This window comes from Photorhabdus viridis (assembly GCF_040256935.1).
GTDB classification, from domain to species: Bacteria; Pseudomonadota; Gammaproteobacteria; order Enterobacterales; family Enterobacteriaceae; genus Photorhabdus; species Photorhabdus viridis.
Map to the genome: position 1 here is coordinate 1 of NZ_JBEJZY010000031.1, position 57,671 is coordinate 57,671.

Consider the following 57,671-nt stretch of genomic DNA (forward strand, 5'->3'; position numbering starts at 1 on the left):
TTTTTATTGGAAATCGTCGCTGGCCTAATTGCTTATACATTCCAACCTAAAAAACCGAGCTTGAATTTACGGGATTGTGATATAGCTATTTTTAAACGAAGCTGAGGTTAAATAGGGATTCTAACCCACCATTGGTTGACTAGTAGTCAATCACCTCATTTTGATTACCTGTTGGTCAGATCTGCCTCTGTCGGGGGCTATATCGCTTCTGTACGGGCGGTTACGTTGTGAACTAAGTACAACATGCATGACGAATCAGAAAGGTTATCTCATCTGGCTGGGGCTCAACCACCTGGCTGCAAGGCTAAAAAGAAAAAACGTCGTCAATCAGTTTAAATTAAGATGAAGATCTATTTTTTGATATAGAAGACAAGTTAATCTTTAAGCTGCTAATTATACCCTTGCCTGATAATCAGGCATACTCATTGTCCTCTGGGCCTGCATGTACATCCATTAACAGAGTGCCTTCACATGTACTGAAGGCGATAGGGGTCAGCGATGAACAAGCTCAAGCCAGGGTGCGCTTCGGATTGGGCAGATTTAACACTGAAGACGAGATACGGTATGTTTGTCTCCGTCTGGAAAAAGCGGTGAATAAACTGAGGTCGATGGCGTCAAAGTCATTCTGTACCCAATACTAATGAAGAATAATTTAAGATGGAGTTTGATTCATGCGAACAATGTCGGCACTTTTTCTCCTGTTCGGAACCCTGTTCACTGCGGGAGGATATGGCGCCACCTTCCTTATTTCCGCGTATTTTCGGTCACAAGGAGGGAGTGATATTGACACTGGGACGACCCTCAGCGTGGCCTTGGTCGGTACCTTGATTGGTGTTCCTTTGGTCGGATGGTTTGCCGGGCAGCTGGAAGCATCCCGCCTTGCAGCCCTTGCGGCGTTGGCGATGTCTTGTGGTTATCTTCTTTTAGGCGGCTTCAGCGGTGAACTGGGCTATATTCCGCGTATCGCGGCGTTCTTGATTGGACTCGGTTGGGGGATGTTCTATATCAGTGGGCCCATGGCGTTGTCGGAGCGTGTCACCGACGCTGACAGGGGCCACTGGTTTACCCGCTTCAGTGCGTTTCAAATGGCTGGGATTTGCGGCAGTCCTATCCTCCTTACCGTAGCGGTTGAACAGGCGGGAGTGTCTATCCAAACAACGTTTCTCTTTGTTGGCGTCGCGGGCACCCTCGCCTCACTGCTTCTGGCGACCTTTGGTATCAAGGAGCCGCATGGTCAACGGGAATTATCACTGAGACCCTGGGTGAAAAAAATAACGAAGATCGCCACAAGTAGCGCGATCCGTCCCATTGTGATGGTGGGGCTGGGAGGCTGTGTATTCTCCGGAATGATGTCGTTCCAGAGCTCACTCGTCGAAGGGACTCGGGCAAGTGCAAGTACATTCTTCGCTGTACATGCAGCGACCGTGGTTGTGTCGCGGCTTTTGTTGGCCCGACGTTTATCGACGATGCCCCGTATCCCGTTAGTCACTGTGCTGATGTTATTCTTAATCGTGGGTATTTTGGCTCTGCTAGGCATACCGGTTCATCCCGTGTTCCAGATTACGGCGGCCATGTTAACGGGGATAGGGTATGGATTGGTGTATCCCGTCATTCAAACATGGGCAATAAACGATTCTGCTCTTGAGAATCGTCATGCGGCCCTCACCTGGTTCGTTGTCGCCTATTTTGTAGGTATATTTGGATTTCCGGCGATAGGTGGATGGATATTAGTTGGCGCAGGCAAGGCCTTGTTTATTTTCGTTTTGGCCGTAATAGCTTCTCTTGAACTTGTCATGGCGTTATTGGGAGGGCGCTGGTTTTGTCGTATTAAGGACAGGCTGACGGCACCAAATAAAGCATGTTAACGGTCGGTAGGCATCTTGATAATGCATTCGGCAGACGCTCATTGGATAGGCGCCAGCAATAGGAACGTTGCCCGCCTGAGATTAAAAAACCCCTAGCAGAGTTACTGTTGAGGCTATGAATGAGGCGAAAAGCGCAATGAATGCGCGTTTTAACAATGCTGATGATTTAATTTATGACATTGAAAAAGACCTCAGCAAGTCAACGAGCTAGCTTCCCGCGCTGTTGAAGCCATTTAAATTGCAACTCCTCAAACCCCTGAATGGATTTCCAGCCAGAAGCGCCACTGAGAACAGCGGCAAAGACCAAAAAAATGACATCCATCGGTTCATATTTTTTGTTGATGTCAGCATGGTGATCAAGTATCTCATTGATATAGTTAAAAATAGTCATCGTCAAAATTACTTTTTTATGAAAGATGATGCTCAGATCGTTTTAATGATGAAAAATTCCAAAAAAAGTCAGTTCCCGCTCTGGTTTTACCTATAATAACCATATTAAAAATGTGAGATCCGGCCCTGAGTTAGCAGGGAGCTTTATGCATCCCGTATTAGGCACAGTGATGCCGGAAATCTACGAGGAACCACACTCACCCGCCTAAATCTTCGCCATTGTTAAAAGTTGGGATGCGTTCATTACATTTCTCCTGTAGTGGGAAAGATGCCTACTATAGCAACTGACCGCCTTTCTGAAAAATTGCACTTATTAGTCGAATCCGCCAGATATTATCACTACAAAGATTACTACCATTATCTTCTATCAAAGAGTCAGAAAAAATAAATAGACTAATATTTGATCGAGGTGTATTCTGTTTACAGAAAAAAGGAGATTGCCTTAATATTAAGCTACCACTTATTTTGAATCGGACAGTGACGATAGAAGAAAATACTTTTAACGCTGGCTTATTAAGCATGCCCATTGAGCTTGAAAATATAATAAAGGGTATTTTTGAATACGGAGAAATAAATAGGGACAGTATTCTTAAAGAATTTGATGATGAATCTGCATCAGAAATTATGAATATTCTATATAAAACAGGTCTCGCATCAAATTCCACTTCAAGAGATTAACTAAATAATTACACAAGTGTTCTTTATGAATATAAAGCTTAAAAATATTCTTTTCGGGTATTGCACATCTTCATTAGGTTCATGGATTGATTTTATTACAATTCTAACTTTATCTGCTTACCAATTCAATGCATCTCCATATGAAATGGCGGTAATCAGTGCCTTAAGTTTACTTCCGGGGATCATTCTTACAAAAAATCTTGGACAGTTGTTGGAGTCAGGATCAGTTATATTGATTTTGATACTATCTTTACTCTTAAGAATAGGAGCAACGGTTGGGATAATTTTATCCCAATCAATAGAGATTTTTATTATATTCGTAGCTTTGCGTTCAGTATTTAACAGTGTTATGCAACCAGCTATCAATGTACTGAGTATCCAAATGTTAAAAGGAGAAAACTCAACAAAATTTTATTCACTCATGAATATGATCAATAATATTTCGAAATTGATAGTTCCTATATTAGGGGCTGTATCAAGCTCAGTTATAGGCGAAAGAGCTATTTTATTAGTTTCGATTGGTTTTACTTCTATATCACTATTATCTTTCTTATTACATCATAAAAACAGTGAAATAAGTATTGACAAAAAAAATGCAGAAAAAATTCTTCCAGAAGGAAATTTTTTAAAAAATAAGCCTAACACCATGCTGCCTTTACTCTGGTGCGTTGCAACTTATTTTTTCTTTGTTTTTATGTTGAATAATCAAATGGCTATTATACTTATGTATCTGCAATTTGATAAAGCAGCATTAGGGATGTTGATGTCTTGTTCTGCTGCTGGAAATATCTTATCGGGAATAATGACTGCCAAGTTTAGTATAAAGTACCCAATTACAGGAAAGCTATCTGAGTTAATGATACCTGGTGCAAGTACTGCCGTAGGTTTTGGATTAATCGGTATTACTTTAAATCTGCCACAAAGTTTCTCACTTTACATATTACTATTAGTTTTCTTTAGTGTTGGAATTTTTAGTGCTCGCTTTGCCATAGCTAGTAATGTTTTTGTTAGCTTAAATTACTCCCAATTTTCGGGTATCGCTTCTGTGCGATTACAATCGATACAAAATATAAGTATACTTATTGCTCCTTTAGCTGGTGCATATATACTCAGTATTGCAGGTGCTAAGACACTATTCTTTATATCAAGTATTTTGGGTTTAGTGTCATTTTTATTTTTATATCTTTATTGTCATTGGATAAAAACAGTTAGTGTTTTTAAAAAGATAGTAGAGAATATTTTTAGATAAATATCGCGGTGTTGCATAATAAATGCAACATAATAACGATAAAAATAATCCAGCTCGTATTTGATTAAATCATTTATTTGTGGATTTTTTATAAATTATCATTTAACTGGTTGATAAAAAATTTAATCTACAGTTGAAAAAGTTGTTAAAATCGGTTGATTTTTTAAATATATTATCTTGCTAACCTATTTTATATTCTTATTTGCCTCTTTTACGGGGTATATAAGCATTAATAAAGCCAATTCTTTTTCTCATTTTCCACTGATAGTTTTGTTATGGGCAGGCTTTAAATTTTTATTAAAAGTCACTATTTTAGCTCTAGGGTTTAATCGGTATAAAGTTTTAATCGTTGTTTTCACTACTTTTAATGTCTGATTTTTATTAAATTTAATCATCATGGGATGCCGTATTCTACGTTTAACTAATGTTAATCATATCCGATTTTATCTTTGATGATATAAAAATATCCTTCTATGCTTTTTCGGATAATCCTCTCTTTTTTCAAAGCTTAAATACTGCCAAATTAACCGTTTTATCCCTTTTCCATTGCATTGTTTTTTATGGTTTCTTCGTAAAATAATATTGAGAAAATACAATAAATATCAGTTTTTTTCGGATGATTTTTTTCCTGATGTTTTCTCTTTCAAGGAAAACTCAACAGTGATAATCGAAACGCTAAAAGTCAGTAATCTGGGGATAATAGGATATTTATCCTATTATCCCTATACACTCAGGAAAATAACCTTTTATTGATACTATTTTGAATACCTGCGGCATCAAGCCCTAAATCAGCTCTGATTTCTTCCTGGCTGCCTTGTGGCGCAAATTGGTCAGGTAGGCCGATATTTAGAATTTGCACAAGCTGACCTTCCTGCATCAGCAGTTCATTGACACCACTGCCGGCACCGCCCATCACCGCGTTTTCTTCCAAAGTGACCAGTAAATCATGGCTGCCGGCCATTTTCAGAACCAGCTCTTTATCCAGTGGCTTAACAAAACGCATATCAACGACAGTCGCGTCCAGTGATTCTGCTGCTGTTATTGCATCGGGTAACAGAGTGCCAAAGTTCAGAATTGCTACTTTCTTACCCTGACGGCGAATAACACCCTTACCAATGGGCAACTGTTCAAATGGTTGACATTCTGCGCCAGTTCCTGCTCCTCGCGGATAGCGTACAGCTACCGGACCTTGCTGGTAATGATAACCGGTATGCAGCATTTGGCGGCATTCGTTCTCATCACTCGGCGCCATAATCACCATGTTGGGAATGCAACGAAGGAATGAGAGATCAAAGGCTCCTTGATGTGTCTGACCATCTGCGCCAACGATGCCACCGCGATCTATTGCAAACAGTACGGGCAGATTCTGGATTGCGACATCATGAATAAGCTGGTCATAAGCACGTTGCAGGAATGTTGAGTAGATAGCGACAATCGGCTTGTAATCACCAATTGCTAAACCCGCCGCAAAAGTCACGGCATGTTGTTCTGCAATAGCGACATCAAAGTATTGATCTGGATATTCGCGGGAGAATCGCACCATACCGGAGCCTTCACGCATAGCCGGAGTGATCGCCATCAGTTTCTTATCGTTAGCGGCTTCTTCACATAGCCAGTCTCCAAATATTTTGGAGAATGTCGGGCGGTTGTCTGAACTCTTGGGTAATGTACCGCTAGCCGGATCAAATTTAGGCACCGCATGCCAACTGATGGGATCTTTTTCGGCTGGCGCATAGCCACGGCCTTTTTTGGTCATGATATGCAGGAGTTGCGGCCCTTTCAGCTCGCGCATGTTTTTCAGCGTCTGAGTTAACGTCAGCACATCATGTCCGTCAATCGGTCCTATGTAGTTAAAGCCCAATTCTTCAAACATTGTACCGGGAATGACCATCCCTTTGATGTGTTCTTCGGTTTTTTTCAGTAATTCTTTAATGGGTGGTAGGTTAGAAAAGACCTTTTTTCCACCTTCTCGCAGTGTAGTATAAAGCTTACCGGAAAGAAGTTGAGCCAGATGGTTATTTAACGCTCCGACGTTCTCTGAGATAGACATTTCGTTATCATTAAGAATGACCAGCATATCCGGGTCGATATCCCCCGCGTGGTTCATCGCTTCAAAGGCCATACCCGCCGTTATCGCACCGTCACCAATAACACAGACTGTACGGCGGCCTTTGCCTTCGCGTTGAGCGGCAATTGCCATACCTAATCCTGCGCTTATAGAGGTAGATGAGTGCCCGACACACAAGGTGTCGTATTCACTTTCATCTCGCCAAGGGAAGGCATGAAGTCCATTTTTCTGACGAATAGTATCAATACGATCCCGGCGTCCTGTCAGGATCTTGTGCGGATAAGCCTGATGACCAACATCCCATACTAGTTTATCGAAAGGCGTTTTATAGACATAATGCAATGCTACAGTCAGCTCAACGGTACCAAGACCGGACGCAAAATGACCACTGGAGCGACTGACACTGTTTAGCAAGAATTGCCGAAGTTCATCACATAACTTCGGCAGGCTCTCTTTTGGCAACATACGAAGTTCTTCAGGATTTTCCGCTAATGCCAATGTTGGGTATTTGGCTATATCAATGCTCATTTGATGCTCGTTAAGAAGTGTTTATTAATAGAGCTGTTGGAGGTAAAATTTACCAACAGACCTTAGAGCCCATCCCATTAGGCTATTTTATGTAACAATAACGCCTATTAGGATAGGCAATTAGTTGTTACGCTCAATGATAAAGCTGGCAAGTGCACGTAGCATTGTTGTGTTATAGGATTTTTCTTCCAGTTTATTCAATGATTCTAGCGCTTCTTGATACAGCTCGTGCGCTTTTTTCTGTGCTTGTTCTAACCCCAGCAATGCCGGGTAGGTACTTTTTCTTAATTGTTGGTCACTGCCCTGACGCTTCCCAATCATTTCGGTATCGCCAATGACATCAAGAATATCGTCATGAACCTGGAAAGCGAGGCCAATAGCTTGGGCATATTGATCCAATTCAGGTAAGGCATCATGTCCATTCTTGCCCACGCCGTAGGCTCCCATTCTGACAGCGCAACGGATTAGAGTACCCGTTTTGTGGCGATGAATTTTTTCCAGCGCATGAAGATCAATCTGTTTGCCTTCAGCTTCTAAGTCCAGAGCCTGACCGCCACACATACCGGCGATACCACTGGCTGTTGCCAGCTCAGAAATCATTTCAAGGCGATCAGCTGTTGTCACATCTGGCATTTCTCTTTTAGATAAGATTTCAAATGCCAGAGATTGTAATGCATCTCCCGCTAAAATAGCGTGAGCTTCACCAAATTTGATATGGCAAGTGGGTTGCCCACGGCGTAAATCATCGTTATCCATTGCGGGTAAGTCGTCATGAATTAATGAAAAAGCATGAATGCATTCGACTGCTGCGGCTGGCGCATCCAGATTATTGGCAGATAATCCAAACATGTTACCTGTGGCATAAACTAAAAATGGACGCAGACGTTTGCCACCAAGTAAAGCGCCATATTGCATTGCCGGAACCAGTGGATTGGCAAATGCCAATGAAGATAATGTGGTTGTCAGGACGTTATTGACGCGTTGTTGACAGGTCTTAAGTTGTTCTTTGAATTGAATTGGGTTTTGTTCAGTCATAGATTTACTCAGTATCCGGGGAGAAGTTATTCAGCGGAGATTGGGCGTCATCGTTAAGAAGAATTTGCACCCGCTGTTCTGCTTGTTGCAGAGTCTGTTGCCCTTGACGGGCTAACTGAATACCACGCTCAAACTCATTCAAGGCTTCTTCCAGTGCCAGTTCACCCGATTCAAGACGGACGACAATGCGCTCCAACTCTTTTAATGAGCTTTCAAATGTCATTGTTGGTGTGGTTTCTGGTGTACTATCCGGGTTTTCTGATATTGCGTTTTTCTTTGGCATAATCTTTTTTACTATTTAGAGTTCGCCTGAGGGTTGCAGACTATCCTATTATGCTGGTGCAAACAAATCCTTAACTGGTTTTGTATTTTTTGCGCGCTATGTCGTGAGATAGTGCTATACTCCGCAGCCTGATTTGACTACCAGAACATGATGTCAGTTTCATTTATCAAAACTCCTAACGACTACTATAACTCACTATGAAGTTTATTATTAAATTATTCCCGGAAATCACGATTAAGAGCCAAACTGTCCGTTTGCGCTTTATTAAAATTCTCGCCAGTAATATTCGCAATGTGCTCAAAGCATTGGGCGATAATATTGCGGTAGTTCGCCATTGGGATAATATCGAAGTTCGTACGAAAGATGAAAACCTTGGCGCTCAAATTTGTGATTCGTTGACACGTATTCCCGGTATTCACCATATTCTGCAAGTAGAAGAGCGTGAATTTCGTGATATGCATCATATCTTTGAACAAGCTTATGAGGCTTATGGTGAATCGCTCCATAACAAAACATTTTGTGTACGGGTTAAACGTCGTGGTAAACATGCGTTTACTTCTAATGAAGTAGAACGCTATGTCGGTGGTGGTTTAAACCAGCACATTGAATCTGCGAAAGTAAAACTGACTCATCCTGATGTTACCGTTAATCTGGAAATTGAGCAGGATACACTGATTCTGGTGAAAGCTCGTTATGAAGGTATTGGCGGTTTTCCTATCGGAACGCAGGAAGATGTGCTGTCTCTGATTTCCGGCGGTTTTGATTCTGGTGTTTCTAGCTATATGTTGATGCGCCGTGGCTGCCGTGTTCATTATTGTTTCTTTAATCTTGGTGGCTCTGCTCATGAAATTGGTGTGAAGCAGGTCGCTCATTATCTTTGGAGCCGCTTTGGCAGTTCCCATAAAGTCCGTTTCGTTGCTGTGGATTTTGAACCTGTTGTTGCTGAAATTCTGGAAAAAGTTGATGACGGCCAAATGGGTGTGGTGCTTAAACGGATGATGGTAAGAGCGGCATCTAAAGTTGCAGAACGCTATGGCGTGCAGGCCATTGTTACCGGTGAGGCGTTGGGACAGGTTTCCAGCCAGACGCTGACTAATCTGCGTTTGATTGATAATGCATCGGATACTTTGATTCTGCGGCCGCTGATTTCTCATGATAAAGAGCACATTATTAAACTGGCACGCGAAATTGGCACTGAGGATTTTGCCCGTACGATGCCTGAATTTTGTGGGGTTATTTCTAAAAGTCCGACTGTAAAAGCGGTTAAAGCCAAAATTGAAGCAGAAGAGGCTAATTTCGATTTTGATATTCTGGAAAAGGTTATCAGTGAAGCTCAAAATATTGATATCCGTCAGATTGCAGAACAAAGCAGTGAGCGAGTCGTTGAAGTTGAAACAGTCACTGAATTTGCTTCAACAGATGTATTACTGGATATTCGCTCACCCGATGAACAAGATGATCGCCCATTGCAGATGAATGGCGTAGAAATCAAATCATTGCCGTTCTATAAATTAAGCAGTCAGTTTGGTGATTTACCTAAAGAGAAAACTTATCTGCTCTATTGTGAGCGCGGAGTGATGAGCCGTTTACAGGCGCTTTATCTGTGTGAGCAGGGGTTTGATAATGTGAAAGTTTATCGGCCTTAATTACGATATTTAGAGGCTTCCCATCAGGGGAGCCTCAATGATTTAATCTTAAGCAGGGCGCTTTTGTCTGCTTTTTCACTACCATGAGCCAGGCAGATGAATTCTGAATGGTTCATAATCATCTTCCTTACATTTTATCAGGTTATATATACGGGTATTCTCAGGAGCAGACAGGCCATGAGCACGGGCCCGGCGCAATAAATATCCAGTGATATAGTCAATTTCAGTGTGACGTTTGGCGCGGATATCTTGCAACATTGAAGAGTAGTTTTTTGCTGTGCGCTCAATAACATCATAGATATAGGCAGTTAAGCTGTCGATGGAAGTATGTATGTTTTCTCGTTCTATAACCTGAATGATTTCTTCACACAAAACATTTAATTGTTCCGGGTAGTGAAGCAAATCTCCATTCCGGCATTCATAAATTACAGTAAGTGGGTTTATGACACAGTTAGCCGCGAGTTTTAGCCAACTAATAGAGAGAATTTCATTATGCCATGCAACGTCCGGTAAAGCCTGATGCAGAATATCAGCCAGAGAGCTGAGTTCAGCGGCATTTGATGTTGCAGAGCCAATATGTGTTAGTCCAGAAGCCGTATGATAAACCTGGTGGTCATTCTGATATGCGCCGTGAGTCGTGACGCCAAGGAGTATTGGATTAGGCGCAGATAGCAATTCTTCCTGAGAGCCCATGCCATTGTGTAGTAATAAGATTGGGCAATCAGATGAAAGTTTGGGGAGTAGATTATTAACCGCATCAGATACTTGCCAGGCTTTCAGGCAGACAATCAGTAATTCGCTATTGGCAAGATGGTCATTGTCATTAGTTGGGATCCGTTGGTTAAATGCTTCCCCATTAATTTCGTCAATATGAACAGGTAAATCAGACTGGGGGATTCTTAGCCAACCTTGTACCTGGTGTTTTTGTTGTGATAATGCTGCCAGCCACAGTTTTCCTATAGCGCCACAGCCAAGAACGGTTATCTTCATAATATACCCTCGTTGCAAGACGCTGTAATCTTGAATGGGAATAGTAAGATCCCACGAATCTGAGTATAGAGCTTTTGCTGACAATGGAAAGCGGTTATCATGCCAACTTATTGATTATCAGGAGGTCACGGATAATGCCATCTTTCGATATTGTCTCAGAAATTGATATACATGAAGTTCGCAATGCGGTAGAAAACGCGCAGCGTGAGCTTGCTACACGCTGGGATTTCCGTAATGTCAGCGCCAGTTTTGAATTAAATGAAAAAAGTGAATCTATCAAGATTGCCAGTGAGTCAGATTTTCAGGTAAATCAGTTGGTTGATATTATTCGTGAAAAACTGGCTAAGCGTGGTATTGATGGAGCTGCACTAAATATCCCTGATGATATGCTGCACAGTGGTAAAACTTATAGCGTTGAGGCGACTCTGAAACAGGGGATTGATACCCCTACAGCGAAAAAGATCGTGAAGCTGATTAAGGATAGTAAATTGAAAGTGCAGGCTCAGATTCAGGGTGAGCAGGTGCGGGTAACCGGTAAAGCGCGTGATGATTTGCAGAGTGTTATGGCATTAGTCCGTGGAGCAGAATTAGGGCAGCCATTCCAGTTTACTAATTTCCGGGATTGATTTTTCCCGTATTGGCTAACCAGCTCCGCTTAATGGATTAATATATTTGGCCTAATGTGGGGTGGGATATTCCTGAGCGGGAATCCCATCCCCAGTTTTCCTTCAATATCGAACCGGAATGAGAGGGTTTTATTAGCGAAAGTTGCTGTAAGTTATGCTAGCAATTGCTCAAGTTGTGCTCTGCTCGTCTGCTTAGTATCTACTTTTATGTAAGCGCTGCACTCTTCCGGTACAATAACAACTTCGCGAACACCGGGTTGAACAAGAATTTTTTGTTCCAGCAGTGTCTTATTTACTATATTTTCTGGCAGCGAAATTCTGATACTGCTGACATAAGGGGGCTGTTTCATTGTCGTGCTGATAATAAACCAAATAATTGTCAGAGCGATACCTGCCATAAATACTAGCGATGCTCCCTTTAATTCATATAACCAGCCACCAAGGCTACCACCTAACGCTACACCTAAAAACTGGCTGGTGGAGTAAATTCCCATTGCTGTACCTTTATAACCCGCTGGCGCTTCTTTGCTGATAAGTGATGGCAGAATAGCTTCCATTATATTGAAAGCAATAAAGAAAATTTGTATGCCAACAAAGATTGTCCACAAATGGCGCCCCGCTGACCACAATACAATTTCGGCGATAAATAGCAGTGTGATACATAACAGAAACACTTGTTTCATGCGGCGCTTTTTTTCTGCGTAGATAATGAAAGGTAAAACAGATAAGAATGAAATCAGCATGGTGATCAGATAAACCTTCCAATGCTGTTGGGCTGGGAATCCAGCCTGTTGCATAACCAGAGGCAAGGCGACAAAACTTGCCATTAGCAAAGCGTGCAAACTTAGAATGCCAAAGTTAAGTTTTAGCAGTTGGCTATCAGATAAAACTTTATGGAAACTGTGACGAACAATGTCTGATTCACGGTTAAGAACGCGTTTATCTGTGGAAGGAACAGCAAATAATGTTATCAGAATGCCACAACCGGCTAGAACGGTAATGCCCCAAAACAGGCCATTTAAGCCAATGGTATGAGTAAGAATTGGGCCAAGTACAATTGCTATGGCGAAAGTGACTCCAAAGCTAATGCCAATAAATGCCATTGCCTTAGTTCGGTTTTGTTCGCGGGTCAAATCAGAAAGCAGAGCCATAATTGCGGCGGATATAGCCCCGGTGCCTTGGAGCGCCCGCCCAACGATTATGCCCCAGATAGAATCACTGAGAGCTGCCATGATACTGCCAATAGCGAAGAGTAGTAGCCCACCAATAATTAAGGGCTTACGGCCAATTTTGTCAGAAAGCAGGCCAAAAGGGATCTGGAAAATTGCCTGCGTTAAACCATAAATGCCAATAGCGATGCCGATAAGCGCTTCGGTAGAACCTTTTAGATCAAGGCCATAGGTTGTTAAGACAGGAAGGACCATGAACATGCCCAGCATACGCAAAGAAAAAACTGAACCTAAGCCCCATGTCGCCCGAAGCTCAAGTGGCGTCATTTTATTATCGTTCATGGTTACCTCGAAATATTTAGATGTGCCATTGTAGATAGGTTTCTGATAAGCGGTAAATAGTTAATTGAATTAATAATATTGAAGTATAAGGGGAGGGGGAGGATATGAAAAGGAAACTGATGGCAGAGGCGTATGCCACTGCCATCAGGGAGAATTACCGGACGTAAGTTAGAAAGGTTTCTGAGGACACATTTGGGTCAACAGACATCATGACGCTCAGGGAAGTGATTGCCACAATGGAAAATACAAATAACTTACGGGCCCAAACTCGGTCATTAGCCGTTTTATAACCGGATAATGCCATTCCCAGCCACCAGATGCTGACTGCTGCTGCAACAATCAGATATTTGTAACCAGCGTAACCGCTGATTGCCAACATGAGAGTTGCAATCATAAATGCCAGGATATAAAGGATAATATGGTTTTTCGCCACAGAGATGCCTTTAATCACGGGTAGTACAGGGATGTTCGCTGCCTGATAATCTTTGAAACGGAAGATAGCAATGGCATAGGAGTGCGGCATTTGCCACAAACTGAAAATCAGTAACAGGATCAACGCGCCCGTGTCAAACTGACCAGTCACTGCACAATAACCGATAACCGGAGGTGCAGCGCCGGACAAACTGCCGATCAACGTGCCATAGACAGATTTCCTTTTCATGTAGAGGCTATAAACCCCTACATATACGACAAAACCGATAATCGCTAATTGCATTGCTAAGGCATTGGCTGCTACATAGAGCAGCACCACGCCAACAATACCCAGTATTGATGCATAAATCAGGCTGATTTTCGGATCAATAAGCCCTTTTACAAGGACGCGGTTTTTTGTTCTTTCCATGATCCGATCGATGTCACGGTCAATGTAGTTGTTAAATACACAACCAGAAGCCACGACTAATGAGACGCCGAGCAGAGTCGAGATGAACAAAGGGTAATCAATCACCCCTTTCGAGGCGAGTAAAAAACCACCGATCACAGAAATTAAATTGCCGAAAATAATTCCTGGTTTAGTTACTTGCAGGTATTGCTTAATCATAATATGCAGCTCTTTAATCAACCATCATATTAATGTTGAGGTTGTACATGATCCATAGCGAGCCAACAACAACAATACCGATAATTAAAATAGTGAACAGCAATGCGACTAAGTTCCAACGCTCTTCTGACGAAGTGTTCATGTGCAGAAAGTAGATAAAATGAACAAGAATCTGCACAACAGCCAGAGCGACTACCGTTGTCAGGATAGTGGCATGGGAGGCGGAACCATCCATTACCATCCAGAATGGAATCACTGTCAGGATGACTGAAAGAACAAAGCCGATAATATAAGACTTCAGGCTACCGTGGCTAGCTCCAGTATGAGCTGTATTTGAATGACTCATTACATAGCTCCTAACAGATAAACAACGGTAAACACACAGATCCACACCACATCAAGGAAGTGCCAGAATAAGCTCAGGCAGCTCAGACGGGTTTTATTAACATCGGTTAAGCCGCGGCGTGTTACCTGAATTATCATGATGATAATCCAGACCAGACCACAGGTAACGTGGATACCGTGAGTGGCGACCAGTGCGAAGAATCCAGACAGGAACGCACTGCGGTCAGGGCCGTAGCCATCTGCAATCAGATGATGGAATTCATACAGTTCCATTGCCACGAAGCCAAGGCCGAACAGGAAAGTCATACCGAGCCAGGCGTTAACCTGGCCGATTTTGCCTTTGTTCATGCCCAGCATGGCAAAGCCATAAGTGATACTACTGAATAACAGCAGGAAAGTTTCAACCAGTACAAAAGAGAGGCCGAAAATTTCTTTACCAGATGGGCCGCCTGCGGTTCCGTTAACCAGCACTGCATAAGTCGCAAATAGACATGCGAACAAAATACAGTCGCTCATCAAGTAGATCCAGAAACCGAATACCTTAGTGGCTCCCGCATCGTGATGCCCATGATCCTCATGGGCATGATTGTGGTTAGTCATAGTTTCAGTTGACATGGTTCAGACCTGCCTTGCTAATTTGTTCATGGTGTTGATTCTCAATTTGCTCAACTTCAGCAACGGGTACGTAGTAATCAACATCGTCATCAAAGCTTTTCGCAATCCAAGTGATAATCATGCCGGCGAAGCCTGCGATAGCCAGCCACCAGATATGCCAAATCATAGCGAAACCAAAAAGCAAGCTGAAGCCAGCAATAATCACACCTGCACCGGCATTTTTAGGCATATGAATTTCTTCATATTTAGCAGGACGCTTATAAGCTGTGCCTTTTTCTTTCATATCCCACCATGCATCACGGGTTTGAACATGTGGAACGTCAGCAAAGTTATAGAATGGCGGTGGAGAAGATGTTGCCCACTCCAGAGTACGTCCACCCCAAGGGTCGCCAGTCAGGTCACGGTTTTGGTCACGGTCACGGATACTGACGTAGAATTGAATGACCTGACACAGGATGCCAACGGCAATCAGAGCAACACCGATTGCGGAGACAACCAGCAGAGTATGGAATTCAGGGTTGATATCCTGGCTGATACGACGGGTCATCCCCATGAAGCCGAGTGCGTAAACTGGCATAAAGGAGATAAAGAAGCCAATAATCCAGAACCAGAATGCGCGGACACCCCATTTTTCATTTAGTGTGAAACCAAATGCTTTCGGGAACCAGTAAGCAGTACCAGCGAAACAACCGAAGACAACACCACCGATGATAACGTTATGGAAGTGTGCGATCAGGAACAAACTGTTATGCAGAACGAAGTTTGCACCCGGAACCGCCAGCAGAACCCCAGTCATACCACCGATCGAGAAGGTGACGATGAAGCCAACAGTCCACAACATCGGTGTTTTATACTCAATACGGCCCTGATACATCGTAAACAGCCAGTTGAAGATCTTAACCCCTGTCGGAATCGAGATAATCATGGTAGCTATGCCGAAGAAGGCGTTAACGTTCGCGCCGGAGCCCATTGTAAAGAAGTGATGCAGCCATACGATGAACGACAACACGGTAATGGCAATGGTTGCCCATACCAGAGAAGTATAGCCGAACAGCCGTTTTTTTGAGAACGTCGCGGTAACTTCAGAGAAGACGCCGAAGACCGGCAGTACCAGAATATAAACCTCAGGGTGACCCCAGGCCCATATCAGATTGATATACATCATCATGTTGCCGCCCATATCATTGGTAAAGAAATGGGTGCCCATGTAGCGGTCGAAAGTCAGCAGGGCAATGGTAACCGTCAGAATCGGGAATGCTGCGATGATCAGTACGTTAGTACACAGTGCTGCCCAAGAGAATACAGGCATTTTCATCATAGACATGCCGGGGGCACGCATCCGCAGGATCGTGGCAAAGAAGTTAACACCTGTCAGCAGCGTACCGATACCGGATATCTGGAGACTCCATATCCAGTAATCGACCCCAACGCCAGGGCTATACTCTATACCTGAGAGTGGAGGGTAGGCTAACCAGCCAGTTTGAGCGAATTCACCCACACCCAGCGAGATGTTAATTAGCGCAACACCAACGACGAAGAACCAGAAACTCAGTGAGTTCAGGAATGGAAATGCAACGTCACGAGCGCCGATCTGTAGTGGAACCACGATGTTCATCAGGCCGACAACGAAAGGTGTTGCCATGAAGAAAATCATGATGACGCCGTGGGCGGTAAATATCTGGTCATAGTGATGCGGGGGCAGGAAACCTGCTTCGCCAGCGGAGGCGACAGCTTGCTGACCACGCATCATGATGGCATCGGCAAAGCCACGGAGCATCATAACCAGCGCTACGATGATGTACATAATACCGATTTTTTTGTGGTCAACGCTGGTTAACCACTCGCTCCACAGCCATTTCCATTTACGGAAATAGGTCAGGGCTCCGACAACTGCGAGCCCTCCGAAGAGAATCCCTGCAAGAGTGACCATGATAATGGGCTCATGCAATGGGATTGCATCAAGTGTTAATTTTCCCAACATTACTTTATTCCTCAACTCCGGCATGAGCAATTTCGCTCATATTCATGTTATGACCTGTCGTTGCACTGTGGCCGCCATGCATATTCATGTCGCCCATAAATTTGGCAATAATGTCTTGATACAGGTTAGGCTTAACGCTTGAGAAGTATTCAACCGGATGGTTCTGGCTTTGTTTGGCTAACTCATCAAATGCCTGCATGGTATCCAGGGTTTTGGGAGAGGCTTTTACTTTTTGGACCCATTGTTCAAAACCTTCACGATCCGCAGTAGCTGTGGCAGTAAATTTCATGCCGGAAAAGCCGTGCCCGCTGTAGCTGCTGGACAAACCTTTATAAGTGCCCGGTTCATTGGCAATTAAGTGAAGTTTCGTCTGCATACCCGCCATTGCGTAGATTTGACCACCTAATTGTGGGATGAAGAATGAGTTCATCACAGAATCAGAGGTGATTTTGAAGTTAACAGGAACACCAGTAGGGAAGGCAATTTCGTTAACGGTAGCGATACCTTGCTCCGGGTAAACGAACAGCCATTTCCAATCAAGAGAGATTACTTCAATAGTCACTGGTTTTTCGTCGCTGACCAGTGGCTTATATGGGTCAAGCTCGTGGGTTGTTTTCCAGGTAATAGTTGCCAAAATGATAATGATAATGATAGGAACCGTCCACACTACCAGCTCAATTTTATTTGAGTGTGCCCAGTTAGGGCGATAGGTAGCGTTTTTGTTGGCTTCGCGGTAACGTACGGCAAAGGTAAATGCCATGATGATTACCGGAATAACAATGATAAGCATCAGGCCAATAGCCGTGAGTATTAGCGTTTTTTGTTCAGCGCCGATAGCGCCTTTAGGATTCATCAATACCATATCACAACCATTCAACATAAGAGTGGCTGCCAGTAATGACAATATCCCAATACTTTTATTGTATTTCATAAGTCTAACGACTCCAAATAACAAAAGCTCTATTGTCGTTTCATCAGTGTGGGCATTCTACGGTAAGGCCACAGGAGTGTAAACATTTGTAATAGTTAGTTGATAGGTTGTTGACCCTTTATGTTAGTGGGATCACATGGAAATGGATGATGCGGCAAGAGCTAGCTTGAAAAGGTTATTTCAGCTTAACGCGGTGTGACTGAAATGTGATGGAAATATTAATTTATATTGAAATATTTTTATATTTTTCAGTGGAAAGAAAAATATAAAAATTTACTTTAAAGATTTTCATGACGGCAATTTTATTTAAGAATTAAACTAACTGAGAGCTACCCCAAAAGTAGCTCTTAGTTAACATCAGTAATTAGAAATTATATTTGATGGTGTAGACAACTCCATCCTGCCAGAACCCTTCACCTAATTTATGATCGGCATATCGATATTGAACGCCGGTTGTGAAAGATGGATGAGGTGTCCACCACAATGCCACTGCGCCGTTAACACCCTCTCGCCCGCCATTGCCATAGCGCTCATTCCGGTTAAGTTCTATTTCATTCCAGTTAGTTATACTGAATTTTTCCTGCCAGAGCTGAAAATCATAACCTGCCACCCAGCCGACAACATAGCCGTTGTTACCAGAGTAGAAAGTTTGATCAACATAATGTAATGCAACGAATGGTTTGAACCAGACACCGGCGATGTCAGTGTTGTAGCCAATACCATACAGGGTATTTACCTCATGGAAATTTCCACCGTGTGCTTTACCTGGGAGGGAGTAAGTCCCGTAAACATGGCCGTAGAGATTGAAACCAGTATCAGCCAGATAGAAGCGCCCGGTTGTTTTAAAGGTGTATCTTTGGTTATCCCCTGGTTGAGCATGTTTGCTGTTGAAAGCATTTTCCAGATCAAAGAACCCGTATAATTCACCCCAGTCAAATTCGGTTCCGCCTTCCAGTTCCACATAGGCAAAGTCGTCTTTATGAGAGGTTTGCCCTGATTTATGTGTGGTGTGGCTGGTCCAGTCGAGGTAGTTCATGCTGATATTAGCAAAGCCCGATTGATATTCCGCATAAGCTGGAACTGAGACAGTAGTAAATAAGGCAGTAGCCAGAATGGTTTTTCTCATAAATTTCTCTAACGCATCCATGAAAAGAGGTTTTTAATTTTAAAGCTATTAGATAAGCCTTAAAAATGGTAGCCTGATTTTACGCGGATATGAATATTGAACAATCCAATAATGACTCAAAAATAGCACTTTTAGATAAATGACTATCCAAAATGTGATCGTTATCACTTCGTTTTTAGCCGGATATAAACAGGCTGACCGTAGTCAATCTTTAATAAGTTAATTTAATGTTTTCACTTTGTTAAGCCAATTTGTTCCTTCTTAAATGCCAGATAATCCAGAATGCTGCCTAAAATGATGCCGGCGATACCGAACTGTGCTCCTAACAATAGTAATTGTTCGGCCAGATTAGGCGCATAAGTCCAGTTGAGAGCATTGGTGATTATGGTAAATAACCAAAATGTAAGAAAGATACTTGCTAATGATAGTAAGCCAAGAGCCAGGCGATAGAAATTTCTGAACTCAGTACGCGGCATAAAATCATTGGTTTGTTGGGTGTAAGCCAGAGTTTGACGGCAGATAAATAGCAGTAATAAACCTGGAACAGAGGCTGCTATAGAAAGCAGATAGAAGTTTGACCAGCCATGTAATTCAACGAACCAACCAGCAATCGGGCCGACATATACTCGTCCAACAGCCGATAAGGCAGATAATAAAGCAAACTGTGTTGCGGAGAATGATTTGTGACATAAAGCCATAAGCAAGGCGACAAATGCAGCGGTTCCCATTCCACCACAGATATTTTCTAGAAAAATGGCGCTGCCCATAGTGTAGATATTTTTATCAGTGATGGATAACAGCCAGTATCCAGTATTAGAGATGGCCTGAAGAATGCCAAATATCATTAGTGAGCGAAATAAACTCCATCGTTGCATCAAATAACCACCATATAATGCACCGACGATAGTTGCGGCTAATCCCAGTGTTTTGTTGATCATACCGACTTCACCAGCATCAAAACCTATACCACGGATAAGAAATGGGGTGCTGAGACTGGCAGCAAAGGCATCGCCTATTTTATACATGACAATTAATAGCAGTATCAGCCACGCATTATTACGATTGAAAAAATCAACTAATGGTTCTATTGCGGCCTGCTGAAGTGTTTTGGGTGGAGGTGCGTTAATTTTGGGCTCTTTAGCTCTTAACGTTGCATAGATGCCAATCAGCATCAATCCGGCCATCAACCAGTATGTGTGTTGCCAGCCTATATAGCGGTCTGCGATCCATAATGCTAACCCGCCTGAAACTAACATTGCCAACCGGTAACCAAGTACTGAAACAGCTGCGCCTACGCCCCGTTCTTCGCTACTGAGTAAATCTGCTTTATAAGCATCAAAGACGATATCTTGTGACGCAGAACAGAAAGCGACGGCGACTGCCAGTGCTGCCAGCCACCATAAATGTTGAGATGGCTGGAGAAAACCCATTGCAGTGATACTGGCTATCAGTAATAACTGTGTAACAAGCAGCCAACCACGGCGGCGCCCAAGGAAAGAGGGGGTAAAGCGGTCCATAAAAGGGGACCAAAGAAATTTGAAAACATATGCCTGGCCGACAAGGGAAAAGAAGCCAATAGTTTTAAGATCGACGTCTTCAACGGTCATCCACGCTTGCAGGGTGCCGGCAGTCAGTGCGAGAGGTAAACCAGAAGCAAAGCCAAGTAAAAGCAGGATACGTGAGTTATGGTGAGTAAAAACAGTGAGATAACGATAATACATGAGCCTCCCAAAACTCTGTCCTTGGCGGACAGAGTAAGTAATTAATCCTTAATTAACGGGCATTTTGTTTGATGAAATTACTAACGGAAGGATCCTGAGCCATATCTGCGATGACTTCAGATAGTACAGTATTTACCGCATCAGCAATTTTCTCATTGGTTGCTCCGAGAGGGCCTTGCACATTGTAGCTGGTGCGATAGTTTTTAACTTGTTTACTTCCGTTTTGCGCTGCACTGATAATGGAAATATCGGCTTTTGTTGAAATATTATGGCGTAAGCTGCCTTCTTTAACATCTGCATACAGGTTGTTCACAATAATTTGCAGATTAGCATTGGCTGGAGAGCTAATCATATAACCACGGGCAGCCATCTGTTTTTCTAGGATTTCCTGGAGTAGAAAACGCAGATCACGGGACGGTTTCAGTATTTCCAGCTTTGCATTGCGGTTAACTTGAGCGAGTGTCTGAGATTGGCGATTGTCGGCACCACTGATGCTGATGGTAATAGCCCTCATAGTTGGGTCTGCTGCTGGCAGCGTAATTTTAGGTTCGATGGTCAGGGTATTGCTGGGAGCAGCACAACCAGCAAGAAGAAAAAGGGTTATAAGCGGGAATAATATTCTTTTCAGCATGTTGATTTTCTCATCAGTGATAAGGATGTCCAGTAATATTTATCAATTTAATAAGCATAAACTACGCCAATAATAGCATTGCCTTTGATCATGGCATATCTCTGATGAGGTAAACGTGTATAAAAACCTTTTGATGTGGGGTTTGATTAAAAGATATTTTAATACGCTGGTGCTATAACTCATGAAGAATAGACTAAAATCATTGATATGGTTGGTAGTACGATTGCTGTGTAGTTTAAGGGGAATGATTATGGTGTACCAGGATATAGAAGAGAAATTACAGGCTGCATTTAATCCCTCATATCTTGAGGTTATTGATGAAAGTTATCGTCATAATGTACCCGTAGGTTCTGAAAGCCATTTTAAGGTTATAATCATCAGTAATAAATTTGTTGGTGAACGTATGCTGAATCGCCATCGTTCTGTTTACGGTACATTATCGGCAGAATTGGCCGCAGGTGTTCATGCTTTGGCGTTGCATACCTATACCGAAAAAGAGTGGAGTGAATTGCAGGATACTGTTTTAGCTTCACCGGCTTGTCGGGGGGGTAATGTGGCCTGAGTACTTAATTGGGACATTCTCCTGAAATTGCGATATTAAAATAGAATGAACCCGATTAACGGCCTTTGGGCCGTTTTTGTGTTTTGTATGTGACACATTTTGAACTCAATTCTGATAGCTAAGAAATTGTTGTTGCATGGAATTGATGAATACCTCGGGCTTTTGTTAGCAATTCTCGACTCACACCGTCTGCATCGCTATAATGTCGCGTCTAATTTTTAGAATGGTTTCGGGATGCTTCTGACATCAGGGATTCTCGGTTTTTAAATGCGACCGCCCCGGTTCTTAGAGAGTGTTGCGATTGGCATATAGAACATCTGCCGGTTGTACGGTCTCTGGAGTTGACCGAGCACTATGATTTTTTTGAGGTAAAAAGATGCAAGTTTCTGTTGAAACCACTCAAGGCCTTGGGCGTCGTGTGACAATCATCGTTCCTGCTGCCGATGTTGAAAAGGCAGTTAGCAGTGAGTTGGTCAATGTAGCAAAAAAAGTTCGTATCGATGGTTTCCGTAAAGGCAAAGTGCCTATGAACATCGTTAAACAACGTTATGGTGCTTCTGTTATTCAGGATGTTCTGGGTGATCTGATGCAACGTAATTTTATTAATGCAATCATCGAACAAAAAATCAATCCAGCGGGTGCGCCAAGCTATGCGCCAGAGCAGTTCAAAGACGGCGAAGATTTTACTTATTCTGTAGAATTTGAAGTGTATCCAGAAGTTGAGCTGAAAGACCTGGAAGCTATTGAAGTTGAAAAACCAGTTGTTGAAGTAAAAGACGAAGATGTTGATGCAATGTTGGAAACATTGCGTAAGCAGCAAGCTGACTGGAAAGAAACCGAAGCAGCTGTTAGTGCGGAAGATCGTATTACTGTTGACTTCAATGGTTCTGTTGATGGCGAAGAGTTTGAAGGCGGCAAAGCTTCTGATTTTGTTCTGGCTATGGGTCAGGGTCGTATGATCCCAGGTTTTGAAGAGGGCATTGTTGGTCATAAAACTGGTGAAGAGTTCACTATTGATGTGAACTTCCCAGAAGATTATCATGCTGAAAATCTGAAGGGTAAAGCAGCTAAGTTTGCGATCACTTTGAAAAAAGTGGAACAGCGTGAATTGCCGGAGTTAACTGAAGAATTCATCAAACGTTTCGGTATTGCTGATGGTACTGTTGGCGGCCTGCGTGCAGAAGTACGTAAGAATATGGAACGTGAACTGAAAAATGCAGTTCGTAGCCGTATTAAATCTCAGGTTATCGATGGCTTAGTTAAATCTAACGAAATCGAAGTTCCGGCCGCTGTTGTTGATGGAGAAATTGATGTTCTGCGCCGTCAATCTGCCCAGCGTTTTGGTGGCAATGAAAAACAAGCGTTGGAATTGCCTCGTGAACTGTTTGAAGAACAAGCTAAACGTCGCGTTGTTGTTGGCCTGTTATTAGGTGAAGTTATCAGTAGTAATGAACTGAAAGCTGACGAAGAGCGTGTTAAAGGACTGATTGAGGAAATGGCTTCTGCTTATGAAGATCCTCAGGAAGTGATCGAATTCTATGGTAAAAACCAGGAATTGATGAGCAACGTTCGTAATATTGCTCTGGAAGAACAAGCTGTTGAAGTTCTTCTGGGTAAAGCAAAAGTTTCCGAAAAAGAAACAACTTTCAATGAGTTAATGAATCAAAATCAAATGGCGTAAGCTTTAGCCTCGCTTGAGATAACGGATTTATCATCTCTGTGAAACTGAACCCGCAGATTTATCTGCGGGTTTTTTTATGAATAAAGGCAAAATTTTTCTTGAAAAAAGTGGGATTAACCCCAGATCCTTTTTTACATTATGTATATGATTGCAAAATTTTTCAGGGGTAATCCTCCTTTGATTGATTAACTTTTGAATCATGGTCATCATCGCTTATCTCAAGTAGAATCGGTTATGAATGGCACCAACATGAATTCTATTAGGAGACGGAAATGTCATATAGCGACAAGCGGGATCAATATGTGCCTCATATGGCTTTGGTGCCGATGGTAATTGAACAGACTGCACGTGGAGAGCGTTCGTTCGATATCTATTCACGCCTGTTAAAAGAACGTATTATTTTTCTGACCGGTCAGGTTGAAGATCATATGGCAAACCTGATTGTGGCCCAAATGTTGTTCCTTGAGGCAGAAAATCCGGAAAAAGATATTTTCTTATATATTAATTCACCAGGTGGAGTGATTACTGCCGGCATGTCCATTTATGACACGATGCAGTTTATTAAACCGGATGTTAGCACCATTTGTATGGGGCAGGCATGTTCAATGGGGGCATTCTTGCTGACTGCCGGCGCAGAAGGAAAACGTATCTGCCTGCCAAATTCCCGGGTCATGATCCATCAACCATTAGGTGGTTTCCAAGGGCAGGCTACGGATATTGAGATCCATGCCCAGGAAATACTTAAAGTTAAAGCGCGTATGAATGACTTGATGGCAAAACATACGGGAAAAACCCTTGAAGAAATTGAGAAAGATACAGAACGCGATCGTTTCTTGTCAGCAAGTGAAGCTGTAGAGTATGGGTTGGTTGATAAGATTTTCACCCATCGCGATTAATTTATTATTCCCGGAAGCTATAATATAAATATTCGCCTTACCATTTGGTAAGGCTATGCCGTCCGGGGTAATAGCAGAGTTTCCTGCTTTGCCAGATGAATCTGGGGTGGCAGTTGATTAAAGTGAGGTTGTGACTGATGACAGATAAGCGCAAAGACGGTTCAGGAAAGCTGCTGTATTGCTCTTTCTGCGGGAAAAGCCAACATGAAGTGCGGAAATTGATTGCTGGCCCGTCAGTGTATATCTGCGATGAATGTGTGGATTTATGTAACGACATCATTCGCGAAGAAATTAAAGAGCTTGTACCACATCGTGAGCGTAGTGCATTACCAACTCCTCATGAAATTCGTCAGCATCTGGATGATTATGTTATCGGCCAGGAAACGGCGAAAAAAGTGTTAGCAGTTGCTGTTTATAATCACTACAAGCGGTTACGTAATGGAGATACCAGTAACAGTGTTGAATTAGGTAAAAGTAATATTCTGCTTATTGGGCCAACAGGGAGTGGTAAGACACTGCTGGCTGAAACACTGGCCCGTTATCTTGATGTTCCCTTTACTATGGCAGATGCGACTACACTGACCGAAGCGGGATATGTGGGCGAAGATGTAGAAAACATTATTCAGAAGTTACTGCAAAAATGTGACTACGATGTGCAGAAAGCTCAACGTGGTATTGTTTACATTGACGAAATTGACAAAATTTCGCGTAAATCTGATAACCCGTCAATTACCCGAGATGTTTCAGGGGAAGGTGTACAGCAAGCGCTGCTGAAATTGATTGAAGGTACAATTGCGGCGGTTCCTCCTCAGGGCGGACGTAAACATCCACAGCAGGAGTTTTTACAGGTAGATACCTCTAAAATCTTATTTATCTGTGGTGGGGCGTTTGCCGGTCTGGATAAAGTGATTAGCCAGCGTCTGAATACCAGTACTGGTATTGGTTTTGGTGCGAAAGTCAAGGGTGAGTCAGAAAAAGCGACTGAAGGCGAATTGTTTGCACAGGCTGAACCAGAAGATCTAATCAAATTTGGTCTTATTCCTGAGTTTATTGGGCGGTTACCTGTTGTTGCCACGCTTACTGAACTGAGTGAAGAAGCGCTGATTCAGATTCTAAAAGAGCCTAAAAATGCACTGACTAAACAGTATCAGGCTCTATTTAACCTTGAGGGTGTCGATCTGGAGTTCAGAAATGAAGCTCTGATCGCTATTGCTAAGAAAGCAGTGCTTCGTAAAACTGGGGCCCGCGGTCTACGCTCTATTGTTGAAGGTGCATTGCTGAACACGATGTACGATTTGCCATCGATGGAAAATGTTGGGAAAGTTGTTGTAGATGAATCAGTTATTAATGGTCAATCTGCACCATTACTGATTTACAGCAAGCCGGATGCCCAGGTTTCTGGTGAATAATTGAGGCCAGGATAGGGAATTCACTAAACGAGATATTATTGAATAAAATGAGGGGGTTGCCCTCATTTTGTTTTTAATTCAAGTGCCATACCATTGAATGTCAAATTCTTGTCCCCATATATTTTATATTCTATGAAGTGAAACTCGTGAGAACCGTGTTTCACGAGATTCCTTAAAAACTGGCGAAAGCTAAACGAAGAGAGAGCTCTATGAATCCTGAGCGTTCCGAACGCATAGAAATCCCTGTATTGCCTTTGCGCGATGTGGTGGTTTACCCGCATATGGTGATCCCACTGTTTGTAGGGCGTGAAAAGTCTATTCATTGCCTGGAAGCAGCAATGGATCATGACAAACAGATCATGTTGGTTGCGCAAAAAGAAGCTTCAACTGATGAGCCAGGGGTTAATGACCTTTTCTCTGTTGGTACATTAGCTTCTATTTTACAGATGTTAAAACTGCCTGATGGTACCGTAAAAGTACTTGTTGAAGGGTTGAGACGTGCCCGTATTACGACTCTGACTGACAATGGCGAGCATTTTTCCGCTCAGGCTGAGTATCTTGATTCTCCGATCGTTGATGAGCGTGAACAGGAAGTTCTGATTAGAACGGCTATTAATCAGTTTGAAGGTTACATTAAGCTCAATAAAAAAATCCCGCCGGAGGTTCTGACCTCACTGCACAATATTGAAGATGTTGCTAAATTAGCTGATACAATTGCTGCTCATATGCCATTGAAACTCAGTGACAAACAGACTGTTCTGGAAATGTCTGATGTTGTTGAGCGTCTTGAATATCTAATGGCAATGATGGAATCAGAAATTGATCTGTTACAGGTAGAAAAACGCATCCGTAATCGCGTGAAGAAACAAATGGAAAAAAGCCAGCGCGAGTACTACCTGAATGAACAGATGAAAGCGATTCAGAAAGAGCTGGGTGAAATGGATGATGCGCCTGATGAGTATGAGACTCTCAAGCGCAAAATTGAAGCGGCAAAAATGCCAAAAGAAGCCCATGAAAAAGCGGAAGCTGAATTACAAAAGCTGAAAATGATGTCTCCTATGTCGGCGGAAGCGACGGTTGTCCGTAGCTACATTGATTGGATGGTACAGGTTCCGTGGGTTGTCCGCAGTAAAGTTAAAAAAGATTTGGTTAAAGCCCAGGAGACTCTGGATACTGACCATTATGGTTTGGAGCGCGTGAAAGAGCGTATCCTTGAGTATCTGGCAGTACAAAGCCGAATCAGTAAAATTAAAGGGCCGATTTTATGTCTGGTTGGGCCTCCAGGGGTGGGTAAAACTTCTTTAGGCCAGTCTATCGCACGAGCAACCGGGCGGAAATATGTGCGTATGGCATTGGGCGGAGTTCGTGATGAAGCGGAAATCCGTGGTCATCGCCGTACCTATATTGGTTCTATGCCGGGTAAATTGATTCAGAAAATGTCCAAAGTTGGGGTGAAAAATCCATTGTTCCTGTTGGATGAAATCGACAAGATGTCATCTGATATGCGTGGTGATCCAGCTTCTGCCTTATTGGAAGTTTTGGACCCGGAACAGAACGTGGCATTTAACGACCATTATCTGGAAGTCGATTATGATTTGTCAGATGTCATGTTTGTTGCAACATCCAACTCTATGAATATTCCAGCGCCATTGCTGGATCGTATGGAAATTATTCGTCTTTCCGGTTATACCGAAGATGAAAAACTAAATATTGCCAAACGTCATTTGCTGCCTAAGCAAATTGAGCGTAATGCCCTGAAAAAAGATGAATTAACTATTGATGACAGCGCTATTATTGGCATTATCCGTTATTACACCCGTGAAGCCGGAGTGCGTAGTTTAGAACGAGAAATTTCTAAACTGTGTCGTAAGACAGTGAAAACATTGCTCATGGATAAGAGCTTAAAACACATTGAGATCAATGCAGATAATCTGAAGGACTATCTGGGTGTTCAACGGGTGGATTATGGTCGTGCAGATACAGAAAACCGTATTGGTCAAGTCACAGGACTTGCATGGACTGAGGTTGGTGGTGATTTATTAACCATTGAAACCGCATGTGTTCCAGGGAAAGGTAAGCTAACCTATACCGGCTCATTAGGTGAGGTTATGCAGGAATCCATTCAGGCTGCATTGACCGTTGTTCGTGCCCGGGCTGATAAACTGGGTATTAACTCTGATTTTTATGAAAAGCGGGATATTCATGTCCATGTTCCTGAAGGTGCAACACCAAAAGATGGCCCAAGTGCAGGTATCGCTATGTGCACAGCATTGGTTTCTTGTCTAACAGGTAATCCAGTTCGGGCCGATGTTGCTATGACGGGGGAAATTACTCTGCGTGGTTTAGTTCTGCCAATCGGTGGTTTGAAAGAGAAACTATTGGCTGCGCATCGAGGTGGTATTAAAACAGTCTTGATTCCCGAAGAGAATAAACGTGATCTGGAAGAAATTCCTCAGAACATTATTGCGGATCTCCAGATCCATCCGGTTAAGCGTATTGAAGATGTTTTAGCTATTACATTGCAGGATCCTGCATTTGGCACGGAATTAGTGTCAGTTAAATAGTATAAAAATAGTGAACGATCTCAAGAGCTATGGATGAAATATAGGCTGGTAAGTGAATTCAGGCTTACCAGCTTTTTTTGTATCGTTAACTTGGATGGATTGTCTAATAAATATTTTACTGTTTTATGATTTCTTGCCAATACCGGAAAGGATTGATATAACGGCACTGCTATCGGGTTATCCGTTAGGATTCTGATGCGATAGTAAAATACTATATGGGGATGATAAGAGTGAATAAATCACAACTGATCGACAAAATTGCTGCTGACTCTAATATTTCTAAAGCAGCTGCAGGGCGTGTAGTAGATGCATTCATTTCTTCTGTAACTGCTGCATTGAAAGATGGCGATGATGTTGCTCTGGTGGGATTCGGTACTTTTGCTGTTCGTGAACGTTCTGCACGTACTGGTCGTAACCCTCAAACAGGGAAAGAGCTCAAAATTGCTGCGGCTAAAGTACCTGCTTTCCGTCCAGGCAAGGGTTTGAAAGACGCGGTTAACGAGTAACACAAACCAAATATTCTTTGTCAACGTCTGCTATATTGGTAAACATAGACTGACGAGACAGATTTGGTAAGCTAAAATAGAAGCGCATCAATTGATTGGTGCGCTTTTTTTCTCTTAACGCTTGAATTAGCGTAATATGGCGTTTTCTATTTCACCAAAGCGGAGTTTTGCCTCTTTATGATGGACAACCTACGCACGGCGGCAAACAGTCCTGTGCTTAAAATCGTGCTGGCTCTCATTATCCTGTCTTTTGTACTGACGGGGGTTGGGGGCTACTTGACAAGTGGAACTGGTAGTTATGCTGCCGAAGTGAATGGTCAGACTATCAGTCGTACTCAATTGGAGCAGGCGTTTCAGCAAGAGAGAAACACGTTGCAAGAACAACTGGGAGATAAATTCTCTGTGTTGGCAAGTGACGAACAAAGTATGAAGCAGATTCGTAGCCAGGCTTTGGAACGTCTGATTAATAACGTGTTGATTGAGCAATATTCCCGTGAGTTGGGTCTATCTGCCAGTGATGAGCAAGTTAAGGACTCTATCCGAAATACCCCTTATTTTCAGACAAATGGTAAATTTGATAACAATAAATACCTGGAACTGCTCAACCGTTTCAATCAGAGCCCGGATATTTTTGCTGAACAAACGCGCCAGAATTTAATTAATCAGCAATTAGTTATGGCTTTTTCTGGTAGTGAAATAGCATTGCCTGGTGAGGCAAAACTCAATGCTGAATTGCTTTTGCAAAAGAGGACAGTCCGTCTGGCTACACTGGAGCTGAAGAAAATTCAGGCGCAGCAAGAAGTGACGGATAAAGATTTACAGGATTATTACACGCGAAATAAGAACAGCTTTATTGCTCCCGAAGAAGTGAAAGTCAGCTATATAAAAATGGATGCTGTAGATGAAATGGATAAAGTTTCAGCCACATCTGCGGATATTGATGCTTACTATGAGCACAACTTGAAGCGTTATACTCAATCAGAGCAGAAAAAGTACAGTCTGATTCAGCTTGCAACCGAAGCTGAAGCCAAAGTAGTGCTTGATGAGCTGAATAAAGGTGCTGATTTTGGTAAATTGGCGACTAAAAAATCCACAGATAAGTTTTCAGCGAAAAATCATGGCGATATTGGTTGGATGGAAGCGGATTCTCTTCCCGAAGAGATGAAAGAAGCTAACTTAAGAGAGAAAGGCCAAACTTCTTCTGTGATTAAAGTTCCTAATGGTTTCGCTATTTTCCATTTAGATGATGTTAAGCCTCAAATAACTCAGTCTTTGTCTGACGTTCGCCCTGAAATTGAGAAAATAGTTAAGCAGGAAAAAGCGGTAGATGCTTTCTATGCTCTGCAACAGAAGGTCAGTGATGCGGCTACCAGCGATAATGAATCTTTAGCTGCTGCTGAGGAAGTTTCAGGTATTAAAGTTGTGACGACTAATTGGTTTGATCGCAATAATGTGCCGGCAGAGATTAATTTTAGTTCTGTTATTCATGCAATTTTTGAAGGTAATCTTGTTGATGGACAAGGGCCAACAGGTACTAACTCTGATGTGATCTCAGTTGAAGGTGATCGTGCGTTTGTTCTGCGTGTAGATAATTACAAGCCAGAAACAGTGCAGCCATTTGAGAAAGTTAAAGAACAGGTTATCGAACTGGTTAAGCGCCAGAAAGCTGAAAAACAGCTTCAAATTGAAAGTGAGAGATTACTTGTTGCCTTAAAAGAAGGTAAAGGTGAGCAAGCTCTGAAAGACGCAGGAATTCATTTTGGTGAATCTCAGGTTATTCAGCGTATACCTCAGAATAATGTATTGGTTGATGCGGTATTCACTTTACCACAGCCAAAAGAAGCTAAGGCAGAGTATGGTTTAGCGAAAAATAGTTTGGATGACGTTGTTTTGATTCAATTGGATAAAGTGACTCCAGGTGTTGTATCTGGAGAGCAAATTAAAAGCATGACTGATGGTTACCAGAGTGAGATGGGTAACGCGATGCTGGAGTCATTACTGATTAGCTTGCGTGAAAAAGCAAAAATTAAGTTAGGTCATATTGAATAAAAATTTGCGGGGAATATCGCAAATATTTTTGTAATTATCTTGCTCATAAAGGCCGCTTTCGCGGCCTTTCGCATATCTGATATTCATCTATTGTGCTCAAATTTATCTGTGGCAATCTTTTTTGTACCAATAAAACACGGAGGAATGAGTATGAAAAAATCGGGAATTTTATCTGTTTTGCTTGTTGGTTTGCTTTATACGTGCGGAGGGCAATTTGCAATTGCGGCTGAACAAGTAAAAGATAAAGTCGCTAAAACAGCCAGTACTACAAGTAATTCTTCACCAGAAAAGCAGTTACAGCAACCAGATGCTTTGAAAGCAGAAGAAAAGGGAAAGGTGAATATTAATACTGCAAGTGCAGAAGAGTTAGCAAAAGCACTGAATGGTATTGGGGTAAAAAAAGCACAAGGAATTGTTGAGTATCGTGAAAAACATGGCTCATTTACTGCTGTGGAACAATTACAAGAGGTTCAGGGAATAGGGCCAGTTTTTATCGAACGAAACAGAAGTAAATTGAGTTATTAGTAGTCATCCAGCATCCTCATTCATGATTTATTTTGTGAGTGGGGATGTTGTGATCGGAGTTGCAAATAAATCACTTTAATTCGTGTAAATTTTTTGTTTTGCTATTGTTAATCGAATCTGGTCAGATGAGTGACGTTAACATTAAGGCAATATTATGAGTTCAATTATAAAAGTTCATGGTTATCATATCGATTTATTTCAACATGTAAACAATGCCCGCTATTTGGAGTTTATGGAAAGTGCTCGATGGGAATGGCTATATAAGCACTCTGTAGTGGAATGGATACAGAAAAATAATGTTGGGTTTGCGGTGGTTAACATGAATATTAATTATCGTAGTTCAGCAGTTCTTGGTGATGAATTGGAAGTGGATTGCCGATTAACTGAGTTGAGAAACAGAAGTGGTGTATTTTCGCAGGAAATAATACGCAAGAGGGATAATCAACTCATTACAGATGCTAAAACCACATTTGTGTGGATTGATAGGAAGACGCAAAAAGCATTGTCTATTGAAGGTGAATTACGTGAAATAATGGGAGCTTTGATGAAAACGGGACAATGAGAGGAGAATGTTCCCATTGTCCTTTGGGTTAAGATAAATGTGTTTTTGCTTTCATCTCAGTCATTATTTTCTTAGGCGCATTCAGATATTGTTCCAGTCCGCTAGCTCTGAGATGACAAGCTGCACATGTACCACACCCATTACCTTGAATGCCGTTATAACAAGTCAGCGTCTGGCTACGGACGAAATCTAAATGCTGATAGTAGTCGGATAATGCCCAGGTTTCAGCTTTGTTGAGCCACATCAATGGGGTTTCAAAGTGGATATCACGGGCAACGCCAAGGCTTACAGCTTTATTCAGTGCTTTGACAAATTCATCACGGCAATCAGGGTAGCCTGAGAAATCAGTCTCGCATACACCAGTGATAACTGTTTCAGCTTCAACTTGGTAAGCATATATAGCAGCCAGTGTCAGGAACAAAATATTACGGCCAGGGACAAATGTACTGGGTAGGGTGCTTTTTTCACTTTCACTATAATTAGGAACAGGGATGTTATCACGAGTCAGACTGCTGAGAGCCAGTTCGTTAAGTAATGTGACATCAATTACCTTATGTGCAATAACACCAAGAGAATGGCTGATATCACATGCAACATCAATTTCGGCACGATGGCGTTGACCATAATCAAAAGTGACACAATGTACTTCATCATATTGGTTAATTGCCTGAATCAGGCATGTAGTGGAATCTTGCCCACCACTGAATACAACAACAGCTCGTCTCATTGTAACATCCTCATTGGAATAAAACGGTTATGTTACTTATAACCTTGGAGGTTGGGTAGCTGTTTGAGGTAAGGAGAGATATCGCCGATATTGTTTTTTACCCAATCTGGGTTGTAATAAGTGTCGAGATAACGTTCACCACTGTCACACAGTAAGGTGACTATTGCTCCTTGTTCTTCACGTTTATGCATTTGATTGGCAAGTAGGAGTGCACCCCAGACATTGGCTCCCGTAGATGCTCCAACTTTTCTGCCCAGTAACTTTTCCAGCCAGTAAATCGTTGCAATGCTGGCGCAATCTGGTATTTGTATCATGTCATCGATAACTGTAGGAATAAAAGAAGGTTCTGCCCGGGGACGGCCAATACCCTCAATTTTGCTGCTGTAATTGCCACGAATATCACAACAATTTTGACGGTAGCAGTCATAAAATACAGAGTTTTCTGGATCAACAACAATCAGCTTGGTGTTATACCCCTGGTAACGGATATAGCGTCCTAATGTTGCAGAAGTCCCGCCAGTGCCAGCGCTCATAACGATATAATCTGGCTCAGGAAATGGTTCCATTTGCATCTGGCGGAAAATACTTTCAGCAATATTATTATTACCCCGCCAGTCCGTTGCACGTTCAGCATAAGTGAATTGATCCATATAATGACCATTTAATTCTTTCGCTAGTCGTTCTGATTCGTCATAAATTTGAGCTGAATGATCAACAAAATGGCATTTCCCGCCGTAGAATTCAATTTCTTGAATTTTACGTTTTGCGGTGTATGAGGGCATAACAGCAATAAAAGGTAATCCAAGTAGACGGGCAAAATAGGCTTCGGATACAGCAGTACTGCCAGATGAGGATTCAATAATTGGAGTACCTTCCTTGATCCAGCCATTGATAAGTGCGTAAAGGAATAAAGAACGGGCAAGTCGGTGTTTTAGACTGCCGGTTGGGTGGGTACTTTCATCTTTCAGATATAGATGGATACCTGGAAAAGTCGGTAAATTAAGGCGGATGAGATGAGTGTCAGAACTGCGTTGATAATCTGCCTGAATCTCTTTGATTGCCTTGGTTGTCCAGCTGTACGACATAATTTATTAACTCTTAATTAGAATATGATTGATGATGAGTAGATTAACTTTATACTGGGAGAAATGGATTGTTATTTTTTTCAATATGTGGTTTCTTTATGGAAAAATTTTCTATAAGAGGTGACTATGTTAGATAAAACAGACCGCAAGTTGCTTAAGTTACTACAGAAAGATTGTAGCCTGTCTCTGAATGCATTGGCGGAAGCTGTTAATCTTACCTCTACCCCTTGCTGGAAACGTTTAAAACGGCTTGAAGACGAAGGCTATATCGTTGGCAAAGTTGCTTTGATTGATAGTGAAAAATTAGGGCTAGGGTTGACAGTGATTGTCATGATCAGAACTCAGCAGCACAACAGTAGCTGGTATGAGGAATTTGTTGCATTTATAAAGCAAATGCCAGAGGTTCTGGCTTTTTACCGTATGGCCGGTGAATGTGATTATCTGATGCATGTAGAAGTTGTGGATATGAAAAGCTATGATCTCTTCTACAAGCGCATGGTTAATGGTGTTTCGGGATTGATTGATGTTACATCCAGCTTTGCAATGGAAAAAATTAAGTACACTACAGCATTACCGATACCAGATTAGCTAATGATTACTCAATGAGTTAACTTCATTATTCTGCATGTTGTTCAACATTCATATTATCTATTTCAGGATATACGCGTGTGAGATTATTTTCTCAATTAAGCTGGTACTTCCGCTGCGAGTGGCGTCGCTATTTTGGCGCTGTGACTCTGCTTATCATCATATCTATTCTGCTACTGGTTCCTCCATATCTGGTGGGCGTAATTGTTGATGGCATCCGTGCTGGTTCTATGTCATCTCAACAATTGATGGTGTGGATTGGTGTTATGCTGGTCATTGCATTGATTGTTTATATTCTGCGTTATATATGGCGCTTATGGTTGTTTGGGGCGTCATATCAATTAGCGGTTAAATTACGGAATAATTTTTACCAGCAACTTAGCCGACAAACCCCTGAATTTTATCTGCGTCACCGTACGGGTGATTTGATGGCCCGTGCGACTAATGATGTGGACCGTGTGGTATTTGCTGCGGGTGAAGGAGTACTCACTTTAGTTGACTCGTTGGTTATGGGTTGTGCAGTACTGATTATGATGAGTGTACAAATTAGTTGGCAGTTAACTTTATTGTCTTTGTTACCTATGCCGATTATGGCAATCATCATTAAACGATATGGTGATCAACTTCATCATCGCTTTAAATCTGCACAAGGTGCCTTTTCTGCTCTGAATAACCAAGCTCAGGAAAGTCTGACCAGCATTCGCATGATCAAGGCATTTGGTCTTGAAGATATGCAATCAAATCAATTTGAACAGGTTGCTGTGGAAGCTGGGCGTAAGAATATGTATGTTGCTAGGGTGGATGCCCGATTTGATCCGACAATTTTTATTGCTATCGGTATGTCAAACTTTCTGGCTATCGGTGGTGGTAGCTGGATGGTGCTGAATGGTGTTTTGACTCTTGGGGAGCTCACTAGCTTTGTGATGTACCTTGGCCTGATGATTTGGCCAATGTTAGCGCTGGCATGGATGTTTAATATCGTTGAACGGGGAAGTGCTGCATATAGCCGTATCCGTAGCTTGTTGCAAGAGCCTCCGGTTATTGCGGATGGTAACCGTCATTTATCTCCTGAGCGTAGTACTCTGAATGTGAATATCAAAGCGTTTCATTATCCGCAAAGTAATAAAACTATTCTGAGTCAAATTAACTTCCGGTTATCACCTGGACAGTTACTGGGGATATGTGGCCCAACCGGTTCAGGTAAGAGCACACTACTTGCGTTGATACAGAGACAGTTTGATGTGACTGATGGGGAAATTTTTTTCCAGTCGATTAAAATTGCAGATATCCGGTTAGATGAATGGCGAGCACGGTTTGCTGTTGTCAATCAAACTCCTTTTCTATTTTCAGATACAGTTGCCGGGAATATTGCTTTGGGACGTCCTGATGCAACACAGGAACAGATCGAAGAAGTTGCCCGTCTTGCCAATGTTCATGAAGATATTCTTCGTTTACCTGAAGGGTACCAAACGGAAGTGGGCGAGCGTGGAGTGATGCTTTCTGGTGGGCAGAAACAGCGCATCTCTATTGCAAGAGCATTGCTTTTAGATGCAGAGATTTTGATTCTGGATGACGCTTTATCTGCGGTTGATGGGCAAACTGAACACAATATCTTACAAAACCTCAGCCAGTGGAGACAACAACGCACGGTTATTATCAGCGCACACCGCCTGTCTGCATTAACTGTTGCTGATAATATTCTGGTGATGCAGCAGGGTTCTGTTATACATCAGGGACGGCATCAGCAACTGGCGGAGCAGCCAGGATGGTATCGTGATATGTATCATTATCAACAGCTTGAAGCAGCATTGGATGACGGGGAAACCACTGAGGGAGATCAAGATGACTAAGGTTCGCCGATTGTGGCCGTCTCTGAAACGTTTGCTGGTTTATGGAAAAAATTATCGTAAGCCGTTGGGGCTGGCGCTGCTAATGCTGTGGGGGGCTGCAATTGCGGAAGTAAGTGGTCCGATTTTGATTAGTTACTTTATCGATAATATGGTTGCAACGGGTAATATGCCGGCAGGAGTGATTATTGGGCTGTCTGTAACCTTTATTGTTCTGCAACTGATTACGGCCGCATTACACTATTTCCAGACTTTATTGTTCAATCAAGTGTCAGTTGATGTGGTTCAGCAACTTCGTACTGATGTGATGAATGCAGCATTGCGTCAGCCTTTGAGTGCTTTTGATAATCAACCGGTAGGGCAATTGATTTCCCGTGTAACGAACGACACAGAGGTCATTAAAGATCTTTATGTCAATGTGGTTCCTACGGTATTCCGGAGTATAGCGTTGATTGGTGCGATGATGATAGCCATGTTTGTGCTCGAATGGCGTATGGCACTGATTGCAATGCTTATTTTTCCTGTCGTGTTGATTGTCATGGCGATATATCAGCATCTAAGTACGCCAATTGTCAGGCAGGTACGCAGTTATTTAGCTGATATTAATGATAATTTTAATGAAGTTATCAATGGAATGAGTGTTGTTCAGCAGTTCCGGCAGCAGGCTCGTTTTGGTGAACGTATGTTGTCAACAAATCGTGCTCATTTTAAAGCGAGAATGCAGGCGTTGCGATTAGATGGGATGTTATTACGTCCATTGCTGAGTTTATTGTCAACTATGGTGCTGTGTGGTCTTATTGTGTTGTTTGGGTTCAGTGGAGCAGGAGTGATTGGTGTCGGGGTATTGTATGCTTTTATCAATTATCTTGGGCGGTTGAATGAACCACTAATCGAACTGACCTCTCAACAATCAATCCTGCAACAGGCTGTAGTTTCTGGTGAGAGGATATTTGAATTAATGGATAGCCCTCAACAAGGTTATGGAATGGATAGTCAACCACTATCCAGTGGTCGAATTGATATAGAAAATGTCAGTTTTTCCTATCGGGATGACAAAATAGTTTTACAAGATATTAATTTACAGGTTCCGGATTATGGTTTTATTGCTTTGGTTGGTCATACCGGTAGTGGAAAAAGTACGCTGGCAAATTTACTGATGGGATATTACCCGTGGCAGAAAGGGGAGATTTACCTTGATGGCCGGCCTGTGTCGTCTCTGTCTCATTCGGTGTTACGTAATGGTGTGGCAATGGTTCAGCAGGATCCAGTCGTTCTCGCTGACTCTTTCTTTAATAATGTTACGCTTGGTCGGAATATTTCAGAAGAGAAAGTTTGGCAGGTACTGAAAACTGTGCAATTAGCTGAGTTAGTGCGTACGCTTCCTGATGATCTTCATACCATCTTGGGAGAACAGGGTAATACGTTGTCAGCCGGCCAAAAACAATTGCTTGCTATGGCGAGAGTGTTAGTGCAAGCACCGCAAATTTTGATCCTTGATGAAGCGACAGCAAATATTGATTCTGGTACGGAACAGGCGGTACAACAGGCTTTACGATTAATTCGCCAGCAAACAACATTGATCGTGATTGCTCACCGTTTGTCCACGATTGTGGAGGCTGATACTATTCTGGTGCTGCATCGTGGTGCAGTTGTTGAGCAAGGACACCATCAACAATTATTGGTAAGACGTGGACGTTACTATCAGATGTATCAGTTACAACAAGTGAGTGATACATTAAATGAATGTGGCACAATCTCTGAGAAAGAGGTGGTGATTTAACCATATTTGCACTAATTTGGTGCATTAACGGGAGAGGACATTCGTTGCTCTCCCTATTTTTCTTTCTGTAATTTATATTCACCTTATAATTAATTGATTTTTATATATTTTAATTTCTGGCACACCCTTTGCTACTTACTTATTGCAAACACAATAGCCGGATGGCGGGGGGATATATGAAGCTCATTACGACAATTATAAAACCATTTAAATTGGAGGATATTAGGGAGGTTCTCTCTGGTCTTGGTGTTCAAGGATTGACCATAACAGAGGTAAAAGGATTTGGTCGCCAAAAAGGGCATGCGGAGCTTTATCGTGGAGCTGAATATAGCGTCAATTTTTTACCTAAGGTAAAGATAGATATTGCTGTAGCAGATGAGTTAGTTGAGGAGGTAATTCATGCGATTCAGCAATCGGCTTTCACCGGAAAAGTTGGCGACGGTAAAATTTTTGTCATCGAATTACAACAGGTTATCCGTATCAGAACAGGCGAGATTAATGATGCGGCACTGTAAGTCACTGATAGAGACTATATATATGAAAAAACAATTCTCTGTGGCTACCGGTGTTGTGGCCAGTTTTTTACCATCATTATCTCAGGCAGCGGAAGGTGTTGCTGATAGAGCTGATAATGCCTTTATGATGATTTGTACAGTACTTGTTCTGTTTATGACAATTCCAGGAATCGCTCTATTTTATGGTGGATTGTTACGGAGTAAAAATGTTTTATCGTTGATGGCTCAGGTTATGGTGAGCTTTGCTCTGGTATGTGTATTGTGGGTGATTTACGGTTATAGTCTGGCTTTTGAGCTAGGGAATGGTTTTTTTGGTAGTTTTAGTCAAATGATGTTAAAGAATTTGGCACTTACGAACTTAAGTGGCAATTTTTATCAGTTAATTCATGTGGCATTTCAAGGTTCTTTCGCTTGTATCACAGTTGCTTTGATTATTGGCGCGTTAGGCGAGCGTATTCGCTTTTCAGCTTTGTTAATTTTCAGTGTGTTCTGGTTGACGTTTTCTTACTTGCCTATGGCGCATATGGTTTGGGGTGGTGGGATTCTTTCACAGGATGGTGCGTTGGATTTTGCTGGTGGTACAGTTGTACATATTAATGCTGCTGTAGCTGGATTGGTTGGTGCTTACTTACTGGGAAAACGTACTGGTTTTGGGAAAGAAGCATTTAAACCGCATAACTTGCCGATGGTCTTCATTGGTACTGCTATACTCTATATCGGTTGGTTTGGTTTTAATGCAGGTTCTGCTGGTGCTGCTAATGAGATCGCTGCTCTGGCATTTTTGAATACAATTGTGGCGACTGCCGCTTCTATTCTGTCATGGGTTTTTGCAGAATGGTTTTTCCGTAATAAACCTTCTCTTTTAGGGGCATGCTCAGGCTGTATTGCCGGGCTGGTTGGTATTACACCTGCTGCGGGAATGGTTGGTGTTGGTGGTGCGCTAATTATTGGATTAATCGCGGGTTTTGCTGGGCTTTGGGGAGTAGTGGCCTTAAAACGGTGGTTACGCGTTGATGATGTGTGTGATGTATTTGGTATACATGGTGTATGTGGGATCGTAGGTTGCTTCCTGACTGGCATTTTTACGGCGAAATCATTGGGCGGAACCGGTTATGCAGAGGGTATAACCATGTTGGAACAAGTGAGTATTCAGGTTTTTAGTATATTGATCTGTGTGGTTTGGTCAGTAATTGTCTCTTTTATTGCTTTTAAAATAGCAGATCTGCTGGTAGGCCTGCGGGTTACTGTTGAAATTGAAAGAGAAGGTCTGGATATTAATTCCCATGGGGAGAGTGCTTATAATTAATCTGTGATATAAACAGGCAGCAATGAGACCGTAAGTGTGATGCTGATTTCTTATTTGCTGCCCTTATTATTTTTATTTGTTCCGTTTCCTGATTAGCCCTTCTTGTACAGTGGAGGCAACAAGTACACCTTCATAATTATAAATCTGTCCACGAACAAAACCACGGGCCCCAGAAGCTGATGGACTATCTATAGCATAGAGTAACCAGTCGTCTAGTTTAAACGGACGATGGAACCACATAGAGTGGTCAATGGTTGCTATCTTAATATCTTTCTCAAGGAACCCAACACCATGTGGCTGTAATGCTGTTGGTAGGAAATTAAAATCAGAGGCATAGCCGAGCAGATATTGATGCATAAAAGGATCGGCAGGCATGTCGCCATTACTGCGGAACCAAACATAGCGTACAGGTTCTTCTGGTAGGTAATTGAATGGGCTGTAATATTTTACTGGCCTCATTTCCAGCGGGCAGGGGTGGAGAAAAATATTCTGCATCTTCTGCGGCAGCAGATGCGATATTTTTTTCGCAATTTCGTCCTGAGGGATAAGTTCTTCTGGATAGGGGACATCCGGCATCATATTCTGGTGTTCAAAACTTTCTTCATGACTTTGGAATGAGGCGGTCATATAAAAGATAGGTTTACCATTTTGAATCGCACTGACTCGCCGGGCGCTGAAACTTCCTCCATCGCGCAGGATCTCGACATCATAGACGATGGGTTTGCTACTGTCACCGGGGCGTAAGAAATAGCTATGGAAAGAGTTGCTCATCCGATCATCAACAACGGTTTGTTTGGCAGCATAAAGCGCCTGACCAATCACTTGTCCTCCGAAAACCTGAGGAAAGCCTAAATCTTTACTTTGCCCCCGGTAAATACCTTCCTCAATTTTTTCTAAGTTCATCAGATTTATCAGATTCTTTAATGACTTGCTCATAATATGCCTTTGTTTTCTATCTGGTTATCAGAGAGTACAAGAGATGATTATTGTCCCATTAATAGATGATAAATAAATAACTAAATTGTAAATGTTTTAAGTCCTGATAGTAGTGCAACAAAGAATATGAGATTAATTGAAGTTTTATATTCAAATTTTTAATCTATAATCCAGACGGTTTAGATTTAACGGTTTGATATTTCAATTTATTTTATTATTTATATAGATTAGTTAATAGTGGAGGAGTGTGTATGAAATTATGGCAGATCCCTGCGAGCGTATTACTGGCGGTTGCTTTGGTTGGGTGTAATGGTAAAGGTCCTGAAATAGCAGATACTCAGGTGGAAGTGATTGAAAATCCAGTAAAACGCTCTTTTGTTGAAGGCAATATTAATATATTGCAGCGTATTGCGTTGCCTGCGGATGCAGTTCTGACAGTAACTTTATCTGATATATCTTTGGCTGATGCGCCTTCAGTTACTCTGTCTGAGAAGGTAGAACGTTTAGGTGGGAAACAATCACCTTTCCATTTTGTTCTGCCTTACCGGCAAAACGAAATTAAGCCATATGCACGTATTGTCGTCAGTGCTTCTGTTTCGTTGCATAATCGTTTGATGTTTGTTACAGATACTGCATATGAGGTGATCAATAATGGACAGACTAAAGATATCGAAATCACGTTGAAAGCTATCAGATAATACATTTCCTTGTGTATTTACTCGTAATGTGTAATAAAGCATCATTCGGGTCTGCTTGTCTTGCTATTTAGATAGGTATGAATGATAATGGCGCCGCTTTGAAGCTAAAGCAATACGTCAATGGGGGCTCTGTTGGTTCTCCCGCAACGCTAACTTGTTAACTTGGTCAGGTCCGGAAGGAAGCAGCCATAGCAGGGGATGTGTGTGCCGGGATGTCGCTGGCAGAGCCCTCACCAGTTTTATCGATAACCCAATTAAGCCGATAGCACTTTACCGGCCCGGATCATTTTCTACCTGATGAAAAACTATTTTAGCGAACGTATTTCCACACCGAAGGTGGAATTCTATCATATAGTTTATTCATGGTCAGCTCAGCTAGTCGGTGATCCGCAGCAGAGTAGAATAGTTCAAGTTCGTCTCCTGAAAGCTCATATTTGTTCTTTTCAATCACACGTTCCAGTGTATCAATTGTAGTGCATTTTCTTAAACGCATCAGATAATCAGTTTTAGTCATAGTCGCCTTTCTTATTTAAGATATATAAAGAATTATTTAGTGAAATATTCAATCAAATTTTGCTCAGGGAGCAATTTAAATCATGTAACAGGATACTGGTTAAACATTCATTGGTTTTTTACCATTTCGTTAGTTTAGAAAAGCTAATCTTATTCGCTTCCAAACAAAGTATAAGTATATGTATTATCAAAAAATTTATCAATTCAAGTGAGAAGGCCGAAATCATCAGAATATTTTATTTTAAAGTGCTAAACTAAAATTGATATGTACTTAATCAATTCATTTAGCTTTAAATTATTCCGAGACGTAAGAATTATTTACACAACCAGTCTCGATGTACTCTGTCACTAGAGGTGCTTCCTGCCTTAGATTCTCACATCAGCATTTTAATTCAGCAATGTCATGTCATCCTAGTGAATATTCATCTATGCTATGTATCTCTCCCGTATATATATGGCATTACTTAATTTGAGTCAAACACTAAACATATGCACGTATTATAGAAATTTTCTTTCGAGAGATTATTATTATGTGCCTATAATCGTTCTTTGGGATTATTTTTCTTTTTTACAGGAAACCCTGATTTGCTTTTAGTAAATCAGAACCACCTCTTAAACAAAAACTCATACCTTAACGTAATAAACTATAAATATCGGCTAGTATATGTGAGTTAATATGTAGGCTTATATAAAACAGTATTATCCTCAGATACCCGTAACAGCAGATTATAGCCTGATGGCTACAATAATCAATGAATATAGCATCATTATTACATAAGTCACTATGTACTGGTATTGTTTTTTGTCATTTAGTGTAAAAAAAGATAAAGCAATTTTTGTCCAACAATTTTCTCGTTAATTTTATTAAAGTCAGTAATGCTTGGATTTTTAAAGATATTTTTTACTCATAAGTGGTAATTTTAATTAAATTTGGACGAATTTAAGTAAGAGTTCAGCGAGTAAATTAGTGGTCAGAATCTTTCCTGATGCAGGCAACTATTATATTTAAGAAGGCCGTTTTAACGGCCTTCTGATTATTGTTTAGTTGCATTAGTGAGATTCTGACGTAGGTTCAATCTCCTCAGCTTTCTTACTAAAACGTCGTCTGATAACGACAAAGAACACAGGTACGAAAAAGATAGCCAGCGAGGTTGCAGCAATCATTCCGCCCAATACCCCGGTACCCACTGCGTTTTGAGAGCCGGAGCCTGCACCATTACTCAGTACTAGAGGGATAACACCCAGCATAAATGCCAGTGATGTCATTAGGATTGGGCGAAGACGCATTCTTACGGCATCTAGCGTAGCTTCTATCAACCCTTTTCCTTCTTTTTCCATCAGGTCTTTAGCGAACTCAACGATTAGGATTGCGTTCTTTGCCGATAAGCCGATGGTAGTCAGTAAGCCAACTTTAAAGTAAACATCGTTATCCAAGCCTCGGAATGTTGTTGCTAACAAGGCTCCAATGATACCCAGTGGTACTACCAGCATAACTGAGAATGGAATTGACCAGCTTTCATACAGTGCAGCTAAACAGAGGAATACCACTATCAATGACAGGGCATACAGAGCCGGTGCCTGATTACCTGACAGGCGTTCCTGATAAGACATACCTGTCCAGTCGAAACCGATTCCATTTGGCAACTGGGATGCTAATTCCTCCATCAGAGCCATTGCATCACCGGTACTTTTACCTGGCGCTGCTTCACCCAGAATTTCCATTGATGGTAAACCATTGTAACGTTCCAAACGTGGCGAGCCATAGGTCCATGGTTCTTTAGACATATCTGCGAAGGCAGATAATGGAACCATTTCGCCCTGTTTGTTACGGACATACAGTTTGTAGATATCACTTGGCAGCATACGATAAGGTGCTTCTGATTGAACATAAACTTTTTTGACACGACCACGGTCGATAAAGTCATTCACATAGTTGCCACCAAACATCGTGCTTAATGTCGAGTTGATATCAACGATGGAAACACCTAAAGCTTCCGCCTTTTCCTGATCAATCCTAATCCGATACTGAGGGGTATCTTCTTGACCATTAGGGCGAACACCCACTAACATATCTGGATGTTTTTGTATCATGCCAAGCAATTGGTTACGTGCTTCGGTCAGTTTATTATGCCCAAGGTTCGCTTTGTCAATTAATTCAAAATCAAAACCAGTTGCTGAACCTAACTCTACAATTGCTGGAATGTTAAAGGCAAACACCATACCTTCTTTGATTTTCTGGAAGTGAGCACTTGCCCTGGCAACAATAGCAGGTACTTTGTTCTCTGTATCAGAGCGCTCACTCCAGTCTTTCAGGCTTATAAATGCCAGACCAGTGTTTTGCCCCTGACCACTGAAACCAAAGCCACTTACTGTAAATACAGAAACTACAAGATCTTTTTCCTCTGTATTGAAGTAGTCATTTATTTTATCCAGAACTTTCTGTGTCTGTTCTTGTGTTGCACCTGAGGGTAATTGAACCATTGTCAGCAATACCCCTTGATCTTCTTCAGGAAGGAAGGAGGAAGGCAGACGATTGAACATAACCGCCATACCAGCAACCAGCAATACATAAATTACCAGGTAGCGGCCTGTATTGCGCAGAATACGGCCGATACTGTCAGTATAGTGGTGGGTACTTTTATCAAACATGCGGTTAAACCAGCCAAAGATCCCGGTCTGTCTACCGTGGCTGCCTTTAGCAATGGGTTTCAATATGGTGGCGCACAGAGCAGGTGTCAGGATTAATGCTACCAGTACAGACAGTACCATTGCAGATACGATGGTGATCGAGAATTGACGATAAATCGCACCGGTTGAACCACCGAAGAAAGCCATTGGGACAAATACAGCAGACAGCACCATGGCAATACCAACTAGGGCGCTTTGGATTTGCCCCATTGATTTCCTGGTTGCTTCCTTCGGAGATAGACCTTCTTCCTGCATAACACGTTCAACGTTTTCCACCACCACAATGGCATCATCTACCAGTAAGCCAATGGCGAGAACCATGGCAAACATAGTTAATGTATTTATTGAATAACCAAATGTGGCAAGTATTGCAAATGTTCCCAGTAATACGACAGGAACCGCAATGGTTGGAATAAGTGTTGCTCGAAAGTTTTGTAGGAATAGGTACATAACCACGAACACTAGCATAATTGCTTCAACTAGTGTTTTAACTACTTCGTTAATAGAGATTTTAACGAATGGAGTGGTGTCATATGGATAGACGATTTTCAGCCCATGAGGGAAGAAAGGCGCCATATTTTTTAGCGCTTCTTTTACCGCTTTTGACGTATCCAGAGCGTTAGCGCCTGTTGCTAGTTTGATACCGACACCAGCAGCTGGTTTACCATTAAAGCGGGCAATGATATTGTAACTTTCTGCTCCTAACTCCACTTTTGCCACGTCTTTCAGACGGACCTGAGAACCATCAGTATTAACGCGCAGAAGAATATTGCTGAACTCTTCCGGTGAAGTCAGACGTGTTTGGGCAATAATAGAAGCATTCAGCCGTTGACCTGGAACTGGAGGGGTTCCCCCTAACTGACCGGCGGCTATTTGGTTATTTTGAGCTTTAATTGCATTTATTACATCCAGAGTCGTCATTTTGTAGTCAACGAGCTTGTCAGGATTTAACCAAATGCGCATTGCATATTGGTTACCAAACAGCATTGAATCACCCACACCAGTTACACGGCTTAACGGGTCTTTGACGTTTGCGCCAACATAGTCAGCGATATCCTCCTGTGACATGGAGCCATCTTCAGAAATGAACCCTGCAACCATTAGGAAAGAACTTGTGGACTTATCCACATGTATCCCTTGCTGCTGTACTTCTTGTGGTAACAGAGGCATAGCCAGTTGCAGCTTGTTCTGTACTTGTACCTGTGCAATGTCAGGATTAGTACCCGCTTCAAAGGTTAGCGTGATATTCATGTTGCCAGCAGAGTCACTGTTGGAAGACATATAAACCAGATTATCGATACCATTCATATTCTGTTCGATAACCTGAGTAACTGTGTTTTGCACAGTAGTGGCATCTGCGCCGGGATAAGTTGCGGAGATAGAAATTGCCGGTGGTGCGATAGTTGGGTACTGCGCCACGGGTAATTTCATAATTGCCAGCAGCCCAGCCAGCATGGTAATAATTGCGATTACCCATGCAAAGATTGGCCGATCTATAAAAAACTTAGGCATGAATCACCGACTCCTTAATTAAGACTTTTTTGCAGGTTCAGCTTGGTTCGCAGCAGGTTTTGCATTTAAATCCACTTCTTCTGCTTTAACTGGTATGCCAGGTTGAATTTTTTGCAAGCCTGTAACGATAACCCGATCACCTGTTTTCAGACCGGAAGTTACCAGCCATTTGTCACCAATGGCCTGGCTTGCCGTGATAACGCGTGGTTCGACTTTTTCGTCTTTACCGACCACCATAACAGTAGCTTCGCCACGAGGTGTACGGGTAATTCCTTGCTGGGGAACCAATATTGCATCCCGACGAATACCTTCTTCCAGTTTTGCGCGAACAAACATACCTGGTAGTAATTTTTCATTTGGGTTAGGGAATATTGCACGGATGGTGATAGAACCCGTTGTTTCATTTACAGTGATATCGGAGAATTCCAGATAGCCTGTTTCACTGTAATTTTTACCATCTTCCATAACCAGGTGAACTTTAGCTTTACTACCCTCTTTCTGTACAATACCTCTGGTGATTTCATTTTTAAGACGCAGATAGTCATCACTTGACTGAGTGACATCTACATAAATTGGATCCAACTGTTGAACGGTTGTCAGTGCTGTTGGTTGACCAACAGAAACCAGTGCACCTTCAGTTATAGTCGATTTGCCGGAACGACCGCTAATCGGTGCTGTAACTTTGGTGTATGCTAAATTAATACGGGCAGTCTCTACAGCCGCTTTTGCTGCTTGTACCGCAGCATTCGCCTGTGCAGAGTCAGCGCTGGCCTTATCAAATTCCTGCTGACTAACATAGTTTGTACCTAACAGTGGCTTATAGCGATTCACTGTCAGGCGTGCTATCTCTGCATTAGCCTGAGCTTTAGCCAAATCAGCTTTAGCACTGTCATAGGCAGCCTGGTAAGTTGCTGGATCTATCTGGTATAAAGAAGTCCCCTCTTTTACATCACTTCCTTCTTTGTAGTTTCGCTTCAGAATTATGCCGCCTACTTGTGGACGAACTTCTGCAATACGGAAGGCTGATGTTCGGCCTGGCAGTTCAGTTGTGACCATCAGAGGTTCAGTTTTCAGCGTCACGATACCGACTTCAGGGGCCTGTTGATTTTCAGCAACGTGCTGAGAGTCTTTGTCGTTACATCCTGAAAGAGCTAAGCTGCCTGAGAGTACCAGTACTGTAGCCAGAGGTAAAACTCCCCTGTTTATTCGCATAAGTAAACCTCAATATTTTTAGATGTTGACCTTTCAATCCGTAAAACCACTACTCCATTGATAGCAGCATGCTATAATACAAACATACATGAATGTATGTAAATCAGCTTCAGGTTAAAAACAGAGTATATGGCACGAAAAACTAAACAACAGGCTGAGGAGACCCGGCAACAGATTATAGACGCAGCTATAAAAGAGTTTTCTGAGCGCGGTGTCTCTGCTACTTCACTGACAGATATTGCCACAACGGCTGGAGTAACCCGAGGTGCAATCTACTGGCATTTTAAAAATAAAGTAGACCTGTTTTCCGAAGCTTGTAGAATAACAGATTCTAAGATTGATGAATTAGAGAAAGAGTATCAAGGAAAATATCCTAATAATCCACTCCTGATTTTAAGAACTTTAATAATTCATATCCTGACGTCGGTCGTTGATGATCCGAAGAACCGGCTGTTAATGGAAATTTTTTTCCACAAATGTGAGTTTGTTGGTGAAATGTCTGCTTTGGTGGAAGTTCGTCAGGAGCTGTGTGTTGCAGACTATGTTCGTATTGAAGAGTCACTTTCCAACTGTATTGCATCAGGTCAGCTTCCTTATAATCTTAATCTGCGGCGAGCCGCTATCATGCTGAGAGGGTTGATAACTGGTTTGCTGGAGAATTGGTTATTTGCACCAGACAGTTTTGATATTCAGAAAGAAGCTGAACCGTTAGTGGATAGTTTTATCGATATGCTTAAATATAGTAAGCATATGAAAGTCACAGAAAAATGAAAAACCAGAATAATAGAGGTAAATTCTATTTTGGTAATTGCTAACAATGCGGCTAATGGTCAAAAGCCATTATCTTATGCTCTTTGTTTATCAACTGTTATATACAAGGAATAAAACTTAGGAGCTTAGCCGAAATTATTTCTAATATCGGATATTGCTACTGTTGGCCTTGTAGGATAGTGACCAAAGAAAACTATAACTTAAAACAAATGCTGAAGATTCTGTCTGAGCAAAATGTATTATTTAAATCCGGTGTAAGTAGGTTAAATTATTTAATATCAATAAGTTATATTTATTTGATGGTATTGAGAACATTACGTTGGTTGAATTTGCCCTACGGATTTTGCAGTCAGATAGAGTGCTAAGTTGGTACCGTGTTATGTAGCTAGTCACAATTGTTGAGGGATAACCATCTATGCTGGAGATACGAAATGTAACGCATGCTTACGGTGAGCGTGTGGTATTGAAAGACTTAAATTTGCAGTTGAAGGAAAAGCGAATTGCCATCATAGGTAGCAATGGTTGCGGCAAGAGCACATTTGCGCGTCTTCTTAATGGATTACTGGTACCGAAATGTGGTGATGTTTTGGTGGATGGTCTGAATACCAGAACGGAGGGTAAAGCGATCCGGCGCATGGTTGGTTTTGTGTTCCAGAATCCTGATAATCAGATTGTCTTTCCAGTTGTTGAAGAGGATTTAGCTTTTGGAATGAAAAATCTCGGTTTTACCAAGGAGACAATTCAGCAAAGAACGCAGGAGGTACTTTCACGATATGGCTTACTTCAGCTTAGGGAGCATCCAGCTCATCTTTTAAGTGGTGGCCAGAAACAACTTTTAGCAATTTCTGGTGTTCTCGTGATGGAACCTGCTTACATAATTTTCGATGAGCCCACGACTTTACTGGATTTACGTAACAAGCGTCGTGTTGCTGAAGCAATTGATAATTTATCTCAAACTGTAATCATAGTTTCTCATGACCTTGAGTTTTTGGCGGGGTTTGACCGCGTGCTCGTTTTTGATGATGGTCGTGTGGTTGTCGATGATATTCCCTCTGTTGCTATTCCTGAGTATGTAAGGATGATGTCATGAGCCTGTCTGGGTATGATCCTAGTCCATCATTTATGCATCAAGTTAGCCCTGGGTTCAAAATTATTTCTTTGCTCATTCTGGGGACATTACTCTTTATCGTTCCGCGTATCGATCTTTCTGTTGCAGCGTTGGCAGGTATCGTACTTTTATACTTGTTAGCCAGAATCTCATTAAGAACTGCTTGGGCGCAACTACGGCCTGCTATGTGGATCTTTGCGCTTATTTTTATAGTCCAGGTGTTTCTACATCACTGGACTGCCGGTGTACTTGTAGTCGTTCGTCTTGCCTCACTTTTACTGTTAGCCTCGCTTGTCACCCTTACTACTCGTTCCTCCGATATGATCGATGCATTGGAAAAGGGTCTTTGGTGGTTGTATTATTTTAAAATCAATCCAGGAAAAGTGAGTTTAGCTCTATCTCTTGCCTTGCGGTTTATTCCTGTTCTCGCATCAATTACAGAAGAAGTACGGGAGGCTCAGAAAGCAAGAGGTCTCGATAAGAGTGTCATAGCAATTGCCGTACCCGTTATCGTGCGAACTCTCAAAATGGCAGATGATATTTCTGCTGCTATTGAAGCCCGGTCTTACGATCCAGGGTTTGAGAGAAAGAAATCGGGTAGCAAATAAAGCCTAGTTTGCAGCTTTATCGAAAAAGGGGGATCAAATGTCTACGAAAGATATTGTTTATATCGCACTATTTGCCGCGCTAACCGCAGCACTGGGTTTATTCCCGCCATTGGCTCTTCCCGTTATAGGCGTTCCGATAACAGCCCAATCAATGGGAGCGATGCTTGCTGGCGCTATTGCTGGTGCGAAACGGGGTGGGTTAGCATTATTGCTCTTTTGTGTTCTTGTTGCAGTTGGATTACCGGTAATGGCGGGAGGTATGGGAGGATTGGGGGTATTTTTCAGTCCAAGCGGTGGTTTTGTTTTGGCGTGGCCGATTGCCGCTTTTGTTATCGGCTACTTGTATGAAAGGAATCTTGCAAAATTAAATACTTTTAAAGAAGCTGTATTTCTTGTCTTTGGTGGAATTGTGATTGTCTACGTGATGGGTATTCCATGGGTTGCGGCATTTGCCAATATCAGCTTCTGGCAAGCAGCCATAGGTTCGATGGGATTCATTCCAGGTGATATTATCAAAATCGTACTGATTATTTTAATTGCGAGAACTGTTCGCCGGGCTTACCCAACCCTTGAAGCACGTTCTTAAGTATCGGTCTTTACTGAGGGCTGATATTTGGTTGTTATTACCCAATAATTGCCGCTAAGCGTCATTATTGTGCCGATTATGGCCCAAACGGTTGGGCGATAGCCCTCTGTGACGCTGGAGATCGCTAAGGCTACAAGCGGAACGAGAAGCATTGTATAGGCCCCTCGTCCCGCACCTAAACGACCGACGACGGCGAAATACGTTGTGTACCCAATCACGGAAGGAAACAGGATTAAATAGAATAGAGATGTTACGTAGATTGGTGATGGATCAAAGTTAAACGTTTGTTTAGTTAAAAGGGCATAGCTGAGCAAGAATATGGCGCCATATCCCATAGAAATGCCTGTCATTGGGAGAACAGCAGCCCCCTTTCTCTGTAACTGAACTGCGGAAATGTTGGCGAATGAGAACGCGAGGGTTGCTGTGATAGCGTAACCGAATCCCGCCCAATTCCATTCATTATTTAAAAATTCTGGGCTGAAGACCAAAATTATCCCAGTCAGACCGACCATAGCACCGACCAGAACTGTCCATGAAATTGATTGCCGTAGGAAGAGAATTGCATTCACAGAGTTGAATAATATGACCGAAGAGTAGGTAAGAGCGATTAAACCGGTGGTGATTAAGGCCGCAGCCTTGTAAATCAGTAAGAATGCGACAGCGAACCCGAATGCTCCAAGCGCAGCGAAAGAGAGATGTTCGCGCCAGGTATATGTGAGTTTTTCCCGAGAAATTGCAGTAATCAGAAGCAGCAATACCGACGCACATCCAAAACGGTAAATCAGGGATATTACAGGTGAAACATCAGTTAATTGCAATTTTGCCGCATACCACGATGTTCCCCCCGTAATGATCGTCACGACATATAGAACAACGGTAGAGTAAGAAAAGGCGGTCTTCATGCTCAGATTCCAAACATCTTATTGAAATGTATTACGACCATAAGATCAGATTCTTTTCATTTAACAGACCGATGAAGGAACCTGTTGCAATCCGATTGCCGTTCGCTGGCAGGACGATATGAGGATTACTGGTGTTAAAAATGACGACAGAACCAACTTGAGGCCGGAAAGTGAATGATTCGCAATCAGTTAATAGAGAACTATCATATGGCTTATAGGTTTTATCAACAACAGTACTCTTGAATGGCTGATTATAGATTACTGTTTCCCCTCCTTGTGAAGGAGACGAAACATAGAGGTTCCAAGCGAGCTGGGTGGATATACCTCCGATGGCTAAATTTCCTTTAGCAAAAGTGGGTGCGTAGTCCACATGTAGATCTGATCCACTGGAGATAATACGGACGATACCGGCAAAATAGGGGCCAAGCCCTGGTTCTTCCGCGATTGCAATGCTGAAATCGGTAATGTGATTGATACGTTGTATGAATCGAACAACGGGATCAAAAGCTTGATTGGTAAATTGAGCACGTTCTTGCTCAGCTGCGTTAACTTGAGCGAAATACTCTTCTTTTGGGCGATCACGGTAGTGAGTGAGTGGATTTCCCAAGTAAAATCCTGGCCTGCCGAATTCATATTGCTTCGCCTTCATGCTCAGTATTGTTGCAGAAAGCTGTATTGATTCCTCTGTAGTTGCAAAATCATCTATCATTACCGCCGGAATCTTGTTATCTATGATTGCCTGCAAGCTTTCTGATGATAATTTGACAAGTTCTTTTGATGCCCACCTTGACGACATGATTGCCGATTCCTAGTCTATTTTTTATATTAAAAAAATTTATCTATTGAAGGTCAGTGTCAATCATATAACATTTTTTGTATAATAATGCAACACTTGGCTGCACTCCACACTTAGGAACGCAACAATGACAGTATCTCTGAGAGGTCATCATCTCCTGTGTATTCTTACCTACGCGGGCAACGGATATTCCCCTAGCTTTATTGAAAACTACAATAAGATTATTCCCCGAATTCAGAACGAAGATATCCTGATTGTGGAAGGGCCCGATGATATTTGTGCTCCTTTGCTTGGAGAAGATGATCCTCATTGTTTGGGCAAGAGTGTCATCGTCCGGGATAGTCGTGCTTTGGAGGCTATTGGTACTCTTATGGGGTGGTCAATCGAAGTAGGTCATACACTGAGGCTTGACGAAACCTATTTAAAACAGGCTCGATGGGCTTTTAACCGTAGGATCGTAAGGTCTGCCTGTGTAGGTTGTGAATGGGAACAGCTTTGTACTCGAATCGCTGCGGACGATTATGCTTCAACGTTCCTTAAACTCAACAATGGAAAGAATGAATGACGACATCAAGCCATTTTGCAAAGGTTGATCGAGTACGTGAGAGCAAGTTCTAAGACTAACAAATGTAGATCTTTTATGGTATCGACAAAGTATCTACGAGGTGTTTGTAATAAATCGCTCAATATTCCTTCGTAGATTGTGACTGCTTCACTAACTTAGCTTGATAGTCGTGTTTGACTATTTCCAGTGCAGCGAGTGCAATTTCGGGTGCGATTTCGTTGCATTCCAATAGATAGATTAGATCAACAGCAAGCTGAACTTCAGGTGGTGCGTGTTCGACTGACATAAAACTTCCTCATCTGGGTTATTAATCCATGTTCTCTTTATATTCGATTGATTTTTCAATTCGCGTCAGAGATTGGCGGCAACGCGCTAGCCTTCCGGCTAATGCTGCGATTTCTTTCTGTATTTTTTGCTGATTACTCAGTGTAGTTTGTTGATTCAATCTTAGCTCTCGATCATTGATCATTGTGAGCAGACGGCGCTCATAATCCTGATGTTCAGCCAGCTTGTGATACAGGTCAGTAGCTTGTTGTTTATGTTCGAACCTGCTCTCTTTTTTTCTCAGTGATTGAGTAGACAATTCACGCTTTAATGCTTCCATTTGAGCAACTAAACGCTCGGTCAGAAATGCGACTTGTTCCGTTCGGCGATCCTGAACACACTCTTTGAGTTGTTCCATGTTATGCCTGACTTCTTGCAGATAACCACGGAGTTTATCGCTGCGTCGGTTAAATAAGGTTTGATCAAACCGAGCAGTAGAAAATGGGATATCTGCCAGAGGTGTGAGCTCTTCCGCCAGTATATTGACCTGTTTTTCGAGTAAATTTAATAACGGTTGTGTACTCATTTATACCCTGCAATGATTATGTTTTGCGAAGCAGAATTAACCTAGAACGACAAAAAATAGGCTGATGCATGTTCATCAGTTGCTTTTTTTTATCAGTTTGCATAGATTTTAGCACTCTCGTGTTCTACTCACTGGCACCGATTATGACCGCAAACGCGCAGCAACTGCAATTTATTAAAGACAGTATTGAAACTATTTCTGATTACCCTAAACCGGGGGTTCTTTTTCGTGATATCACAACCTTATTGGATAACCCTCTTGCCTACCAGGCAACAATTGATCTTCTGGTAGAGCGATATCAGGACAAAGGCATCACAAAAATTGTGGGTACTGAGGCTCGCGGTTTTCTATTCGGAGCTCCGGTTGCATTGCGTCTCGGTGTTGGTTTTGTCCCTGTCCGTAAAGCAGGCAAATTACCTCGTGAAACATTGAGTGAAACTTACGATTTAGAGTATGGCGCCGATACACTGGAAATACATAAGGACAGCATTAAAGAAGGTGACAAGGTGCTGGTTATTGATGACCTGCTGGCAACGGGCGGCACTATTGAAGCAACTGTTCGCTTAATCCGTCATTTAGATGGTGAAGTTTCTGAAGCTGCTTTTGTTATTGGTCTGCCTGATTTGGGGGGAAGTGAGCGTCTGCGAAAACAAGGCGTGAACAGCTTCACTCTATTGGAATTCCCTGGTCGTTAATCTGTTTATTTTTGTATTCCTGACATATCGGCCTCGCTGTCTGTAGTGGGGCTGTGTTAGCATGGTGCCCAATTCTATATATTCAATTTTCCCGGTATCAATGAGCTATCAGGTACTTGCCCGTAAGTGGCGCCCACAAATATTTTCTGATGTGATTGGTCAGGAATATGTCCTGACTGCGCTGGCTAATGGTCTTTCCCATGGCCGGCTCCATCATGCCTACCTGTTTTCCGGCACTAGAGGTGTCGGGAAAACGACGATTGCCCGTTTGTTTGCTAAGGGATTAAATTGCGATACAGGTATTACTGATAAGCCTTGTGGTAAATGTGTTAATTGCCTTGAAATTGAACAAGGGCGATTTGTCGATCTCATTGAGATTGATGCTGCTTCCCGTACTAAAGTTGAAGATACGCGCGAATTGCTGGATAACGTGCAATATGCTCCAGCTCGTGGGCGTTTCAAAGTCTATCTGATTGATGAAGTGCATATGCTTTCCCGTCACAGCTTCAATGCGTTATTGAAAACGCTGGAAGAGCCGCCTGAGCATGTGAAATTTTTACTGGCAACCACTGATCCGCAAAAATTGCCGGTAACTATCCTTTCCCGTTGTTTGCAGTTCCATCTTAAAGCGCTGGGTGTTGATCAGATAAGCGATCAACTCGAACATATTCTTAAAGCTGAACATCTGGAGAGTGACAGCCGTGCCCGTCAGCTTCTGGCCCGTGCTGCTGATGGCAGTATGCGTGATGCTTTGAGTCTGACAGATCAGGCTATCGCGATGGGGCAAGGCCAGGTAACAACTGAAATAGTCAGCCTGATGCTGGGAACGTTGGATGATGAACAGCCGTTATCAATTATAGAATCATTGATTCGGGCTGACGGTCAGCAGGTTATGGCATTGGTGGAACAAGCCGCTTCACGGGGGGCTGATTGGGAGAATTTGCTGGTAGAGATTCTTTCATTACTGCATCGTATTGCAATGATCCAGCTACTACCTTCTCAACCAGAAATCGCTTCTTCTTCCATTGAAGGCCGTTTGCGGATATTGGCGAAAGCAATTTCACCGGAAGATTTGCAACTTTATTATCAAACTCTACTGATTGGTCGTAGAGATCTATCGTATGCACCGGAACGCAGAATGGGTGTTGAAATGACGCTGCTCAGGGCTTTGGCATTTCATCCAAAAACAGTTATTGAAGAGGTCGCTGCGCCGGTTGTGCATGGACATCCGGCGGCTATCCCATCAATTGCAGCACAGCCGCAACATAATCATCAGGGCAATACGCCATCCGCTAACCCTATTGATGAGCCAGTACCGGTGGGCGGTGTTTCTCAGCCGGAACCTCAGATACCTCAGGCACTTGCATCAAGCCCGACAGCGCAGTTGCTGAAAGCAAAGAGTGTGTTATCCCGGCAACAAGAGCAAACACCACCAAAAAAGCCTAAACCGGCTACGCCTGTTAAGGCGAGGCCGGCAACCTCGGCACTTGAACGGATTGCCGCAGTGTCAGGGCCGCGACCTCAGTCATCAATAGCTAAAACACAGGAAGAAAAGCCTGAGAAAAAAGAGGCTTACCGTTGGCGAGCCAAGAATATTGAAGAAAAACTGGAAACCCACGTTACTACGCCAAAGGCTTTAAGAACGGCTCTGGAGCATGAGAAAACGTCGGAGCTGGCAGAAAAATTAGCTGAAGAATCCAGACAAAGAGATGCATGGGCAGCGGAAGTTGATAAACTTAAAATTCCTAAACTGGTGCAACAATTAGCATTAAATGCGTTTAAAGAGCAGATTAGTGTTAATAATATCTGTTTACACCTGCGTTCAAGTCAGCGCCATCTTAATTCTGTTTTTGCACAGAAATCATTAGCGGAGGCTTTAAGCGAGTTGTACGGTGTAACGATTGAATTCAGCATTATTGAAGATGATAATCCGGAGGAGAAAACTCCACTGGAGTGGCGACAAGCCATTTATGAAGAAAAATTGGCGCAAGCTCGCCAATCAATTATTGCGGATAAGACTATTCAGACATTGCGGCAGATATTTGGTGCTGAACTGGATGAAGAGAGTATCCGACCGGTCTAACCGAGCTGCAATCTGTACCTGTTGTACGATGTAGCCATAGCGAAGAGAGAAAACTATGTTTGGTAAAGGTGGTTTGGGCAATTTGATGAAACAAGCCCAACAAATGCAGGACAAGATGCAGAAAATGCAGGAAGAGATCGCTAATCTGGAAGTAACAGGTGAATCTGGAGCCGGTTTGGTTAAAGTGACTATCAATGGTGCTCATAATTGCCGTCGTGTTGAGATTGATCCAAGCCTGATGGAAGATGACAAAGAGATGCTGGAAGATCTGATTGCGGCTGCATTCAATGACGCAGCCCGCCGTATTGAAGAAACGCAGAAAGAGAAAATGGCAAACGTTTCCAGCGGAATGCAACTGCCGCCAGGCTTTAAGATGCCATTCTGATGCAAACCAGTCCTCTCCTTGAATCCTTGATGGAAGCATTACGCTGCTTGCCAGGAGTTGGCCCTAAATCTGCGCAGCGGATGGCTTTTCATCTGTTACAGCGTGATCGCAGTGGTGGAATGCGTTTAGCTCAGGCATTGACAAGAGCGATGTCGGAAATTGGACACTGTAAATATTGTCGGACTTTTACTGAGCAAGATCAGTGCACGATCTGCGCTAATCCACGCCGTCAGCAAAATGGTCAAATTTGTGTGGTTGAAAGCCCTGCGGATATTCATGCCATTGAACAAACTGGGCAGTTTGCCGGGCGTTACTTTGTGTTGATGGGGCATTTATCTCCATTGGATGGCATTGGTCCGATGGACATTGGTTTGGATCGTCTTGAAGACCGTCTCTCCACAGAAGAGATTTCAGAGGTGATTCTGGCGACTAATCCGACAGTGGAGGGAGAGGCAACGGCCAATTATATCGCAGAAATATGTGTTCAGTATGGTGTAACAGCAAGCCGCATTGCTCATGGTGTACCGGTTGGTGGTGAGCTTGAAATGGTAGATGGTACAACTTTGTCGCATTCACTTGCTGGGCGGCAGAAAATTACTTATTGATTTTCTGTCAATGTCTTACTGTTTTATCTGGCAGGAAAAGAGTACGGTTGTATACCCTGCATAGATCAAATCGTAAAGACGTTGAGGCGCTGCATTTATGTGGCGCACGCCTATCAATTCATTTCACTATGGTTATAACCTATTTAAATATCTAACTTATTCGCGTTATTTCATACTCTTTTGAATAATCAAACTTGAAACCCGGCTTATTTATCCCCATCTGCATACTATCGTCTGATTTTATCTGTCTGAACTGGATTTAGATTGAGGTAACAAATGAGTATGAAAGGTCAGGAAA

The 57,671-nt window shown here is 42.4% G+C and carries 53 protein-coding genes, 1 other RNA gene and 2 pseudogenes (1 of these 56 running past the window's edge); 32 read left to right on the top strand and 24 right to left on the bottom strand.

What is annotated here, in order from left to right; all coding sequences use genetic code 11:
- Together ABR397_RS25465 and ABR397_RS14280 are read left to right on the top strand one after the other, a co-directional pair.
- Window positions 1–105 (top strand): annotated as a pseudogene (locus ABR397_RS25465) (IS982 family transposase); the annotation flags it as partial.
- Window positions 106–671: 566 nt separating this feature from the next.
- Window positions 672–1,865, top strand: a complete 1,194-nt coding sequence (locus ABR397_RS14280) for an MFS transporter (RefSeq protein WP_350306317.1) — start codon at window positions 672–674, stop codon at window positions 1,863–1,865.
- Between the two features lie 220 nt (window positions 1,866–2,085).
- Here the strand turns inward: ABR397_RS14280 and ABR397_RS14285 are convergent.
- A pseudogene (locus tag ABR397_RS14285) lies at window positions 2,086–2,256 on the bottom strand (transposase family protein); the annotation flags it as partial.
- 476 nt (window positions 2,257–2,732) lie between these two features.
- Here ABR397_RS14285 and ABR397_RS14290 point away from each other — a divergent pair.
- Together ABR397_RS14290 and ABR397_RS14295 are read left to right on the top strand one after the other, a co-directional pair.
- Window positions 2,733–2,933, top strand: coding sequence for a hypothetical protein (locus ABR397_RS14290; RefSeq protein ID WP_350306318.1), 201 nt, complete (start codon window positions 2,733–2,735; stop codon window positions 2,931–2,933).
- Between the two features lie 25 nt (window positions 2,934–2,958).
- Window positions 2,959–4,182 carry an MFS transporter gene (locus tag ABR397_RS14295; RefSeq protein ID WP_350306319.1) on the top strand — a complete coding sequence of 408 codons (1,224 nt, stop codon included), beginning with the start codon at window positions 2,959–2,961 and terminating at the stop codon, window positions 4,180–4,182.
- Between the two features lie 730 nt (window positions 4,183–4,912).
- Here ABR397_RS14295 and dxs read toward each other — a convergent pair.
- From dxs to xseB, 3 genes are all read right to left on the bottom strand, one after another.
- Entirely contained in the window at window positions 4,913–6,778 is a 1,866-nt protein-coding gene (dxs, locus tag ABR397_RS14300) for a 1-deoxy-D-xylulose-5-phosphate synthase (RefSeq protein ID WP_350306320.1), read from the bottom strand.
- 120 nt (window positions 6,779–6,898) lie between these two features.
- Window positions 6,899–7,813: a (2E,6E)-farnesyl diphosphate synthase gene (ispA, locus tag ABR397_RS14305; protein WP_350306321.1), complete on the bottom strand. Its 915-nt coding sequence runs from the start codon at window positions 7,811–7,813 to the stop codon at window positions 6,899–6,901.
- A 4-nt stretch (window positions 7,814–7,817) separates the two neighbouring features.
- Entirely contained in the window at window positions 7,818–8,096 is a 279-nt protein-coding gene (gene xseB / locus ABR397_RS14310; RefSeq protein ID WP_350306322.1) for an exodeoxyribonuclease VII small subunit, read from the bottom strand.
- Window positions 8,097–8,293: 197 nt separating this feature from the next.
- On the opposite strand from xseB, the gene thiI reads away from it, so the two are divergent.
- Window positions 8,294–9,742, top strand: coding sequence for a tRNA uracil 4-sulfurtransferase ThiI (gene thiI / locus ABR397_RS14315; protein WP_350306323.1), 1,449 nt, complete (start codon window positions 8,294–8,296; stop codon window positions 9,740–9,742).
- 78 nt (window positions 9,743–9,820) lie between these two features.
- Here thiI and panE read toward each other — a convergent pair whose 3' ends face one another.
- On the bottom strand, window positions 9,821–10,732 hold the full coding sequence (panE, locus tag ABR397_RS14320) for a 2-dehydropantoate 2-reductase (RefSeq protein WP_350306324.1): 912 nt from the start codon (window positions 10,730–10,732) through the stop codon (window positions 9,821–9,823).
- Between the two features lie 134 nt (window positions 10,733–10,866).
- On the opposite strand from panE, the gene ABR397_RS14325 reads away from it, so the two are divergent.
- Complete coding sequence (locus tag ABR397_RS14325; protein WP_021323478.1) at window positions 10,867–11,358, top strand: YajQ family cyclic di-GMP-binding protein; 492 nt, start codon at window positions 10,867–10,869, stop codon at window positions 11,356–11,358.
- 152 nt (window positions 11,359–11,510) lie between these two features.
- On the opposite strand, the gene ABR397_RS14330 is transcribed toward ABR397_RS14325, so the two are convergent.
- From ABR397_RS14330 to ABR397_RS14370, 9 genes are all read right to left on the bottom strand, one after another.
- Window positions 11,511–12,869, bottom strand: coding sequence for an MFS transporter (locus ABR397_RS14330; protein WP_350306325.1), 1,359 nt, complete (start codon window positions 12,867–12,869; stop codon window positions 11,511–11,513).
- Between the two features lie 154 nt (window positions 12,870–13,023).
- Window positions 13,024–13,908, bottom strand: coding sequence for a heme o synthase (gene cyoE / locus ABR397_RS14335; protein ID WP_350306326.1), 885 nt, complete (start codon window positions 13,906–13,908; stop codon window positions 13,024–13,026).
- A 13-nt stretch (window positions 13,909–13,921) separates the two neighbouring features.
- Complete coding sequence (locus ABR397_RS14340) at window positions 13,922–14,254, bottom strand: cytochrome o ubiquinol oxidase subunit IV (protein WP_350306327.1); 333 nt, start codon at window positions 14,252–14,254, stop codon at window positions 13,922–13,924.
- Window positions 14,254–14,868, bottom strand: a complete 615-nt coding sequence (locus ABR397_RS14345) for a cytochrome o ubiquinol oxidase subunit III (RefSeq protein WP_350306328.1) — start codon at window positions 14,866–14,868, stop codon at window positions 14,254–14,256. The genes ABR397_RS14340 and ABR397_RS14345 overlap by 1 nt, the downstream gene beginning before the upstream one ends.
- The gene (gene cyoB, locus ABR397_RS14350) at window positions 14,858–16,849 is read right to left on the bottom strand and encodes a cytochrome o ubiquinol oxidase subunit I (RefSeq protein ID WP_350306362.1); all 1,992 of its coding nucleotides are present in this window, start codon (window positions 16,847–16,849) and stop codon (window positions 14,858–14,860) included. The genes ABR397_RS14345 and cyoB overlap by 11 nt, the downstream gene beginning before the upstream one ends.
- Before the next feature lie 4 nt (window positions 16,850–16,853).
- Window positions 16,854–17,780, bottom strand: a complete 927-nt coding sequence (gene cyoA, locus ABR397_RS14355) for a cytochrome o ubiquinol oxidase subunit II (protein WP_036842426.1) — start codon at window positions 17,778–17,780, stop codon at window positions 16,854–16,856.
- A gap of 364 nt (window positions 17,781–18,144) precedes the next feature.
- Window positions 18,145–18,906 carry a nucleoside-specific channel-forming Tsx family protein gene (locus ABR397_RS14360; RefSeq protein ID WP_350306329.1) on the bottom strand — a complete coding sequence of 254 codons (762 nt, stop codon included), beginning with the start codon at window positions 18,904–18,906 and terminating at the stop codon, window positions 18,145–18,147.
- Window positions 18,907–19,139: 233 nt separating this feature from the next.
- Window positions 19,140–20,627 (bottom strand): muropeptide MFS transporter AmpG, encoded by a 1,488-nt coding sequence (gene ampG, locus ABR397_RS14365; RefSeq protein ID WP_350306330.1) that lies wholly within the window; start codon window positions 20,625–20,627, stop codon window positions 19,140–19,142.
- Between the two features lie 52 nt (window positions 20,628–20,679).
- Window positions 20,680–21,258 carry a lipoprotein gene (locus tag ABR397_RS14370; RefSeq protein ID WP_350306331.1) on the bottom strand — a complete coding sequence of 193 codons (579 nt, stop codon included), beginning with the start codon at window positions 21,256–21,258 and terminating at the stop codon, window positions 20,680–20,682.
- Between the two features lie 250 nt (window positions 21,259–21,508).
- On the opposite strand from ABR397_RS14370, the gene bolA reads away from it, so the two are divergent.
- The 9 genes from bolA to ABR397_RS14415 all read left to right on the top strand — a co-directional run bounded on the left by bolA (window position 21,509) and on the right by ABR397_RS14415 (window position 32,012).
- A complete protein-coding gene (bolA, locus tag ABR397_RS14375; RefSeq protein ID WP_350306332.1) occupies window positions 21,509–21,820 on the top strand; it encodes a transcriptional regulator BolA in 312 nt (103 codons plus the stop codon).
- 376 nt (window positions 21,821–22,196) lie between these two features.
- Entirely contained in the window at window positions 22,197–23,501 is a 1,305-nt protein-coding gene (tig, locus tag ABR397_RS14380) for a trigger factor (protein ID WP_350306333.1), read from the top strand.
- Between the two features lie 272 nt (window positions 23,502–23,773).
- Window positions 23,774–24,397 (top strand): ATP-dependent Clp endopeptidase proteolytic subunit ClpP, encoded by a 624-nt coding sequence (clpP, locus tag ABR397_RS14385; RefSeq protein ID WP_023043761.1) that lies wholly within the window; start codon window positions 23,774–23,776, stop codon window positions 24,395–24,397.
- Between the two features lie 137 nt (window positions 24,398–24,534).
- Window positions 24,535–25,806 carry an ATP-dependent protease ATP-binding subunit ClpX gene (clpX, locus tag ABR397_RS14390; protein WP_023043762.1) on the top strand — a complete coding sequence of 424 codons (1,272 nt, stop codon included), beginning with the start codon at window positions 24,535–24,537 and terminating at the stop codon, window positions 25,804–25,806.
- A 209-nt stretch (window positions 25,807–26,015) separates the two neighbouring features.
- On the top strand, window positions 26,016–28,370 hold the full coding sequence (gene lon / locus ABR397_RS14395) for an endopeptidase La (RefSeq protein ID WP_350306334.1): 2,355 nt from the start codon (window positions 26,016–26,018) through the stop codon (window positions 28,368–28,370).
- Between the two features lie 230 nt (window positions 28,371–28,600).
- Window positions 28,601–28,876: a nucleoid-associated protein HU-beta gene (gene hupB, locus ABR397_RS14400; protein ID WP_021323863.1), complete on the top strand. Its 276-nt coding sequence runs from the start codon at window positions 28,601–28,603 to the stop codon at window positions 28,874–28,876.
- 177 nt (window positions 28,877–29,053) lie between these two features.
- Window positions 29,054–30,925: a peptidylprolyl isomerase gene (gene ppiD, locus ABR397_RS14405; protein WP_350306335.1), complete on the top strand. Its 1,872-nt coding sequence runs from the start codon at window positions 29,054–29,056 to the stop codon at window positions 30,923–30,925.
- A gap of 150 nt (window positions 30,926–31,075) precedes the next feature.
- Window positions 31,076–31,450, top strand: a complete 375-nt coding sequence (locus ABR397_RS14410) for a ComEA family DNA-binding protein (RefSeq protein ID WP_350306336.1) — start codon at window positions 31,076–31,078, stop codon at window positions 31,448–31,450.
- Window positions 31,451–31,604: 154 nt separating this feature from the next.
- Window positions 31,605–32,012, top strand: a complete 408-nt coding sequence (locus ABR397_RS14415; RefSeq protein WP_021323860.1) for an acyl-CoA thioesterase — start codon at window positions 31,605–31,607, stop codon at window positions 32,010–32,012.
- Window positions 32,013–32,040: 28 nt separating this feature from the next.
- Here the strand turns inward: ABR397_RS14415 and queC are convergent, their stop codons facing one another.
- Entirely contained in the window at window positions 32,041–32,739 is a 699-nt protein-coding gene (queC, locus tag ABR397_RS14420; protein ID WP_350306337.1) for a 7-cyano-7-deazaguanine synthase QueC, read from the bottom strand.
- Window positions 32,740–32,771: 32 nt separating this feature from the next.
- Window positions 32,772–33,824, bottom strand: coding sequence for a PLP-dependent cysteine synthase family protein (locus tag ABR397_RS14425; protein ID WP_350306338.1), 1,053 nt, complete (start codon window positions 33,822–33,824; stop codon window positions 32,772–32,774).
- 126 nt (window positions 33,825–33,950) lie between these two features.
- On the opposite strand from ABR397_RS14425, the gene ABR397_RS14430 reads away from it, so the two are divergent.
- The 5 genes from ABR397_RS14430 to amtB all read left to right on the top strand — a co-directional run bounded on the left by ABR397_RS14430 (window position 33,951) and on the right by amtB (window position 39,860).
- Entirely contained in the window at window positions 33,951–34,412 is a 462-nt protein-coding gene (locus ABR397_RS14430) for an Lrp/AsnC family transcriptional regulator (RefSeq protein WP_021323859.1), read from the top strand.
- 80 nt (window positions 34,413–34,492) lie between these two features.
- Window positions 34,493–36,262, top strand: coding sequence for a SmdA family multidrug ABC transporter permease/ATP-binding protein (locus ABR397_RS14435; RefSeq protein WP_350306339.1), 1,770 nt, complete (start codon window positions 34,493–34,495; stop codon window positions 36,260–36,262).
- Window positions 36,255–38,039 carry a SmdB family multidrug efflux ABC transporter permease/ATP-binding protein gene (locus ABR397_RS14440; RefSeq protein WP_350306340.1) on the top strand — a complete coding sequence of 595 codons (1,785 nt, stop codon included), beginning with the start codon at window positions 36,255–36,257 and terminating at the stop codon, window positions 38,037–38,039. The genes ABR397_RS14435 and ABR397_RS14440 overlap by 8 nt, the downstream gene beginning before the upstream one ends.
- A 176-nt stretch (window positions 38,040–38,215) precedes the next feature.
- A complete protein-coding gene (gene glnK, locus ABR397_RS14445; RefSeq protein WP_350306341.1) occupies window positions 38,216–38,554 on the top strand; it encodes a P-II family nitrogen regulator in 339 nt (112 codons plus the stop codon).
- A 22-nt stretch (window positions 38,555–38,576) separates the two neighbouring features.
- The gene (gene amtB, locus ABR397_RS14450) at window positions 38,577–39,860 is read left to right on the top strand and encodes an ammonium transporter AmtB (RefSeq protein ID WP_350306342.1); all 1,284 of its coding nucleotides are present in this window, start codon (window positions 38,577–38,579) and stop codon (window positions 39,858–39,860) included.
- 72 nt (window positions 39,861–39,932) lie between these two features.
- On the opposite strand, the gene tesB is transcribed toward amtB, so the two are convergent.
- Window positions 39,933–40,796: an acyl-CoA thioesterase II gene (gene tesB / locus ABR397_RS14455; protein WP_350306343.1), complete on the bottom strand. Its 864-nt coding sequence runs from the start codon at window positions 40,794–40,796 to the stop codon at window positions 39,933–39,935.
- Between the two features lie 251 nt (window positions 40,797–41,047).
- On the opposite strand from tesB, the gene ABR397_RS14460 reads away from it, so the two are divergent.
- On the top strand, window positions 41,048–41,494 hold the full coding sequence (locus tag ABR397_RS14460) for a YbaY family lipoprotein (RefSeq protein ID WP_350306344.1): 447 nt from the start codon (window positions 41,048–41,050) through the stop codon (window positions 41,492–41,494).
- 130 nt (window positions 41,495–41,624) lie between these two features.
- Window positions 41,625–41,721: signal recognition particle sRNA small type (gene ffs, locus ABR397_RS14465), an RNA gene on the top strand.
- A gap of 83 nt (window positions 41,722–41,804) precedes the next feature.
- Here the strand turns inward: ffs and ABR397_RS14470 are convergent.
- From ABR397_RS14470 to ABR397_RS14480, 3 genes are all read right to left on the bottom strand, one after another.
- Window positions 41,805–42,008, bottom strand: a complete 204-nt coding sequence (locus tag ABR397_RS14470) for an HHA domain-containing protein (protein ID WP_011147992.1) — start codon at window positions 42,006–42,008, stop codon at window positions 41,805–41,807.
- 1,049 nt (window positions 42,009–43,057) lie between these two features.
- The gene (locus ABR397_RS14475; protein WP_350306345.1) at window positions 43,058–46,207 is read right to left on the bottom strand and encodes an efflux RND transporter permease subunit; all 3,150 of its coding nucleotides are present in this window, start codon (window positions 46,205–46,207) and stop codon (window positions 43,058–43,060) included.
- Between the two features lie 18 nt (window positions 46,208–46,225).
- Window positions 46,226–47,419 carry an efflux RND transporter periplasmic adaptor subunit gene (locus ABR397_RS14480; RefSeq protein WP_350306346.1) on the bottom strand — a complete coding sequence of 398 codons (1,194 nt, stop codon included), beginning with the start codon at window positions 47,417–47,419 and terminating at the stop codon, window positions 46,226–46,228.
- A gap of 129 nt (window positions 47,420–47,548) precedes the next feature.
- On the opposite strand from ABR397_RS14480, the gene acrR reads away from it, so the two are divergent.
- The 4 genes from acrR (at window position 47,549) to ABR397_RS14500 (ending at window position 50,492) form a co-directional block, all read left to right on the top strand.
- The gene (acrR, locus tag ABR397_RS14485) at window positions 47,549–48,190 is read left to right on the top strand and encodes a multidrug efflux transporter transcriptional repressor AcrR (protein ID WP_350306347.1); all 642 of its coding nucleotides are present in this window, start codon (window positions 47,549–47,551) and stop codon (window positions 48,188–48,190) included.
- Window positions 48,191–48,605: 415 nt separating this feature from the next.
- Window positions 48,606–49,280, top strand: coding sequence for an energy-coupling factor ABC transporter ATP-binding protein (locus ABR397_RS14490; RefSeq protein ID WP_350306348.1), 675 nt, complete (start codon window positions 48,606–48,608; stop codon window positions 49,278–49,280).
- Window positions 49,277–49,906, top strand: a complete 630-nt coding sequence (locus ABR397_RS14495) for an energy-coupling factor transporter transmembrane component T family protein (protein ID WP_350306349.1) — start codon at window positions 49,277–49,279, stop codon at window positions 49,904–49,906. Before ABR397_RS14490 ends, ABR397_RS14495 begins: the two co-directional genes overlap by 4 nt.
- A 37-nt stretch (window positions 49,907–49,943) precedes the next feature.
- Entirely contained in the window at window positions 49,944–50,492 is a 549-nt protein-coding gene (locus ABR397_RS14500) for a biotin transporter BioY (protein WP_350306350.1), read from the top strand.
- Here the strand turns inward: ABR397_RS14500 and ABR397_RS14505 are convergent.
- Together ABR397_RS14505 and ABR397_RS14510 are read right to left on the bottom strand one after the other, a co-directional pair.
- Window positions 50,489–51,394 (bottom strand): DMT family transporter, encoded by a 906-nt coding sequence (locus ABR397_RS14505; protein WP_350306351.1) that lies wholly within the window; start codon window positions 51,392–51,394, stop codon window positions 50,489–50,491. The two genes, ABR397_RS14500 and ABR397_RS14505, sit on opposite strands and share 4 nt — an antisense overlap.
- Before the next feature lie 31 nt (window positions 51,395–51,425).
- On the bottom strand, window positions 51,426–52,190 hold the full coding sequence (locus tag ABR397_RS14510) for a 2OG-Fe(II)-dependent halogenase WelO5 family protein (protein WP_350306352.1): 765 nt from the start codon (window positions 52,188–52,190) through the stop codon (window positions 51,426–51,428).
- A 127-nt stretch (window positions 52,191–52,317) separates the two neighbouring features.
- On the opposite strand from ABR397_RS14510, the gene ABR397_RS14515 reads away from it, so the two are divergent.
- Window positions 52,318–52,755 carry a DUF1284 domain-containing protein gene (locus ABR397_RS14515; protein ID WP_350306353.1) on the top strand — a complete coding sequence of 146 codons (438 nt, stop codon included), beginning with the start codon at window positions 52,318–52,320 and terminating at the stop codon, window positions 52,753–52,755.
- 118 nt (window positions 52,756–52,873) lie between these two features.
- Here ABR397_RS14515 and rsmS read toward each other — a convergent pair whose 3' ends face one another.
- Together rsmS and priC are read right to left on the bottom strand one after the other, a co-directional pair.
- The gene (gene rsmS, locus ABR397_RS14520) at window positions 52,874–53,041 is read right to left on the bottom strand and encodes a pleiotropic regulatory protein RsmS (protein WP_071880961.1); all 168 of its coding nucleotides are present in this window, start codon (window positions 53,039–53,041) and stop codon (window positions 52,874–52,876) included.
- A gap of 21 nt (window positions 53,042–53,062) precedes the next feature.
- Entirely contained in the window at window positions 53,063–53,605 is a 543-nt protein-coding gene (gene priC, locus ABR397_RS14525) for a primosomal replication protein (protein WP_350306354.1), read from the bottom strand.
- A gap of 143 nt (window positions 53,606–53,748) precedes the next feature.
- Here priC and apt point away from each other — a divergent pair, with 143 nt between their 5' ends.
- From apt to htpG, 5 genes are all read left to right on the top strand, one after another.
- On the top strand, window positions 53,749–54,300 hold the full coding sequence (gene apt, locus ABR397_RS14530) for an adenine phosphoribosyltransferase (protein WP_350306355.1): 552 nt from the start codon (window positions 53,749–53,751) through the stop codon (window positions 54,298–54,300).
- 100 nt (window positions 54,301–54,400) lie between these two features.
- Window positions 54,401–56,383, top strand: coding sequence for a DNA polymerase III subunit gamma/tau (gene dnaX / locus ABR397_RS14535; protein ID WP_350306363.1), 1,983 nt, complete (start codon window positions 54,401–54,403; stop codon window positions 56,381–56,383).
- A gap of 55 nt (window positions 56,384–56,438) precedes the next feature.
- Window positions 56,439–56,768 carry a YbaB/EbfC family nucleoid-associated protein gene (locus ABR397_RS14540; protein WP_350306356.1) on the top strand — a complete coding sequence of 110 codons (330 nt, stop codon included), beginning with the start codon at window positions 56,439–56,441 and terminating at the stop codon, window positions 56,766–56,768.
- Complete coding sequence (recR, locus tag ABR397_RS14545; RefSeq protein WP_350306357.1) at window positions 56,768–57,373, top strand: recombination mediator RecR; 606 nt, start codon at window positions 56,768–56,770, stop codon at window positions 57,371–57,373. The genes ABR397_RS14540 and recR overlap by 1 nt, the downstream gene beginning before the upstream one ends.
- Before the next feature lie 282 nt (window positions 57,374–57,655).
- Window positions 57,656–57,671, top strand: the 5' portion of a protein-coding gene (gene htpG, locus ABR397_RS14550) for a molecular chaperone HtpG (RefSeq protein ID WP_350306364.1). It continues 1,877 nt past the right edge of the window; only the first 16 of its 1,893 coding nucleotides appear in the window; the start codon lies at window positions 57,656–57,658; its stop codon lies off the right edge, out of view.

Coding starts and splice junctions, on each gene's coding strand:
- ABR397_RS14280 (WP_350306317.1), top strand. CDS start 672: ATGCGAACAATGTCGGCACTTTTTCTCCTGTTCGGAACCCTGTTCACT.
- ABR397_RS14295 (WP_350306319.1), top strand. CDS start 2,959: ATGAATATAAAGCTTAAAAATATTCTTTTCGGGTATTGCACATCTTCA.
- dxs (WP_350306320.1), bottom strand. CDS start 6,778: ATGAGCATTGATATAGCCAAATACCCAACATTGGCATTAGCGGAAAAT.
- ispA (WP_350306321.1), bottom strand. CDS start 7,813: ATGACTGAACAAAACCCAATTCAATTCAAAGAACAACTTAAGACCTGT.
- xseB (WP_350306322.1), bottom strand. CDS start 8,096: ATGCCAAAGAAAAACGCAATATCAGAAAACCCGGATAGTACACCAGAA.
- thiI (WP_350306323.1), top strand. CDS start 8,294: ATGAAGTTTATTATTAAATTATTCCCGGAAATCACGATTAAGAGCCAA.
- panE (WP_350306324.1), bottom strand. CDS start 10,732: ATGAAGATAACCGTTCTTGGCTGTGGCGCTATAGGAAAACTGTGGCTG.
- ABR397_RS14325 (WP_021323478.1), top strand. CDS start 10,867: ATGCCATCTTTCGATATTGTCTCAGAAATTGATATACATGAAGTTCGC.
- ABR397_RS14330 (WP_350306325.1), bottom strand. CDS start 12,869: ATGAACGATAATAAAATGACGCCACTTGAGCTTCGGGCGACATGGGGC.
- cyoE (WP_350306326.1), bottom strand. CDS start 13,908: ATGATTAAGCAATACCTGCAAGTAACTAAACCAGGAATTATTTTCGGC.
- ABR397_RS14340 (WP_350306327.1), bottom strand. CDS start 14,254: ATGAGTCATTCAAATACAGCTCATACTGGAGCTAGCCACGGTAGCCTG.
- ABR397_RS14345 (WP_350306328.1), bottom strand. CDS start 14,868: ATGTCAACTGAAACTATGACTAACCACAATCATGCCCATGAGGATCAT.
- cyoB (WP_350306362.1), bottom strand. CDS start 16,849: ATGTTGGGAAAATTAACACTTGATGCAATCCCATTGCATGAGCCCATT.
- cyoA (WP_036842426.1), bottom strand. CDS start 17,780: ATGAAATACAATAAAAGTATTGGGATATTGTCATTACTGGCAGCCACT.
- ABR397_RS14360 (WP_350306329.1), bottom strand. CDS start 18,906: ATGAGAAAAACCATTCTGGCTACTGCCTTATTTACTACTGTCTCAGTT.
- ampG (WP_350306330.1), bottom strand. CDS start 20,627: ATGTATTATCGTTATCTCACTGTTTTTACTCACCATAACTCACGTATC.
- ABR397_RS14370 (WP_350306331.1), bottom strand. CDS start 21,258: ATGCTGAAAAGAATATTATTCCCGCTTATAACCCTTTTTCTTCTTGCT.
- bolA (WP_350306332.1), top strand. CDS start 21,509: ATGGTGTACCAGGATATAGAAGAGAAATTACAGGCTGCATTTAATCCC.
- tig (WP_350306333.1), top strand. CDS start 22,197: ATGCAAGTTTCTGTTGAAACCACTCAAGGCCTTGGGCGTCGTGTGACA.
- clpP (WP_023043761.1), top strand. CDS start 23,774: ATGTCATATAGCGACAAGCGGGATCAATATGTGCCTCATATGGCTTTG.
- clpX (WP_023043762.1), top strand. CDS start 24,535: ATGACAGATAAGCGCAAAGACGGTTCAGGAAAGCTGCTGTATTGCTCT.
- lon (WP_350306334.1), top strand. CDS start 26,016: ATGAATCCTGAGCGTTCCGAACGCATAGAAATCCCTGTATTGCCTTTG.
- ppiD (WP_350306335.1), top strand. CDS start 29,054: ATGATGGACAACCTACGCACGGCGGCAAACAGTCCTGTGCTTAAAATC.
- ABR397_RS14410 (WP_350306336.1), top strand. CDS start 31,076: ATGAAAAAATCGGGAATTTTATCTGTTTTGCTTGTTGGTTTGCTTTAT.
- ABR397_RS14415 (WP_021323860.1), top strand. CDS start 31,605: ATGAGTTCAATTATAAAAGTTCATGGTTATCATATCGATTTATTTCAA.
- queC (WP_350306337.1), bottom strand. CDS start 32,739: ATGAGACGAGCTGTTGTTGTATTCAGTGGTGGGCAAGATTCCACTACA.
- ABR397_RS14425 (WP_350306338.1), bottom strand. CDS start 33,824: ATGTCGTACAGCTGGACAACCAAGGCAATCAAAGAGATTCAGGCAGAT.
- ABR397_RS14430 (WP_021323859.1), top strand. CDS start 33,951: ATGTTAGATAAAACAGACCGCAAGTTGCTTAAGTTACTACAGAAAGAT.
- ABR397_RS14440 (WP_350306340.1), top strand. CDS start 36,255: ATGACTAAGGTTCGCCGATTGTGGCCGTCTCTGAAACGTTTGCTGGTT.
- glnK (WP_350306341.1), top strand. CDS start 38,216: ATGAAGCTCATTACGACAATTATAAAACCATTTAAATTGGAGGATATT.
- amtB (WP_350306342.1), top strand. CDS start 38,577: ATGAAAAAACAATTCTCTGTGGCTACCGGTGTTGTGGCCAGTTTTTTA.
- tesB (WP_350306343.1), bottom strand. CDS start 40,796: ATGAGCAAGTCATTAAAGAATCTGATAAATCTGATGAACTTAGAAAAA.
- ABR397_RS14460 (WP_350306344.1), top strand. CDS start 41,048: ATGAAATTATGGCAGATCCCTGCGAGCGTATTACTGGCGGTTGCTTTG.
- ABR397_RS14470 (WP_011147992.1), bottom strand. CDS start 42,008: ATGACTAAAACTGATTATCTGATGCGTTTAAGAAAATGCACTACAATT.
- ABR397_RS14475 (WP_350306345.1), bottom strand. CDS start 46,207: ATGCCTAAGTTTTTTATAGATCGGCCAATCTTTGCATGGGTAATCGCA.
- ABR397_RS14480 (WP_350306346.1), bottom strand. CDS start 47,419: ATGCGAATAAACAGGGGAGTTTTACCTCTGGCTACAGTACTGGTACTC.
- acrR (WP_350306347.1), top strand. CDS start 47,549: ATGGCACGAAAAACTAAACAACAGGCTGAGGAGACCCGGCAACAGATT.
- ABR397_RS14490 (WP_350306348.1), top strand. CDS start 48,606: ATGCTGGAGATACGAAATGTAACGCATGCTTACGGTGAGCGTGTGGTA.
- ABR397_RS14495 (WP_350306349.1), top strand. CDS start 49,277: ATGAGCCTGTCTGGGTATGATCCTAGTCCATCATTTATGCATCAAGTT.
- ABR397_RS14500 (WP_350306350.1), top strand. CDS start 49,944: ATGTCTACGAAAGATATTGTTTATATCGCACTATTTGCCGCGCTAACC.
- ABR397_RS14505 (WP_350306351.1), bottom strand. CDS start 51,394: ATGAAGACCGCCTTTTCTTACTCTACCGTTGTTCTATATGTCGTGACG.
- ABR397_RS14510 (WP_350306352.1), bottom strand. CDS start 52,190: ATGTCGTCAAGGTGGGCATCAAAAGAACTTGTCAAATTATCATCAGAA.
- ABR397_RS14515 (WP_350306353.1), top strand. CDS start 52,318: ATGACAGTATCTCTGAGAGGTCATCATCTCCTGTGTATTCTTACCTAC.
- rsmS (WP_071880961.1), bottom strand. CDS start 53,041: ATGTCAGTCGAACACGCACCACCTGAAGTTCAGCTTGCTGTTGATCTA.
- priC (WP_350306354.1), bottom strand. CDS start 53,605: ATGAGTACACAACCGTTATTAAATTTACTCGAAAAACAGGTCAATATA.
- apt (WP_350306355.1), top strand. CDS start 53,749: ATGACCGCAAACGCGCAGCAACTGCAATTTATTAAAGACAGTATTGAA.
- dnaX (WP_350306363.1), top strand. CDS start 54,401: ATGAGCTATCAGGTACTTGCCCGTAAGTGGCGCCCACAAATATTTTCT.
- ABR397_RS14540 (WP_350306356.1), top strand. CDS start 56,439: ATGTTTGGTAAAGGTGGTTTGGGCAATTTGATGAAACAAGCCCAACAA.
- recR (WP_350306357.1), top strand. CDS start 56,768: ATGCAAACCAGTCCTCTCCTTGAATCCTTGATGGAAGCATTACGCTGC.